The sequence below is a fragment of the Haemophilus parahaemolyticus genome (assembly GCF_018373095.1).
Lineage (GTDB): Bacteria > Pseudomonadota > Gammaproteobacteria > Enterobacterales > Pasteurellaceae > Haemophilus_A > Haemophilus_A parahaemolyticus_A.
In genome coordinates this window covers 1-57671 of record NZ_JAHAHT010000002.1, presented here as the reverse complement: position 1 = coordinate 57671, position 57671 = coordinate 1, and the positions used below count along the sequence as shown (strand labels likewise).

General features: G+C 41.2%; 56 protein-coding genes and 3 pseudogenes (1 of these 59 running past the window's edge). 18 read left to right on the top strand and 41 right to left on the bottom strand.

Annotated elements, in window-relative coordinates; genetic code table 11:
* The 3 genes in view from dapE to oxyR are tightly spaced (at most 48 nt apart) and all read right to left on the bottom strand, a layout consistent with a single transcriptional unit that may run on beyond the window.
* Nucleotides 1–559, bottom strand: partial view of a succinyl-diaminopimelate desuccinylase gene (dapE, locus tag KH943_RS00660; protein ID WP_304106334.1) — the 5' portion only. 575 nt of this gene lie to the left of the window's left edge; only the first 559 of its 1134 coding nucleotides appear in the window; its start codon is at nt 557–559; the stop codon falls past the left edge of the window.
* Between the two features lie 48 nt (nt 560–607).
* Nucleotides 608–1237: an HTH-type transcriptional repressor FabR gene (gene fabR / locus KH943_RS00655; protein WP_304106332.1), complete on the bottom strand. Its 630-nt coding sequence runs from the start codon at nt 1235–1237 to the stop codon at nt 608–610.
* Between the two features lie 18 nt (nt 1238–1255).
* Nucleotides 1256–2146, bottom strand: a complete 891-nt coding sequence (gene oxyR / locus KH943_RS00650; protein ID WP_304106330.1) for a DNA-binding transcriptional regulator OxyR — start codon at nt 2144–2146, stop codon at nt 1256–1258.
* Between the two features lie 122 nt (nt 2147–2268).
* Between oxyR and KH943_RS00645 the strand changes: the two genes are divergently transcribed.
* Nucleotides 2269–3006 carry a glutathione peroxidase gene (locus KH943_RS00645; protein WP_304106328.1) on the top strand — a complete coding sequence of 246 codons (738 nt, stop codon included), beginning with the start codon at nt 2269–2271 and terminating at the stop codon, nt 3004–3006.
* A gap of 72 nt (nt 3007–3078) precedes the next feature.
* On the opposite strand, the gene KH943_RS00640 is transcribed toward KH943_RS00645, so the two are convergent.
* The 4 genes from KH943_RS00640 to argR all read right to left on the bottom strand — a co-directional run bounded on the left by KH943_RS00640 (nt 3079) and on the right by argR (nt 7185).
* The gene (locus KH943_RS00640; protein WP_304106325.1) at nt 3079–4824 is read right to left on the bottom strand and encodes a protein-disulfide reductase DsbD; all 1746 of its coding nucleotides are present in this window, start codon (nt 4822–4824) and stop codon (nt 3079–3081) included.
* Nucleotide 4825: 1 nt separating this feature from the next.
* Nucleotides 4826–5782 (bottom strand): calcium/sodium antiporter, encoded by a 957-nt coding sequence (locus tag KH943_RS00635; protein ID WP_304106323.1) that lies wholly within the window; start codon nt 5780–5782, stop codon nt 4826–4828.
* Nucleotides 5783–5851: 69 nt separating this feature from the next.
* Nucleotides 5852–6733, bottom strand: coding sequence for a TIGR01777 family oxidoreductase (locus KH943_RS00630; RefSeq protein ID WP_304106321.1), 882 nt, complete (start codon nt 6731–6733; stop codon nt 5852–5854).
* A complete protein-coding gene (gene argR, locus KH943_RS00625) occupies nt 6733–7185 on the bottom strand; it encodes a transcriptional regulator ArgR (RefSeq protein ID WP_304106320.1) in 453 nt (150 codons plus the stop codon). Before argR ends, KH943_RS00630 begins: the two co-directional genes overlap by 1 nt.
* A gap of 227 nt (nt 7186–7412) precedes the next feature.
* Between argR and mdh the strand changes: the two genes are divergently transcribed.
* The 5 genes from mdh to artM all read left to right on the top strand — a co-directional run bounded on the left by mdh (nt 7413) and on the right by artM (nt 11519).
* Nucleotides 7413–8369, top strand: coding sequence for a malate dehydrogenase (gene mdh / locus KH943_RS00620; RefSeq protein ID WP_304106318.1), 957 nt, complete (start codon nt 7413–7415; stop codon nt 8367–8369).
* Nucleotides 8370–8689: 320 nt separating this feature from the next.
* Entirely contained in the window at nt 8690–9424 is a 735-nt protein-coding gene (artP, locus tag KH943_RS00615) for an arginine ABC transporter ATP-binding protein ArtP (protein WP_304106316.1), read from the top strand.
* 29 nt (nt 9425–9453) lie between these two features.
* Complete coding sequence (locus KH943_RS00610; protein ID WP_304106315.1) at nt 9454–10176, top strand: transporter substrate-binding domain-containing protein; 723 nt, start codon at nt 9454–9456, stop codon at nt 10174–10176.
* A 3-nt stretch (nt 10177–10179) separates the two neighbouring features.
* Nucleotides 10180–10851, top strand: a complete 672-nt coding sequence (gene artQ, locus KH943_RS00605) for an arginine ABC transporter permease ArtQ (RefSeq protein WP_040218417.1) — start codon at nt 10180–10182, stop codon at nt 10849–10851.
* Complete coding sequence (gene artM, locus KH943_RS00600; protein WP_304106314.1) at nt 10851–11519, top strand: arginine ABC transporter permease ArtM; 669 nt, start codon at nt 10851–10853, stop codon at nt 11517–11519. The genes artQ and artM overlap by 1 nt, the downstream gene beginning before the upstream one ends.
* A 177-nt stretch (nt 11520–11696) precedes the next feature.
* On the opposite strand, the pseudogene KH943_RS10195 reads toward artM, so the two are convergent.
* From KH943_RS10195 to KH943_RS00580, 5 genes and pseudogenes are all read right to left on the bottom strand, one after another.
* Nucleotides 11697–11850, bottom strand: a pseudogene (locus tag KH943_RS10195) (IS3 family transposase); the annotation flags it as partial.
* Nucleotides 11846–12031, bottom strand: a pseudogene (locus tag KH943_RS00595) (helix-turn-helix domain-containing protein); the annotation flags it as partial. The pseudogenes KH943_RS00595 and KH943_RS10195, both read right to left, overlap by 5 nt.
* 115 nt (nt 12032–12146) lie before the next feature.
* Nucleotides 12147–12647 carry a PTS glucose transporter subunit IIA gene (gene crr / locus KH943_RS00590; protein ID WP_304106313.1) on the bottom strand — a complete coding sequence of 167 codons (501 nt, stop codon included), beginning with the start codon at nt 12645–12647 and terminating at the stop codon, nt 12147–12149.
* A gap of 80 nt (nt 12648–12727) precedes the next feature.
* Nucleotides 12728–14449 (bottom strand): phosphoenolpyruvate-protein phosphotransferase PtsI, encoded by a 1722-nt coding sequence (gene ptsI / locus KH943_RS00585; RefSeq protein ID WP_304106312.1) that lies wholly within the window; start codon nt 14447–14449, stop codon nt 12728–12730.
* Between the two features lie 75 nt (nt 14450–14524).
* Nucleotides 14525–14785: an HPr family phosphocarrier protein gene (locus KH943_RS00580; protein ID WP_005707572.1), complete on the bottom strand. Its 261-nt coding sequence runs from the start codon at nt 14783–14785 to the stop codon at nt 14525–14527.
* Between the two features lie 248 nt (nt 14786–15033).
* Here KH943_RS00580 and thiP point away from each other — a divergent pair, with 248 nt between their 5' ends.
* Nucleotides 15034–16632, top strand: a complete 1599-nt coding sequence (gene thiP, locus KH943_RS00575; protein WP_304106310.1) for a thiamine/thiamine pyrophosphate ABC transporter permease ThiP — start codon at nt 15034–15036, stop codon at nt 16630–16632.
* Nucleotides 16633–16699: 67 nt separating this feature from the next.
* On the opposite strand, the gene cysE is transcribed toward thiP, so the two are convergent.
* The 5 genes from cysE to tig form a co-directional block, all read right to left on the bottom strand.
* Nucleotides 16700–17518: a serine O-acetyltransferase gene (gene cysE, locus KH943_RS00570; protein ID WP_304106308.1), complete on the bottom strand. Its 819-nt coding sequence runs from the start codon at nt 17516–17518 to the stop codon at nt 16700–16702.
* Between the two features lie 11 nt (nt 17519–17529).
* The gene (gpsA, locus tag KH943_RS00565; RefSeq protein WP_304106307.1) at nt 17530–18540 is read right to left on the bottom strand and encodes an NAD(P)H-dependent glycerol-3-phosphate dehydrogenase; all 1011 of its coding nucleotides are present in this window, start codon (nt 18538–18540) and stop codon (nt 17530–17532) included.
* 123 nt (nt 18541–18663) lie between these two features.
* Nucleotides 18664–19182 carry a protein-export chaperone SecB gene (gene secB, locus KH943_RS00560; protein ID WP_304106305.1) on the bottom strand — a complete coding sequence of 173 codons (519 nt, stop codon included), beginning with the start codon at nt 19180–19182 and terminating at the stop codon, nt 18664–18666.
* Between the two features lie 9 nt (nt 19183–19191).
* The gene (locus tag KH943_RS00555; RefSeq protein WP_304106303.1) at nt 19192–19635 is read right to left on the bottom strand and encodes a rhodanese-like domain-containing protein; all 444 of its coding nucleotides are present in this window, start codon (nt 19633–19635) and stop codon (nt 19192–19194) included.
* 114 nt (nt 19636–19749) lie between these two features.
* Entirely contained in the window at nt 19750–21051 is a 1302-nt protein-coding gene (gene tig, locus KH943_RS00550; protein ID WP_304106301.1) for a trigger factor, read from the bottom strand.
* 308 nt (nt 21052–21359) lie between these two features.
* On the opposite strand from tig, the gene KH943_RS00545 reads away from it, so the two are divergent.
* A complete protein-coding gene (locus KH943_RS00545; RefSeq protein ID WP_304106299.1) occupies nt 21360–21788 on the top strand; it encodes a DNA polymerase III subunit chi in 429 nt (142 codons plus the stop codon).
* Between the two features lie 116 nt (nt 21789–21904).
* On the opposite strand, the gene gnd is transcribed toward KH943_RS00545, so the two are convergent.
* The 11 genes from gnd to KH943_RS00490 all read right to left on the bottom strand — a co-directional run bounded on the left by gnd (nt 21905) and on the right by KH943_RS00490 (nt 32202).
* Nucleotides 21905–23359 carry a decarboxylating NADP(+)-dependent phosphogluconate dehydrogenase gene (gnd, locus tag KH943_RS00540; protein ID WP_304106297.1) on the bottom strand — a complete coding sequence of 485 codons (1455 nt, stop codon included), beginning with the start codon at nt 23357–23359 and terminating at the stop codon, nt 21905–21907.
* Between the two features lie 304 nt (nt 23360–23663).
* Nucleotides 23664–24971: an MFS transporter gene (locus tag KH943_RS00535; RefSeq protein WP_304106295.1), complete on the bottom strand. Its 1308-nt coding sequence runs from the start codon at nt 24969–24971 to the stop codon at nt 23664–23666.
* 63 nt (nt 24972–25034) lie between these two features.
* The gene (locus KH943_RS00530) at nt 25035–25367 is read right to left on the bottom strand and encodes a n-acetylglutamate synthase (RefSeq protein WP_304106293.1); all 333 of its coding nucleotides are present in this window, start codon (nt 25365–25367) and stop codon (nt 25035–25037) included.
* Between the two features lie 60 nt (nt 25368–25427).
* Nucleotides 25428–25820 (bottom strand): GNAT family N-acetyltransferase, encoded by a 393-nt coding sequence (locus tag KH943_RS00525; RefSeq protein ID WP_304106291.1) that lies wholly within the window; start codon nt 25818–25820, stop codon nt 25428–25430.
* Between the two features lie 33 nt (nt 25821–25853).
* Nucleotides 25854–26552 carry a 6-phosphogluconolactonase gene (gene pgl, locus KH943_RS00520; protein ID WP_304106289.1) on the bottom strand — a complete coding sequence of 233 codons (699 nt, stop codon included), beginning with the start codon at nt 26550–26552 and terminating at the stop codon, nt 25854–25856.
* Nucleotides 26553–26604: 52 nt separating this feature from the next.
* The gene (gene zwf / locus KH943_RS00515; protein WP_005705386.1) at nt 26605–28089 is read right to left on the bottom strand and encodes a glucose-6-phosphate dehydrogenase; all 1485 of its coding nucleotides are present in this window, start codon (nt 28087–28089) and stop codon (nt 26605–26607) included.
* Between the two features lie 65 nt (nt 28090–28154).
* Nucleotides 28155–28985: a 3'(2'),5'-bisphosphate nucleotidase CysQ gene (gene cysQ / locus KH943_RS00510; RefSeq protein WP_304106286.1), complete on the bottom strand. Its 831-nt coding sequence runs from the start codon at nt 28983–28985 to the stop codon at nt 28155–28157.
* A 17-nt stretch (nt 28986–29002) separates the two neighbouring features.
* Entirely contained in the window at nt 29003–29554 is a 552-nt protein-coding gene (gene nudE / locus KH943_RS00505) for an ADP compounds hydrolase NudE (RefSeq protein WP_111427822.1), read from the bottom strand.
* A gap of 137 nt (nt 29555–29691) precedes the next feature.
* Nucleotides 29692–31155 carry a surface lipoprotein assembly modifier gene (locus KH943_RS00500; RefSeq protein WP_304106285.1) on the bottom strand — a complete coding sequence of 488 codons (1464 nt, stop codon included), beginning with the start codon at nt 31153–31155 and terminating at the stop codon, nt 29692–29694.
* 98 nt (nt 31156–31253) lie between these two features.
* Nucleotides 31254–31892 (bottom strand): thiol:disulfide interchange protein DsbA, encoded by a 639-nt coding sequence (gene dsbA / locus KH943_RS00495; protein ID WP_304106283.1) that lies wholly within the window; start codon nt 31890–31892, stop codon nt 31254–31256.
* Between the two features lie 40 nt (nt 31893–31932).
* Nucleotides 31933–32202 carry a YihD family protein gene (locus KH943_RS00490; protein ID WP_005705434.1) on the bottom strand — a complete coding sequence of 90 codons (270 nt, stop codon included), beginning with the start codon at nt 32200–32202 and terminating at the stop codon, nt 31933–31935.
* A gap of 84 nt (nt 32203–32286) precedes the next feature.
* On the opposite strand from KH943_RS00490, the gene mobA reads away from it, so the two are divergent.
* Nucleotides 32287–33384 carry a molybdenum cofactor guanylyltransferase MobA gene (gene mobA, locus KH943_RS00485; protein WP_304106280.1) on the top strand — a complete coding sequence of 366 codons (1098 nt, stop codon included), beginning with the start codon at nt 32287–32289 and terminating at the stop codon, nt 33382–33384.
* Between the two features lie 74 nt (nt 33385–33458).
* Nucleotides 33459–34142 (top strand): phosphoribosyltransferase family protein, encoded by a 684-nt coding sequence (locus tag KH943_RS00480; RefSeq protein WP_304106278.1) that lies wholly within the window; start codon nt 33459–33461, stop codon nt 34140–34142.
* On the opposite strand, the gene KH943_RS00475 is transcribed toward KH943_RS00480, so the two are convergent.
* Complete coding sequence (locus KH943_RS00475) at nt 34139–35029, bottom strand: LysR family transcriptional regulator (protein WP_304106276.1); 891 nt, start codon at nt 35027–35029, stop codon at nt 34139–34141. The genes KH943_RS00480 and KH943_RS00475 overlap by 4 nt on opposite strands.
* A gap of 132 nt (nt 35030–35161) precedes the next feature.
* Between KH943_RS00475 and KH943_RS00470 the strand changes: the two genes are divergently transcribed.
* Together KH943_RS00470 and KH943_RS00465 are read left to right on the top strand one after the other, a co-directional pair.
* Complete coding sequence (locus tag KH943_RS00470; protein ID WP_304106274.1) at nt 35162–35578, top strand: DoxX family protein; 417 nt, start codon at nt 35162–35164, stop codon at nt 35576–35578.
* Between the two features lie 109 nt (nt 35579–35687).
* Complete coding sequence (locus KH943_RS00465; RefSeq protein WP_304106272.1) at nt 35688–36014, top strand: TOBE domain-containing protein; 327 nt, start codon at nt 35688–35690, stop codon at nt 36012–36014.
* 128 nt (nt 36015–36142) lie between these two features.
* On the opposite strand, the gene KH943_RS00460 is transcribed toward KH943_RS00465, so the two are convergent.
* The 4 genes from KH943_RS00460 to KH943_RS00445 all read right to left on the bottom strand — a co-directional run bounded on the left by KH943_RS00460 (nt 36143) and on the right by KH943_RS00445 (nt 38293).
* Entirely contained in the window at nt 36143–36406 is a 264-nt protein-coding gene (locus tag KH943_RS00460) for a DUF5339 domain-containing protein (protein WP_304106270.1), read from the bottom strand.
* Between the two features lie 109 nt (nt 36407–36515).
* Entirely contained in the window at nt 36516–37136 is a 621-nt protein-coding gene (gene nudF, locus KH943_RS00455; protein ID WP_304106268.1) for an ADP-ribose diphosphatase, read from the bottom strand.
* Complete coding sequence (locus tag KH943_RS00450; RefSeq protein WP_304106265.1) at nt 37129–37860, bottom strand: 4'-phosphopantetheinyl transferase family protein; 732 nt, start codon at nt 37858–37860, stop codon at nt 37129–37131. The genes nudF and KH943_RS00450 overlap by 8 nt, the downstream gene beginning before the upstream one ends.
* Before the next feature lie 4 nt (nt 37861–37864).
* Entirely contained in the window at nt 37865–38293 is a 429-nt protein-coding gene (locus tag KH943_RS00445; RefSeq protein WP_304106263.1) for an EamA family transporter, read from the bottom strand.
* A 186-nt stretch (nt 38294–38479) separates the two neighbouring features.
* Here KH943_RS00445 and nhaA point away from each other — a divergent pair, with 186 nt between their 5' ends.
* Together nhaA and KH943_RS00435 are read left to right on the top strand one after the other, a co-directional pair.
* Nucleotides 38480–39664 carry a Na+/H+ antiporter NhaA gene (nhaA, locus tag KH943_RS00440; RefSeq protein WP_119222452.1) on the top strand — a complete coding sequence of 395 codons (1185 nt, stop codon included), beginning with the start codon at nt 38480–38482 and terminating at the stop codon, nt 39662–39664.
* A 182-nt stretch (nt 39665–39846) separates the two neighbouring features.
* Nucleotides 39847–41400 (top strand): phosphoethanolamine transferase, encoded by a 1554-nt coding sequence (locus KH943_RS00435; RefSeq protein ID WP_304106261.1) that lies wholly within the window; start codon nt 39847–39849, stop codon nt 41398–41400.
* A gap of 52 nt (nt 41401–41452) precedes the next feature.
* Here KH943_RS00435 and KH943_RS00430 read toward each other — a convergent pair whose 3' ends face one another.
* Nucleotides 41453–42055: a YagU family protein gene (locus KH943_RS00430; RefSeq protein WP_304106259.1), complete on the bottom strand. Its 603-nt coding sequence runs from the start codon at nt 42053–42055 to the stop codon at nt 41453–41455.
* Between the two features lie 303 nt (nt 42056–42358).
* On the opposite strand from KH943_RS00430, the gene slyD reads away from it, so the two are divergent.
* From slyD to glmM, 3 genes are all read left to right on the top strand, one after another.
* Nucleotides 42359–42955, top strand: coding sequence for a peptidylprolyl isomerase (slyD, locus tag KH943_RS00425; protein ID WP_304106257.1), 597 nt, complete (start codon nt 42359–42361; stop codon nt 42953–42955).
* A gap of 94 nt (nt 42956–43049) precedes the next feature.
* A complete protein-coding gene (ilvA, locus tag KH943_RS00420) occupies nt 43050–44573 on the top strand; it encodes a threonine ammonia-lyase, biosynthetic (RefSeq protein WP_304106360.1) in 1524 nt (507 codons plus the stop codon).
* Between the two features lie 9 nt (nt 44574–44582).
* On the top strand, nt 44583–45914 hold the full coding sequence (glmM, locus tag KH943_RS00415) for a phosphoglucosamine mutase (protein ID WP_304106255.1): 1332 nt from the start codon (nt 44583–44585) through the stop codon (nt 45912–45914).
* A gap of 63 nt (nt 45915–45977) precedes the next feature.
* Here glmM and KH943_RS00410 read toward each other — a convergent pair whose 3' ends face one another.
* From KH943_RS00410 to KH943_RS00395, 4 genes are all read right to left on the bottom strand, one after another.
* Nucleotides 45978–46658, bottom strand: coding sequence for a hypothetical protein (locus KH943_RS00410; protein ID WP_304106253.1), 681 nt, complete (start codon nt 46656–46658; stop codon nt 45978–45980).
* An 89-nt stretch (nt 46659–46747) separates the two neighbouring features.
* A complete protein-coding gene (locus tag KH943_RS00405) occupies nt 46748–48127 on the bottom strand; it encodes an ATP-binding protein (RefSeq protein WP_304106251.1) in 1380 nt (459 codons plus the stop codon).
* 37 nt (nt 48128–48164) lie between these two features.
* A complete protein-coding gene (locus tag KH943_RS00400; protein WP_304106249.1) occupies nt 48165–48830 on the bottom strand; it encodes a response regulator in 666 nt (221 codons plus the stop codon).
* A 91-nt stretch (nt 48831–48921) separates the two neighbouring features.
* Entirely contained in the window at nt 48922–49545 is a 624-nt protein-coding gene (locus KH943_RS00395; protein WP_304106247.1) for a PepSY domain-containing protein, read from the bottom strand.
* 251 nt (nt 49546–49796) lie between these two features.
* Between KH943_RS00395 and KH943_RS00390 the strand changes: the two are divergent.
* Nucleotides 49797–49877, top strand: a pseudogene (locus tag KH943_RS00390) (ribose-5-phosphate isomerase RpiA); the annotation flags it as partial.
* A gap of 81 nt (nt 49878–49958) precedes the next feature.
* Here KH943_RS00390 and map read toward each other — a convergent pair.
* From map to rpoB, 3 genes are all read right to left on the bottom strand, one after another.
* Nucleotides 49959–50765: a type I methionyl aminopeptidase gene (gene map, locus KH943_RS00385; RefSeq protein WP_304106245.1), complete on the bottom strand. Its 807-nt coding sequence runs from the start codon at nt 50763–50765 to the stop codon at nt 49959–49961.
* A 225-nt stretch (nt 50766–50990) separates the two neighbouring features.
* Nucleotides 50991–55277, bottom strand: a complete 4287-nt coding sequence (rpoC, locus tag KH943_RS00380; RefSeq protein WP_304106243.1) for a DNA-directed RNA polymerase subunit beta' — start codon at nt 55275–55277, stop codon at nt 50991–50993.
* A gap of 262 nt (nt 55278–55539) precedes the next feature.
* Nucleotides 55540–57671 (bottom strand): DNA-directed RNA polymerase subunit beta (gene rpoB, locus KH943_RS00375; RefSeq protein ID WP_304106241.1); only part of this gene is annotated, 2132 nt, incomplete at its 5' end.

The window sequence follows — 57671 nt, the reverse complement described above, 5'->3', positions numbered from 1 at the left end:
AAAGCTCAGCAGTGATTGAACCGCGGCGACCATTTTTAATTACATCTCCTAGCACTTTACCGCTTGAAGGTTCGCCCACTACAGCATAATGGATGGGTTCATTGCGTGCCATTAAGGTTTCAACCACTTTTACTGTGCCATCTTTGGCGGCGGCTTCTTCGTCAGAGGTGATGAGTAAAGCGATTTTGCCAGCGTGGTTTGGGTTATTTTTCACAAAATTTTCTGCGGCAACTACAAGGGCAGCGAGCGAACCTTTCATATCGGCAGCCCCGCGTCCATAAAGAATATTATCCACAATGAGAGCTTCAAATGGGGGGTAAGTCCACGCATTTTCATCACCCACAGGTACTACGTCAGTATGACCTGCAAAGGCTAAACAAGGTGAATCTTTCCCATGCGTTGCCCATAAGTTAAGCGTGTCGCCAAATGGTAGCCATTCGATCTGAAATCCGACCGCTTGCAAGCGTTCTGCGATCACTTGTTGGCAGCCTTCATCTTTGGGGCTGATAGAAGGGCGCTGGATGAGGTTTTGAGTGAGAGAGATGATTTGTTGTTTCATTTTATTTTTAAATCCATTGAATATGACGGCTATCAGATAGTTTAGATTTTAAAGGTAAGATCTCGGTTTTTTGTTATACGCCGATGCACCGTGCATCAGCATTCTAAGTTGGGTCATCACCCGTTTTTTGAGTTCGTCACGTTGTTGGTTGTTCATATCTAAAGCGTGTGAACCTGCAGTAAAAACGAGAGTGACTAAGCCTTCTGCTTGAATATGAGCGATTTCACGCTCTAATTCAGGGCTTTTCATTAAGATGTAGTCAGTGAGTTCTGCTACAAAATGCTGAATTTCACGCGAAGCTGCAGTTCGAAAAGCTTGCGATGTGCCAGAACTTTCACGTAATAATAAACGGAAAACGTTTGGGCGGTCGTTAATCAGTTCAAAGAAAGTTTCCACCGAGAGGGCAACCACGCTGCCGCCTTTCTCAATACGTTTACGAGCTTGACGCATTAATTGGCGGAGCACTAGACCTGATTCATCTACCATTGCCAAGCCTAGTTCGTCCATATCTTTGAAGTGGCGGTAAAATGAGGTTGGGGCAATACCCGCCTCTCGTGCGACTTCCCGCAAACTTAAGTTGCTGAAACTTTTTTCGGCACTCAATTGGTTGAACGCCGCATCTACAAGGGCACGGCGGGTTTTCTCTTTTTGTTGTGCTCGAATGCCTACATGACTCATTTTTTATCTCTGTGTCGATTATTCAACATCTTGTTTTTTCATCACTTCTTCGATACCTTTGGCAAGGCGTTCATAACGGGTGCGAAGTGGTGAACCTGGGCGATAAATTAAGCCAATCGCACGGAACGGTGTTGGATCGCAAAATGAGATATATTTCACACCGCTTGTTTCTTTCGCGGCAAATTTTGGAATCAGCGAAATGCCCACATTAGCTGCCACCATATTGCGGAGTGTTTCCAAGTTGGTCGCTTTAAAATGGGCACTCTCTTTCGCCCCAACCGATAAGCAGTAATCTAGCGTTTGCGTGCGTAGGCAATGTCCATCATCTAAGAAAAGTAGTTCTTTATCTTTTAAAACTGAAATCGGCAGTTGTTTTTCTTTCGCCCATTCGTGCTTATCTGATACCGCAAGCAAAATCTCTTCGTTAAAAAGCGGTACTTCGATAAAAGGCTCACTCTCTTTAACAAAAGCCAAAATGCCGCAATCGAGCTGACCTGCAGAGAGCTGATCCACCATTTGGGATGTTTGTAATTCGTATAAATAAAGCTCAAGCTCAGGGAATGTCTCTTTCATTGCGGGTACGATGATAGGTGACAAGTATGGACCGAGCGTAGGTAAAATGCCTACGTGAAGTGGCCCCGACATCTCTTTGCCCTGATTACTTGCCATCTCTTTTAACACCTTCACTTCACGTAATACAGATTTGGCTTGATCGACTAATGCTAAACCCGCTTGAGTGAAAAGCACTTTGCGGCTGGTACGTTCAAGTAAAATCGTGCCTAATTCGTCTTCTAATTTGCGAATTTGACCGCTTAATGTTGGCTGGCTCACATTGCATGCATCGGCAGCACGGCGGAAATGTTTATATTCTGCTAATGAAATTAAATATTCCAGATCCCTGATGTTCATGATAACCTTTTCCTTACTTATTTATAAATATTACCTATCAATAGAATAAGATGAATTATGGCATATTTATCTATAAAATGCGTGCGATTTTTAATTCTTATTTATTGTTTTGGAGAAAAAATATGTCTTTAAAAGATATGACAGGTCAAAAAGTGCCTTCTGTTACATTCCACACACGTCAAGGCGACACATGGGTTGATGTGACTACAGATGAAATTTTCAACAACAAAAAAGTGGTTGTTTTCTCATTACCAGGTGCATTTACCCCAACTTGTTCATCAACTCATTTACCACGTTACAACGAATTAGCGAAAGAGTTTTATGCATTAGGTGTAGATGAAATCGTTTGTTTATCAGTAAATGATACATTTGTTATGAACGCATGGAAAGCGGATCAAGAGTGCCAAAACGTCACTGTACTTCCAGATGGTAATGGTGATTTCACTCGCGGTATGGGTATGTTAGTAAGCAAAAACGACTTAGGCTTCGGTGACCGTTCATGGCGTTATTCTATGTTCGTGAACAACGGCGTAGTTGAAAAAATGTTCATTGAACCACAAGAACCAGGCGATCCGTTCAAAGTATCTGATGCAGACACAATGATCAAATACTTAAACCCATCTTGGGAAGCAAAACCATCAGTGTCAATCATTACTAAACCTGGTTGCCCATTCTGCTCAAAAGCGAAAGCATTATTAGAAGTGAAAGGCTTACCATATGAAGAAATCGTATTAGGTAAAGATGCTTCAACCACTTCTGTACGTGCAATTACTGGTCGTACTTCTGTTCCACAAGTATTCATCGGTGGTAAACACATTGGTGGTAGCGACGATTTACAAGTATATTTCGATGTAAAATAATTGAAATAACTTTATAGCGAAAGGCTAAATTCTTTGGGAATTTAGCCTTTTTTAATCACTAAAAGCATCTCACTATTTTTTTGTTAGCCAATCCAAAAACTGTTCAGCATCCAAAAATCCTGTGATTCGCATTTGGCTTATCTCTTGCCCTTGTTCATCAAAGAACAAAATTGTTGGTAATCCTAGGATTTGGAAGCGTTGCATAATGGCATCGTTGTCAGATGAGTTTCGAGTCATATCTACTTGTAATAACACCATTTCATCTAATTTTTGTTGCACTTTAGCATCAGAGAAAGTGTATTTTTCGAACTCTTTGCAAGCGACACACCAGTCGGCATAAAGATCAAACATCACTTTTTTACCTTTCGCTTCGGCAAGTTGAGTGTCTAATTCCGCTAATGAACTAATGCGAATAAATTTGGCGTGCGATGAGGTTTCTACTGAATGTGAACTATTGCCCCACACTAAATTTGCCCACGGGTAGGCAGATAAAGCAAACAATGCAAACAAACCAATGCGAATCGCATTTTTCAACACACCTGTAGCAGGAATAACGCTAATCATCCAACCTAAGAATACCAATGCTAAAGTAGACCAAAGTAAGGGTTCAATTTGAGTTGGTAATAAGCGGGCAATCAGGAAAATCGGTAACGCTAACATTACAAAACCGAAAGCCGTTTTTACTTTTAGTAACCAATCGCCTGATTTAGGCAGAATTTTGTTACCAAAGAGAGTGATCAACACAAGTGGAATACCCATTCCAAGTGCGAGCAAATAAAGTGCTAAACCACCCGTGAATAGATCGCCACTTTGAGCCACGTAAAGCAATGCACCCGAAAGTGGGGCAGAGGTGCAAGGTGAGGCAACTAAGCCTGCGATTATCCCCATGATAAACACGCTACCGAATGCACCACCTGATTGTTTTTGGCTGAGTGCATTCAACTTTTGTTGCCACGCATTTGGCAAGCGAATTTCAAACAAGCCAAACATGGAAGCCGCGAGCAAGGTAAATAAAATCGCTAAGCCAATTAACACGGGCGGGCTTTGCAAGGCAATTTGGAATGGCAAGCCAATTGCTGCCACAATCAAACCAAGCGAGGTGTAAGTGAGTGCCATACCTTGCACGTAAGTGAGGCTGAGTAGCAATGCTTTTAGGCTATTTGGACGTTGTTGGTTGCCGATTACAATCGCGGAAAGCAGTGGCAACATTGGCAACACACACGGGGTAAATGCCAAACCTACCCCCAACACGAAAAACCAGAAAATCGACAAGCGATTTTGTGAAAGCTGGCTTGCAAGTTGGTCTTGTTGGCTGATGCCTGCCATATTAGAAGCGGTTGAATTTTCGCTAGAATTTGCAACAGCTGAATTTGCAATATTTTGAGCAGAATCGACCGCTTGTGCTTCCACATTTTGCAGAGGCACGCTCACCGTTTCAGGCGGATAACAGAAGCCTTTGGTGCAACCTTGATAGCGAATTTCTACCGAACCATTTTGAGACGATTTTAGCGGAATTTGTAAGCTCAGTTCGTTGCGGAAAATTTCCACATCACCAAAAAATTCATCTTGATGGCGTTCCGCTGGCGGAAATTGCCACTCACCCAATTCGGCTTGTATTGGGGTAATTTGCACCTCTTTTTGGTAGAGGTAGTAGCCATCTGCGATTTGCCAATTTAGTGCCAATTGGTTGCCCGATTGCTTGGCGTCAAATTGGAACGCTTGTTGGCTTGCGAGGAAAGTCGGTTTTTTATCAAATAAGCCCGCCTGACCATTAAGCGAGAGGCAGAGACTTACGAGAAGTATCAGAATACGTAACATTTTAAACCACACTTTTAAGTAAATAGAGAGTATAGCCTACAAAACAGAGTATCAAAAGAAATCCCTCAAAGCGGGTAATTTTACCTTGTTTTTTGCGACTGAATGGATAGCAGCAGAGAGCGAGTAGCACGGTGAGTGCAGACATCACTAGCATATCGCGGCTGAAAATATCAGGCTCAACGTGCATTGGGCTAATTACTCCCGCAATGCCAACTACCATCAAGGTATTAAAGAGGTTTGAACCGACAATATTGCCGAGGGCTAAATCAGATTCGCCTTTGCGTGCTGCGATAATGGAAGATGCGAGCTCAGGTAAAGAGGTGCCCACCGCCACAATGGTTAAGCCGATAACTAAATCGCTTACACCTAGCTCTTTGGCAAGTGACACTGCACCGACTACCATCAATTTTGAGCTTGCCACTAACAGCAATAAGCCGACTACAAGCCAGAACACCGATTTTTTAAGCGAAACGGGGGCTTGATTTTCTTCTTCCTCAACCGCATCGGGCGATTTTCTCGCCTCCCAAATTCGCCAGCCCATATAAATGGCAAAAATGACCAATAAAATGACCGCTTCTGTTTGAGTAACTGTCGCATCAGTTAAAAAATAGGCAGAAAGTGCGGTGATTGCCAGCAATGCAGGAAGCTCTTTTTTGAGCACATCTTTTGCTACCAAAATTGGTGAGATCACAGCGGTCCCCCCTAAAATCAGGGCAATATTGGAGATGTTCGAGCCATAAGCGTTGCCCAACGCTAAGCCAGATGCCCCGTCTAATGCAGAAGAGGCTGAGACAAGCATTTCAGGCGTGGATGTGCCAAAGCCTACGATCACAATGCCGATAAGTAGAGGCGAAAGCCCCAAGTAGCGTGCAGTAGCTGATGCACCATCCACAAATTTATCGGCACTCCAAACGAGGAGGATTAAGCCGATGACGAGGTAGAGGATATCAAGTAGCATAAATATTCCTAGGTGTTGTTACTTAATTTTTTCGTTAATAGATACTGCCGAAAAAATTAGCTAATAAATTTACGAAAATTTTATGTTTAAAAAATTCAAATCAGGGTACCTAAACCCAAACCCATCCGCCAACAAATGCGTTGGTACAAGCGGTTGATTATCCAACAAAATTGCCGAACGTTCGCCAAGTAGCCATTTCAATACAAAAGCAGGCATGTGGCAGAATGCAGGTTTACTACACCGCTTTGCCAACCAGCAGTTGAATTCTGCATTGGTCACAGGATAAGGTGAAACGAAATTATACACTCCAACGCAGTTCGGATTTTCCAATAAGAAACATAGGGCACGCAAATAGTCCTCTAATGCAATCCATGCCCAATGCTGTTTGCCATTACCTAGTTTCCCTCCAAGCCCTAAGCGATAAAGTGGGAGCATCCTTTTTAATGCCCCTCCTCGTTCGGAAAACACAATCCCCGTGCGGATAAGGCAAAGCCTTGTGATGGCTTCTGTTTTTAACGCCTCTACCTCCCACTGTTTGCATAATTCTGCAGTAAATCCACCGCTTGAAGGCGTTTTTTCATGACCAGATTGGTCTGTCGGCAAATCACCGTAAAAGCCAGTGGCAGAACTCGAAATAAACACAGCAGGCGGTTGTGTGCTTTTAGCAAAGAGAGCGGCAAGCTGATTGGTTAGTTTCACACGACTGTCGAGCAATTTTTGCTTTTGCTTTTCTGTCCAACGTTTATCAAAAATTGGTTCGCCCGCGAGGTTAATCACGGCATCAAATTCATTTAAATCGCTGGAGTTTGCAAGGGTTTGCACAAATTTGACCGCTTGCTGAGGCTGTCTTGTTTTACGAGATAAGAGCGTGAGCTGATGCCCTTTTTCAAGCAAAATGGGCACTAAATGCGAACCAATAAACCCTGTGCCACCTGTAAGTAAAATGTTCATTAAAATGAGCTTTCAAATAGAGTGCGGACGGTTTGCATTAAATCATCCATCTCTATTCCCCGAGTTGGCGTAATGAAAATAGTGTCATCGCCTGCGATAGTACCTAAAATGCCTTCGCTTTTGCCGATGGAGTCAAGCAAGCGTGCAATCAACTGTGCCGCACCAGGGCTGGTTTTCACTACAATTAGTAGATCGTTGTGATCGATGTCCACCACCAAGTTTTTCAACGGGCTGGAAGTGGCTGGTACACTCAATTCATTCGGCAATTGATAAACCATTTCCATTTTAGTATTGCGGGTGCGAATAGCACCGAATTTAGAGAGCATTCGAGAGACTTTAGATTGATTAATGTTTTCAAAGCCTTGCTCCTGTAAAGCCGTCACAATTTCGCTTTGTGAACCAAACTTTTCTTCTTTTAATAGAGCCTTGAATGCTTCAGAAAGTTTATCCATGAGTTTCCTTTTCAGTTAAAAATTCAATTTCTATGCAGAATTCTTGCGTATCTATGCATAAAAAGCAATTTGTTCTGTTAATTTTCTTAATGAATTAAATGATTATTTGGTAAAAACTTGATTCAGATTATATTTTCAACAGAACACACTCCCCTTTTTAGGTAAAAATCTGTTAAAATTTCTCCAATTTTGAGATTAAATTCTTTCATTTTAATAGGAGTTTTTTTATGAAATTAACCCTTTTAGGTGCTGCTGGTGGTATCGGTCAAACTTTGGCATTATTGTTAAAATTACGTTTACCAATAGGCACAGAATTAGCCCTTTATGATATTTCGCCTGTTACGCCAGGTGTTGCGGTAGATATTAGCCATATTGCAACTTCTGTAAAAGCAATAGGTTATGCAGGCGAAGAGAACTTAGCTGCTGCGTTAAAAGATGCACATATGGTGTTAATTACCGCAGGTGTGGCACGTAAACCTGGCATGACCCGTGCAGATTTATTTAACATCAACGGTAACATCATCAAAAACTTGGTTGAAAAAGTAGCAGAAGTGTGCCCTGATGCGTGCGTGGGTATTGTAAGTAACCCTGTAAATACATTGGTGCCATTAGCGGCAGAAGTATTACGCAAAAAAGGCGTATACGACAAACGTAAATTATTCGGTGTTTCCACTTTAGACGTGGTACGTGCGAAAAGCTTTGTATCTGAATTAAAAGAAAAACACGCTGAAACCGTGAAAGTGCCTGTCATCGGTGGGCACTCTGGCCCAACCATTCTGCCATTACTTTCTCAAGCGTTATCTGAAGGTCGTAAAATTGATTTCACACAAGAAGAGATCGAATCATTAACCCACCGCATCCAAAATGCAGGAACGGAAGTAGTTGAAGCCAAAGCAGGGGGCGGATCAGCAACCCTTTCAATGGCAGAAGCGGGTGCACGTTTTGCCGTAGCGGTATTCAAAGCATTATTAGGTGAAGACTGCGTGCGTTATGCGTATGTAGAAAGCAAAAAAGACAGTGGTTACCCAGAATTCTTCGCTCACCCTGTGCGTTTCGGTTTAACAGGCGTGGAGGAAATTCTGCCAATTGGTCAATTAAGTGAATATGAGCAAGAAAAATTAAAAGCACTTGAAGAAGTATTAGAAGCAGATATTAAGTTAGGCAAAGACTTTGTAAATGCTTAATTTTTTCTTTATTTTTCAGAGGGTTGATTTTATCAGCCCTTTTTTTCTAAATTGAGCGAAAATACATAAGGAGTCTACTATGAATAAAACATATTTAATTGGCTTAGTTATTTTATCTACCACCATCGCGAGTTGTGGAAATCGCCCAAGCCCTGAAGTAAAAAGTTGTGTAATCTATCCTTAGCCGAGGATTCATTATCCTCGGCTTTTACATTTATATTCTTCCTCCTCAAAAATTTCCTCAAAAACTGCTTGCATAATTATGCAAAAATTCATAATATTCATTCAATTCATTTAGTTTACTTAACAGGATTTAACGAATGGCAATTCGTCTTCATCACATCAATTTTTTCTATGGCAACAACCAAGCACTTTTTGACATCAATCTTGATGTTGAAAAAGGCGATGTGGTGGTGTTGCTTGGCCCGTCTGGGGCAGGGAAAAGCACGCTTATTCGCACACTGAATTTATTGGAAGTACCGCAAGAAGGTACGCTGGAAGTGGCGAAACATAGCTTTAATTTATCCGCCAAAATGGATGCAAAACAGATAGCGCTACTTCGTCGTGAAGTGGGAATGGTGTTCCAGCAATATCATTTATGGAACCATTTGACCGTGCTACAAAACTTAATTGAAGCACCGATGAAAGTATTGGGAATATCGAAAGAAGAAGTGATTACACAGGCAAAAGCCCATTTAGAACGTTTACGTTTAGGCGAATTTGCTGATCGTTTTCCGCTTCAACTTTCAGGTGGTCAGCAACAACGTGTGGCGATTGCTCGTGCTTTGATGATGCAACCACAAGTGTTGTTATTTGATGAACCAACCGCAGCACTTGACCCAGAAATCACTGCACAAGTGGTTGATATTATTAAAGAATTGAAAAATACAGGTATCACGCAGGTAATCGTAACGCACGAGGTGGGCGTAGCTCGCAAAGTGGCAACCAAAGTAGTGTATATGGAGAAAGGGCATATTATTGAGCAAGGCGATTCAAGTTGTTTTGAACAGCCAAAAACCGCAGAGTTTGCTCAATATCTTTCTCATTCTGAATAATTAAACACATATTTAATAAGGACTTTCTTATGAAAAAATTACTTATCGCATCCGCTATTGCATTCGCAACTTTCTCAGCACAAGCAAAAGATTTAACTTTCGCAATGGAACCAAGCTACCCACCGTTTGAAACAACCAACGAAAAAGGTGAAATCATCGGTTTTGACGTCGATATTGCCAATGCAATTTGTAAAGAAATCCAAGCAAACTGCTCATTCAAAAGTCTCTCTTTTGATGGCTTAGTGCAAGCGGTAAAACAAAAACGTATCGATGGTGCTATTTCCGCAATGGATATTACTGAAGCACGTAGCAAACAAGTGCTTTTCTCTGATGCCTATTATGATAGTTCAGCAAGTTTCATTGCCCTAAAAGGTAAAGCAGACTTAAACACCGCGAAAAATGTAGGCGTACAAAATGGGACAACTTTCCAACAATATGTTGTAGCCGAAGCAAAACAATACGCTCCTAAAGCGTATAACTCAATTCAAGATTCAATCTTAGACTTAAAAAATGGGCGTATTGATTTAATCTTTGGTGATACTGCCGTATTAGCCGATATGCTTTCAAAAGAAACAGATTTAACCTTTGTGGGCGAAAAAGTGACTAACCAAAAATACTTTGGTAATGGTTTGGGGATTGCGATCAACAAAGGCAACAAAGATCTTGTGGATGAGTTAAACAAAGGTTTAGCAACCATTAAAGCGAACGGCGAATACCAAAAAATCTACGATAAATGGATGACAAACAAGTAAGCTATGTTTACCGAATATCTTCCTTTAATTTACAGTGCAACGCTCATGACGCTTGGGCTTGCACTGGCGTCGCTTGTCGTCGGCTTATTACTTTCCATTCTTTTTGTAAGTTTGGAGATGAATAAGACCGCTTGCATCAGCAAACCAACCACGGTTTTTCTCACTTTAATGCGTGGTTTACCTGAAATTTTGGTCGTGTTGTTAATCTATTTCGGTTCAACCGAGCTGATCGAAAAAATCACAGGTGAATACATCGAATTTAGTGCCTTTAACAGCGGTGTGCTAGCGTTAAGCTTAATTTTTGCTGCTTATGCTTCACAATCACTTCGTGGGGCAATTCAAGCGATTCCGAACGGACAGTGGGAAAGTGGTGCGGTGTTAGGTTTAAGTCGCCGTTACACTTTCTTGCACATCATTATGCCTCAAGTATGGCGACACGCTTTGCCTGGTTTAAGTAACCAATGGCTCGTATTGTTAAAAGATACCGCATTAGTTTCGCTTATCGGCGTTGATGACTTAATGCGTCAAGCAGACTTAATCAACACCAACGAACACCAACCCTTTACGTGGTATGGCTTTGCGGCATTGATTTATCTTGCGATTACTTTAATTAGTCAAGTGATTATTCGCCGTCTTGAACTGCGTTTCACCCGTTTTGAGCGAGGAGGCAAATAATGTGGGATTATTTCTTAGTTATCGCACAAGGTATTCCAACTAGCCTGAGCTTAATGCTGGTTTCGCTCATCATTGCCTTTGTATTGGCAATTATATTTACTTTCTTGCTTTCAATGGAAAGTAAAATCTTGAAAGGGTTGGTGAACGGCTATTTAATGTTATTCACTGGCACGCCATTATTGGTGCAATTTTTCCTGATTTATAGTGGACCGGGTCAATTTGAATGGCTCACACAAAGCCCACTTTGGGCATTATTTTCTGATGCGTGGTTTTGTGCAGTATTGGCTTTAGCCCTTAATAGTGCGGCATACTCAACGCAACTTTTCCACGGAGCAGTAAAAGCGATTCCGAAAGGGCAATGGGAAACTTGTGCAGCATTAGGTTTAAGCCGTTTAGATACGCTCAAAATTTTGATTCCGTATGCGTTAAAACGAGCGTTACCTTCTTATAGCAACGAAATCATTTTGGTTTTCAAAGGCACATCACTTGCCTCAACCATCACGATTTTAGATATTATGGGCTACGCTAAACAGCTTTACGGCACGGAATATGATGCAATTACCATTTATGGTATCGCAGGGGCAATTTATCTTGTTATTACTGGCATTATGACTGTACTATTGCGTAAGTTAGAACATAAAGTGCTGGTATTTGAACGGAAAGAATAGAGAAAAAGAAACCCGACTAATTACATAGTAGGTTTTTCATACAAGCCAGATCGCTATGCCATAAAAATTGTTGCTAATATTTTAAAAATAAATGTCAGCAACAATTTTGTCTATTATAACTACAAATGAATACAAAAAAGCCCTCTATATGATCTGTACCTAAAAAGTTAGACTTATTTAGTTCAAGGACTGAGCTCTGTCATTCACAGGGCTCACTCTTTTTAGCTCCCTAAATGCGTTTATGATTGTAATAATGAATGTACTCGTGGATCGTTTTTTCCAGCTCTTCGAACGTCTTAAATCATTTGCTGTAATAATATTCTGTTTTTAACCGCTTGTATCACGTTAAGTTTAAATTTAGGTGAGTAATTTCGCTTCTTAACCAGCACAGCTAACCCATTGATTTCACTATGATTAAATTGGTTAATCTAATGTCGCAATGTTCTGCTGGTAAGTTGAAAATGTTTACGGATAAGTGCACAATTTTTACCATTTTGAAGGTAACATTCGATGACTTATTGTTTGAAAAGAGTGTTGTATTTGGTCATAAAAAATCTGCACCTTAGTCAGTTGGTTGTTTAGTCCAACTTTTGGGGAGCAGATCATACAAGCGGGCATTTTTAATGATTATTTTGTTAAGGTTAAAACCACTGTTTCACCTGCAACCACTGAACCTGAACGTTTTTCAAGGTTAGCAATTTCATCCATATTAGAAATCACAACTGGAGTTAATACAGATTTTGCTTTTGCTTCTAAAGTCACTAAGTCAAATTTGATGATTGGTTCACCTACTTTAACGTTTTGACCTTCTTCAGCAATACGTGTGAAGCCTTCACCTTTTAATTCCACGGTATCGATACCGAAGTGAACGAATAACTCAACACCATCTTCAGATTCAATTGAGAACGCATGGTTAGTTTCGAAAATCTTACCGATAGTACCATTTACTGGTGCAACGATAGTGTCGCCCGTAGGACGGATTGCTACACCATCACCTACGATTTTCTCAGAGAAAACTACATCTGGTACATCTTCAATGTTTACGATTTCACCAGAAAGTGGGGCGATGATTTGAATTTCTTTTGCTTCTTTTTGTTTAGAACCAAATAATTTACTTAAAAAACTCATAGGGAGATCTCCGTTATATAAAACAAAATTCTCATATATTTTATACGAGAATTTCGTTTTTGTATGCTTTTTAATTAAAACTAGCTTAATTTAGCGTAGAAATCGTTTACTAAACGTTCGATGTCTGCAGCAGTTGATTGAGCTAATGCTTCGTCTGCTAATGCTTTTGCATCAGTGTAGTTGATTGAACGAGCTAATTTCTTCACATGTGGTACAGAAATACCACTCATACTGAACTCATCTAAGCCCATACCAAGTAATAATGCAGTTGCACGTACATCACCTGCTAACTCACCACACATACCTGTCCATTTGCCTTCAGCATGTGAAGCATCAATTACTTGTTTAATTAAGTTTAACACAGATGGTGTTAATGGGTTGTATAAGTGAGCGATAATTTCGTTACCACGATCTACCGCAAGCGTATATTGGGTTAAGTCGTTAGTACCAATACTAAAGAAATCAACTTCTTTCGCAAGATGACGTGCATTTACCGCTGCTGATGGCGTTTCTACCATCACACCTAATTGTAAGTTTTCATCAAATGCTTTGCCTTCTGAACGAAGCTGCTCTTTTAAGCTTGCTACGATAGATTTTAATTCGCGGATCTCTTCCACAGAGATAATCATCGGGAACATTACCGCTAATTTACCAAACGCTGAAGCACGTAATACCGCACGTAATTGAGTATCTAAAATCTCACGACGTGTTAAACCGATACGAACTGCACGCCAGCCTAAGAATGGATTCATCTCTTTTGGTAAATCTAAGTATGGTAACTCTTTGTCACCTCCGATATCCATGGTACGAAGGACAACTTGTTTACCACCCATTGCTTCCACGATCTCTTTATAAGCTTGGAACTGCTCTTCTTCGCCTGGTAATTCGCTACGATCCATAAAGAGAAATTCGGTACGATATAAGCCTACAGATTCACCACCGTTGCGTAATACACCATCCACATCACGGATTGTACCAATGTTACCTGCTACTTCAATGCGATGACCGTCTAAGGTTTCAGCTGGTAAATCTTTTAATTTTGCTAATTCTGCTTTTTCTGCGGCAATACGAGCTTGTGTTGTTTTGAACTCGTTGATTTGTGCTTCAGATGGGTTGATATGGATTTGGTTATTTTCCGCATCTAAAATCAATAAATCGCCTGTGTTTACGCGAGCTGTGATGTCATTTGTTCCAACAATGGCAGGCAATTCTAATGAACGTGCCATAATTGAGGTGTGAGAGGTTCGACCACCAATATCGGTCACGAAACCTAATACTTTTTCAAGGTTTAATTGAGCCGTTTCAGATGGCGTTAAATCGTAAGCAACAAGAATCGCCTCTTCTTGGATATCGCCTAAATCTACGATATGCATACCTAAAATATTACGTAATAAACGGTTACCGATATCACGCATATCACCTGCACGCTCTTTTAAATACTCATCATCGATTTCTGAAAGTACAGCAACTTGCTGATCGATTACTTTGCTTGCTGCAACATCCGCTGTTGATAAATTATCGTTAATATATCCTACGATCTCTTCTTCTAGCTCCTCATCTTCTAAAAGCATTAAATGCCCTTCAAAGATCGCAGCTTTCTCTTCACCTAATGTGCGTAAGGCTTTCTCATGAATAGCGGTCAATTGTGCTGCGGCTTTTGCACGCCCATCAAAGAATTTCGCTACTTCAGTATCAACCTGATCTGCGGTGATCTTGTGAGTGTTAAGAACAATCGGCTCTTCTTTTAAAACTAATGCCTTACCAAAAACAATACCAGGAGAGGCTGAAATACCTGAAATCATAATGTTATCCTTTTAAAAAGTAGTGTAAAAACAATGGCAAGCCGAAACTTGCCATAGGAACAATAAAGGGAGTGATTATTCTAAAGTAGGGATTAAATCGACTAAGAAATCCACCGCTTTTTGCTCATCTTCACCTTCTGCGGTAATCGTAATATTAGTGCCTTGCGTTAAACCTAAAGTTTGAAGTTTGAATAAGCTTTTTGCACTTGCAGATTTACCGCTTGAAGTTACGGTAATGTCTGAAACGAAACCTTTTGCTGCTTTCACAAATTCAGCCGCTGGGCGAGTGTGTAAACCACTTGGAGCTGTAATAACAACGTCTTTAGAATACGCCATAATATTTTCCTCTCTGCGTAAAGAATGTAAGTTTTTTAACTGCCTGCACTTTACTATAAAATGAATATAAATTCACGATAAAAAATAAAAAAACGTGATAGAGTTCACATTTTTCCGCGAAATTTGTATAGTGATTCAGCTAATTTAACGATTTTTTGACATTTATATTACAAAATAAAGCTAATTTTCAGCCAACAAGCGGTTGAAAAGTGATAGAATTTTGCAGTTTATTTAAAAAGTGTATTTCAATGTTCAATAACCTTACCAAAATCACCGCTTGGCTACTTTACGCAACCATTGTATCGCTTTACGCCTTTAGTTTATGGGCATTGATGGATAACCGCCAAGAAGAAACGCTCTTTTCGCTGATAGAAGCCTTGCCTATCCTCAAATATAGCCTTCTGCAAGCGGTGCTTTCTGCCAGTATTTCTACCATTCTCGGCATATTGCTCGCCAAAGCCTTTTTCTACCTCGAATTTAAAGGCAAAACTTGGCTTTATAAAAGCATTCTTTTTGTTTGGTCGCTTCCTTCACTTGTGATTATTTTTGCCGTGATTGGTATTTGGGGCAATTCAGGTTGGATTGCACAAGTAATGAAGTGGATTGGTATTGATTGGCACTCCAATATTTACGGCTTACAAGGTATTCTTATTGCACACGGATTACTCAACATTCCGCTTGTAACGAAATATTGTGTGGAGGCACTTGCCCTCATTCCGTCTAGCCAATACCAACTTTCAGCACAACTTAACCTTTCGGGTTGGAATTATTTCCGTATTGTTGAATTTCCTATGTTTAAACGCATTCTGCCCTATGTGTTTCTAACGATTTTTATGATCTGCTTTACTAGTTTCCCTATCGTCTTAATGCTTGGCGGGGGGCCTAAATATAGCACGTTAGAAGTAGCGATTTATCAAGCGGTGAGTTTTGAGTTTGATTTTGCTAAAGCCGTGATGCTGATAATGGTGCAATTAGCATTCGGCATTGTGTTGCAAGCTTTGCTATTCTTCTTCTCACAACGTGCTTTAAAGCAAAGCAACCAAACCACCAACGTTGAACTTTGGAAGCCACGTTTAGCGGGTAGCCGCAAACTGGGTTTGCAAAGCATTTTGATTTTGCAAACGTTATTGATTTTATTACCGCTTGTTAGTGTACTCTGGGCAGGGATTTCCGTTTCTCACTTTTGGCAACGCCTTGTTAATCTAGAGCTTTGGGAAGCTACGCTTTTCTCGGTGCTGATTAGCTTAATTGCCTCAATCACCACAGTTGGCGTGACTTACCTGATTGCACTTGAAACCCGTCAATTACTTTACCGTAAACACCATTTTCTACACGCAATTTTAGGTAGCGTCGCTACTTACCCGCTGATTTTACCCGTATTTTTACTGGCAGTCGGGCTCTTTTTATTGCTGATGAATATCTCACTTTCTACTACTCAACTGCTAGTTTTGGTTGGCGTAATGAATGGCATTATCTTAATTCCTTACGTCTACCCGATGCTCTTTTCTTCTATGTGGGAAACGTTCAATGCCCAAGATAAACTTGCTCGAAGTCTTGGTTTATCGGGCTTCAACCGCTGGTGGATTGCGGAAAAACATTACCTAGTCCGACCGCTTGCCAATGCCTTTATCTTATCAATGTCTGCGAGCCTAGGCAGTTTTGCGGTGATTGCGTTTTTTGGCACGCCTGATTTTAGTACGTTGCCTTATTTGCTTTACCAACAACTCGGCAGCTACCGTACCGAAGATGCTTCAGTTACCGCATTGATGTTGATGCTATTTGCTTTGTTGCCGTTTTTACTAGAGAGTAAAACAAAATGTCATAGTAGACAAACCAAATGTCAGTAACCATTTTGTCATATGCCATTCATTATATTTCAGGTTCTTTATGTTTCGCTAAACTAGATAAACTAGGTTAAATCCCATCTCCAAACATTCCTTGGGTATCCTCAAAATATTGGTTCATATCAAAGGCAGGTTTTTGGTCGGAAGATTTACTGATAATTTTGGCAGGTACACCCGCAGCAGTGGCGTGATCGGGTACAGGCTGAAGCACCACCGAATTTGCTCCAATTTTCGCGTATTGCCCAATTTCGATATTGCCAAGAATTTTTGCACCTGCACCAATCATCACGCCCTCGCGAATTTTCGGGTGACGATCACCATGTTCTTTTCCTGTACCACCAAGAGTCACACCTTGCAGAATCGACACATCATTTTCGATTACCGCAGTTTCGCCCACGACAATACCTGTTGCGTGGTCAAACATAATGCCACAGCCGACGCGTGCAGCAGGGTGAATATCCACATCAAACGCGACGGAGATCTCATTTTGTAGATAAACTGCTAACGCTTTGCGACCTTGCTTCCACAAATAATGGGTTACGCGATAGCTTTGTAAGGCGTGGAAGCCTTTGAGATAAAGCAGCGGCGTTGTCCACTTATCTACCGCAGGGTCTCGGGTACGAACCGCATCAATATCGCAGGCTGCACTCAAAATTATTTGCGGATCTGCACGATATGCCTCTTCAATAATTTCTTTTAGAGCAATCGCAGGCATAATAGGATTTTCTAACTTGTTCGCCAAAATATAGCTCAACGAACTGCCGAGATTAAGGTGTTTTAAAATAGTCGAGTGGAAAAAGCTGGCAAGCATGGGTTCGCTTTCCACTAATTCCTGTGCTTCTTGACGGATCTCTTGCCAGATGATGGCTTGTTGTTGTGCGTTTATCATATTCTTCCTTTTTACTCGCCTTTACGCTCGCGTCCTAACAAAGCTTTGGCAACATCCACGGCACTTTTTCCTTCGAACAGCATTTGGTAGATTTGCTCGACGATGGGCATTTCTACCCCTTGTTTTTGGGCGAGTAAATAAGCCTCTTTAGTGTTGTAGAAACCCTCTACCACTTGCCCGATTTCTTCAATAATATCGTCTGCTTTTTTGCCTTGTCCCAATGCTAAACCGAAACGACGGTTGCGTGATTGGTTATCGGTACAAGTAAGCACCAAATCGCCCAAGCCTGCCATTCCCATAAAGGTTTTTGGATCAGCTCCAAGCGAAGCACCTAAACGGCTGATTTCAACCAAACCACGGGTAATCAACGCGGTGCGAGCATTTGCCCCGAAGCCCATTCCATCTGAAACACCTGCCCCAATTGCAATTACATTTTTAATCGCTCCACCTAATTGAACACCGACCATATCATTGTTGATATAGACACGGAAAGTTTTTGAGCAATGAATGCGTTGCTGCATTTCATCCGCAAATTGTGAGTCGTTTGAAGCAAGCGCAATAGCGGTAGGCAAACCAGCTGCGAGCTCTTTTGCAAAAGTAGGGCCAGATAAGACCGCTAGTGAGTGTGATTTACCTAAAATCTCTTCAGCCACCGTTTGCAATAATCGACCTGTGTTGCGTTCTAAGCCTTTGGTTGCCCACATAATACGATGTTCAGGGCGAATAAACGGTTTGATATTTTGTAGCACTTCGGCAAATACGTGGCTTGGAACAACAATCAGTAAATCACGTGCTTTACTTAATGCTTGTGCCAAATTGCTTTCAATGTCAAGGGCTTCGGGGAAAGGGATATCAGGCAAAAAGGCTTGGTTCATTCTCTCTTCAGCCAATTTTGCCATTGCTTCAGGCTGATGTCCCCAGAGGTAAGTTTTGTGTCCGTTGCGTGCAAGTGCAATAGCTAAAGCTGTGCCGTAAGAGCCTGCACCAAGCACGGTAACCGGGGCAGAGTAGGTTGCGGTCATAATTCTTCCTTTTGAACGTTTCCTCTTTCTTTTATGGACTAGAGGAAAATGAATATGTTTTATTATATCGCATCTAAAAAAATAGGTATGTTTTCACATACCTATTCTTTCTAAAAAACAAAATTAGTTTGCTTTTTCTTTACTTTTCTCTTCGTCTTCTTCCGCTGATGCAGCTTCTAAACGATCAAGGTAATCCGCAAATAGTGCATTAAAGTTTACTGGAGAAAGATTTAATGCTGGGAATGTACCGCGGTTTACTAGGCTTGCGATTAATTCACGAGCATAAGGGTAAAGAATTTCTGGGCATTGCGCTGATAAGCAGTGAGCCAATTGGATGCCTTCTAAACCTTTGATGGTAAATACACCCGCTTGTTTTACTTCACAAATGAATGCGGTGTCGCCACTGCCTTCTAATGTAGTTGAAACATTAATATGTAATACTACCTCGTAAAGATTTTCGCCTAATTCACGCGTTTCAGTATCCAGTTCAAAAGCTAATTTGGGTGCCCATTCTTGATTGAAGATGGTGGGTAGGTTTGGTGCTTCGAAAGAAACATCTTTGACATAGATGCGTTGAATTTGGAATTCGAATTGTTGTGCTTCTTGTTCTGCTGTTTCAGCAACTTTGTTTTCTTCAGCCATATTATTTCCTTATTTTTTTACTGTCGGCAGATTTGCAGTTTTCCAGCCCATCATACCTTCTTTAAGTGCATAAACTTTTTCAAAGCCGTGTTTAACAAGCTGTTCTGCAATTTTGGTTGCACCGAAACCGTTACCATCCATCACGATAACTGGGCGAGCTTTGAATTTGTCGATTGAAGTGGTTTTGCCATCTTTAATGTCGCTTGGGTGAATTAAGTGGCTTTCCACAATGTGCCCTTTACGAAATTCATCATCAGTACGCACATCTAAGAACACACCTTCTTCATTATTTACCAATTGCACTGCTTCGGCATTTTCAATCACTTTGAATTTGCTGGTTGCCCCTTTGAATAAGGTATAAAGGGTAATCACAAATACTGCCACCCACGCCGCAATTAGCAATGGATGATTTGCAATAAATTGTTGAAGTTGTTGAGTAAACGTTAAGTCCATAAATCCTCTCTTTGGTTGCAAATAATGCAAATCAAGCGGTCAAATTTTGCAAAAGTTTTGCGAAAACAAACCGCTTGTACACGAAAACCGCTCACAGCGGAGCGGCTTTAAAGATTAGGCTTGAACTTGTGATTGCATTAACTCGTCAAATGACATCGCTTTTTCAGTCACTTTCGCTTTCGCTAATACTGCATCAACCGCTTGCTCTTCTAATACTACGTTACGGATATTTTCAGTTAATTGACGGTTTTTAGCATAGTATTCTACTACTTCAGCTGGTTGCTCGTAAGCTGATGCGATATCTGCGATCATCGCTTCAACGCGTGCTTCATCCACTTTTAATTCGTTAGAGCCAATAACCGTTGAAAGTAATAAACCTACTTGAACACGGCGTTTAGCTTCCGCTTCGAATAATTCAGCTGGTAATTGTGCTGCCATTTCTGGTTTACCACCAAAACGTTGAACCGCTTGTTGACGTAATACTTCCACTTCTTCCGCTACTGCTGCTGCAGGCACTTCGATATCGTTTTGTGCAATTAAACCATTGATTACTTGGTTTTTCACACGTGCAGTGACTGCGTTGTTTAATTCACGTTGCATATTTTTCTTGATTTCTGCACGTAAATCTTCAACTGATTTTGCGTTACCGAATTTTTTAACGAACTCTTCCGTTAATTCAGGTAATACGATATTTTCTACCTTTTTCAAGGTGATCGCGAATTTTGCTGCTTTACCTTTTAAGTTTTCAGCGTGGTATTCTGCAGGGAAAGTCACATCGATATCGAATTGCTCGCCCGCTTTGTGACCTACGATACCCTCTTCAAAACCAGGGATCATACGACCTTGGCCCATTGCAAGTACGAAGTCAGTTGCTTTACCGCCTTCGAATTCTTCGCCGTCAACAGAACCTACGAAATCGATTGTTACGCGATCTTCTGCTTTCGCTGCATCTTGGCTTTCTGCCCAAGTTGCTTGTTGTTTGCGTAAAACATCAACCATTTTGTCTAAATCTGCATCTGAGATTTCAACCACTGGTTTTTCAACTTCGATGTTTTCTAAACCTTTTAATTCTACTTCTGGGAACACTTCAAAAGTAACAGAGAAAGAGAACTCTTGACCTGGTTGGTAGTTGTTTGGGGTGAAAGTTGGACGACCTGCAAGGTTGATTTTTTCTGCGATAACGGCATCAAAGAATGCGCGTTGCATTTCATCAGATAACACTTCTTGACGAGCTGCCACTCCAAAACGTTGTTCAATAATTGAGTGAGGTACTTTACCTTTACGGAAACCGTCTACGCGAGCGTTTTTCGCATAGCCTTTTAACTGTTCTTTGTAAGCTGCTTCGATTTTATCTGCTGCTACGGTAATTGTTACACGGCGTTGTAAGCCTTCTAAAGTTTCGATAGAAATTGACATTCTTAAACCTCAATGGTGAGTATATAAAAAACAGGGAAATAGACTGGCATTGTAACGTTCAAAGCCACATCTTGCAAGCATTAACCATATTTAGAGATTTAATAAATTAAAATAAAAAAATATTAAGGGTGATGATTCTATGTCGAAATAAAGTAAGCATTATGCTAGAGTAATGTTAAGCTATTGATGTAAAGATAACTTATGACACTTGCCAAAACTTTAATTGAACGTACAGATCCAGAGTGCCGTTTGGAACAGCTAAAACAACGTTTAAATTCAAATATCTTATATTTTTCAAGGATAATTCAATGAAACAAGTTCAATTTTATGTTTTAAATAATAAAGATAATATTCATGAGCAAGCATGTGATTTAGCAGAAAAAGCATGGCGGCTAGGTAAACGCGTGTTGATTGCGTGCGAAACAGAGCAACAGGCATTGGAGATTGACGAGCTACTTTGGATGAAGGAACCAGACTCTTTTGTACCACATAATCTTTCTGGCGAAACGACGCAATACCCAACTCCTATTGAAATCAGCTGGAAAGGCAAACGCAATGCCCAACGTCGCGATTTATTGATTAGCTTGCAAGTGCAAATCCCTGAATTTATAGCGAGTTTTAATCAAGTCATTGAGTTTGTACCTGTAGATGAAACGGAAAAAATCCAAGCCCGCGAGCGTTATAAACAATATCGTCAGCAAGGCTGGCAACTTTCAACAGAACAAACAAATTCCTAATATAAAGGCATAATAGACAAAACAGTTAGTAAAAGTGAGCTTAAAGCTTTGTACTATAAGATCTAAGCTCATTTTTACCAATACTTTGGTCTATTATTGCCTTTTTATTTTAATACTTACACGTCATAAGTGGTTGAAGCCGTATTACCACCACGCCCCGTCCAGTTGGTGTGGAAGAATTCGCCACGTGGTTTGTCCGTGCGTTCATAAGTGTGTGCACCGAAGTAGTCACGTTGAGCTTGTAATAAGTTTGCTGGTAAACGTGCTGAGGTGTAGCCATCTAAGAAAGTGATAGCCGATGCCATACAAGGCATTGGAATGCCCACTTCAATCGATTTCGCCACTACTTTACGCCAGTCACTTAACGCATTTTCTAAAATGCCTTTGAAGTAGCTGTCTGAACCTAAGAAGATTAAATTTGGGTTCGCTTCGTACGCATCACGGATGTTGCCTAAGAAACGGCTGCGGATGATACAACCTTCACGCCATAACAATGCGGTTGCACCGTAGTTGATATTCCAACCGAACTGTTCTGATGCTTCACGAATGAGCATAAAGCCTTGTGCGTAAGAGATGATTTTTGAAGCTAATAATGCTTTACGCACCGCTTCGATCCATACTTTTTTGTCACCTTCAACTGGTGTGATGGTTTTGTTGAAGAGTTGGCTTGCGGCTAAACGTTGGTCTTTGAATGAAGATACACAACGTGCGAACACTGATTCAGTGATTAAGGTTAATGGAATACCGAAATCTAAGGCGTTGATACCCGTCCATTTACCTGTCCCTTTTTGACCTGCAGTGTCTAAGATTTTTTCTACTAACGGCTCGCCGTCGGCATCTTTATAGCCAAGAATGTCGGTGGTGATGTCGATTAAGTAGCTATCAAGCTCGGTTTTTTTCCATTCTGCAAAGATAGACTGCATCTCTTCGTAGCTTAAGCCTAAACCTTCTTTTAAGAATTGGTAGGCTTCGCAGATTAATTGCATATCACCATATTCGATACCGTTGTGAACCATTTTCACGAAATGACCAGCCCCTTCGCCGCCCACCCAGTCACAGCAAGGCTCGGCTTGTTCAGTTTTCGCCGAGATCGCTTGGAAGATTGGTTTCACATATTGCCACGCTTCTGCATTACCGCCTGGCATAATGGAAGGTCCGTGACGTGCACCCTCTTCACCGCCTGACACGCCAGAACCGATAAAGCGAATACCTTTCTCCGCTAAGGCTTTCACACGACGGTTTGTGTCTGGATAGTTTGAGTTACCGCCATCAATAATGATGTCGCCTTCTTCCAAGTGCGGTAATAATGCATCAATAAATTGATCCACCACATCACCCGCACGCACCATTAACATCACTTTGCGCGGACGCTCCAATTTAGACGCCAAGTCTTCTAAAGAATACGCCCCAATAATGTTTGTGCCTTTCGCAGCTCCTTCTAAGAACTCATCCACTTTTGAAGTTGTGCGGTTATACGCCACCACTTTAAAGCCGTGATCATTCATATTTAAAATAAGGTTCTGCCCCATTACGGCTAAGCCGATAACACCGATGTCGCCTTTTACTGACATTTTTTTCTCCTGTTGGTAGGGTAGGCTTTAGCCCACCATGATTTTTGATTTTATCCTACGTTATGCATAAGGGCTGTAAATGGTTAAATTTTTATTATCTTTTCCCAATTTACTACTGATTTTCCTGCACATATTACGCTCTAAGCAATGTGTATCCATATCAAAAACAATTAACGTATGATCCATAAATTCCCCTACAAGCGGTCAAATTTAAGTGAAAATTTACGTTTCTAACGAATCCCCCTACTTTAGCAAAGAGGAGGCTTTCGAGCATTTTTACGAAATGCTCTTAAAATTCGACCGCTTATTGTCTTCTAATCTCTACGTGCGATTTCTTAAAGGCTAATGCCACAGTTGCAATTAACATCACACCCGCTACAGCGATATAAAGCGTTTGTTTTTCCCATCCTGAGTCAAGCAATATTCCCGCAACCGTTGGAGCAAGTACTGAACCTGCACGACCTGCACCAATCGCCCAGCCCACACCTGTATTGCGAATATCCGCATCGTAAGTAGCTGGATTGATGGTATATAAACCACTGATACAACCGTTAATTAACGCACCGACTACCACGCCAAGTACCATTGCAATCGCAAGGTTCGCACTTGAAAGAATAAAGACTACAATTGCAATTGAAGACGCTACAGTAAATAGCATCAACACGCTACGTGCAGACCAGCGGCTGGCGATTAAGCCATAAACCAATGAGCCTGCTGCACCGCCAAGCGAGATCATCATTCCCACATTGATACTCTCTTCCATGGTCATTCCTGCTTCTTTTAACAACGCAGGGGTCCACGAGCTGATGAAGTAGAAGCAGAACATAATCGCAAAAAATGAGAGCCATAATAATAGCGTAGAACGCAGATATTTTTTGCCAAATAGCTCCCAGATCGGCAATTTTACTGCCATTTTCTCTGCTTTTGACGTTAAATCCCATTCGCCTGCAAAGCCGAGTTTATGTGCAATTTTATTTAAACGTGCTTTAGCATTTTGTGGCTGTTTTGAATTGAGGTAGTCGATTGATTCTGGTAACCAAATCCAAAGTACCACAAAAACGACTGCCGTCATTACGGCACCAGCAAAGTAAACAGCGTGCCAAGAGTAAGCGGCTTGTAACGATTTCGCGATAATCCCGCCAATCATCGCACCGATACCAAAGCCCGCTGCATAAACACTAATCGCAAAGCTACGCCATTTTTTCGATGAATATTCGCTAGTGATTACGTTAGTGCCTACCAAAATACCGCCTACGCCTAAGCCTGTAAGAATACGTGAGAACGCAAGGATTTCAGATGTAGTAGAAAATCCAGAAACCGCCAAACCCACTGCAGAAAATGCTACAGAAAGTAATAAAATTGGGCGACGACCGAATTTATCGGCAAGTGGTGCCAGCACCATTGAGCCGATTACCATACCAATTAACCCTGCACTCACGAGCATCCCAAATTCGGTTTTGCTCAAGCCAAAATCTTTGCTGATATTGGTTGCAGTAAAGGCGATGGCAAGCACGTCAAAGCCGTCTAAAAAGTTCATTACGGCAGCCATTAACACGATTGCCCACTGGTAAACGCCCATTGGGCTATTATCGATTTTTTCTCTTAAATTCATTAAGACCTCAAGTTGTATGTTGATTTTATTGGTTAATCCTCTCCCACAAAGGGAGAGAAGACATTAAACCTCTTTAATTAAAGAGCATCCTTCTTCAAAAGTATCTAACCATTGCCATTGTTCATTGCCAATTAATTTTCCACTTTCAATTGAAAATGTTGTTAAGCAACTCCCTAAACGATTTTCTAATGCTTGATTTAAATGCTGATAAGTGAACTCAATTTGTGTGTCGTTTATCCATTTCCCAATTAAAAAACCTTTTAAAATTTCACCACCACCATATTCGGCCCAAATCATTTTACCTTGTTGATGGTAATGAAATTCTGTTTGGCTACTCACTTCACCATTTGAGGTGTTTTTAACGGCAACAAATTTTTTATTATCTAAATTCAACATTAAAGCCACTCCGCATCTAATGTATCTATATCTTATTTTAGTCCGTACAATACTAATAAATTAACTCTTTGTCCATGCACTCATATGCTGTGTAAATCCAATATGCGGATAATAATCCACGGCTTGTGGCGCCGATAACAGCACAATTTTGGCTTGTGGATGTAAGGCTTGTTTAGTGTGTTCAATCAATTGCAAACCGATACTTTGTTTTTGATATTGTTCATCAACCGCTAAATCAGATAAATAACAGCAATAGGCAAAATCCGTCACGGAACGTGCCACTCCCACTAATCGTTCACCATCCCAAGCGGTGATTAATAAATCCGCATGGTGCAACATTGCCGCGACACGTTTTTCATCATCTAACGGACGGCGTGCCCCGAGCGTTGTTTTATTTAGCAATTCAATAAATTGTTTAACTGAAATTGGTTCATTCACTTTGTAGTCTATCATTTTGCAAGCCTGTAATATTTGATACTCAACTTGTTATAGCAATTTAGCTGCCGTTTTATCCAAGTACCATTCTGTTACACCATTTTTTGCCTGAATTTTTGCAGCTGGATAAGGCAAGTTTTCTGCGGGCGTTTCTTGGATTTCTTTCAAAATTTCCGCTTTTGCCGTGCCAGTCACTAAGTAAGTAATACGCTTGGCGTTTTCCAATAATTTCGCGGTTTTAGAAATGCGAATTTGCCCTGTTTCAGGATGTTTGGCAATCACAGCAACATTCGGATCATCAAAATTAGTTTGATGTGGGAAAAGCGAGGCGGTGTGCCCGTCGTTGCCCATTCCAAGAATAATCCAATCGAAGGCTAAATCTGGCACGCAAGCGGTCAATTCTTGCGAAAATCTTACCAATTCTTGTTCGACATTTTCTTCGCCACGAATGCGGTGAATGTTCTCGGCAGGAATTTGGATGTGATCGAAGAGCAGTTTTTGTACTTCGCCATAATTGCTTTCAGGATCTTGTGGTGGAACCATACGATCGTCCCCCCACCAGAAATGGAGATTTTGCCATTGAATTTCATTGGCAAACGGAGCTTGAGCTAAGGTTTTAAATAATAATTTGGGCGTTGAACCGCCAGAAAGAGAGATATGCACAGGATGATGTTGTTCGCTATATGCTTTCAATTCCTGAGCGATTTTTTCGACTGCTTGTTGAGCGGTAGGGAAGATAACTTTTTTCATTTTAGGTTCTCTATCATATCCCCTCTCCCACAAAGGGCGAGGGGAAAATTCATTACACTTTTTTCTTCATCATACCTGAAGGCTTACGCCATACTCTGCCGTGTTTGGCGATCAGCTTATCCGCTTCTTTTGGTCCCCAAGTACCTGCTTCATATTCATAGACACGACCATTTTGGGCTTTATAATCCAAAATAGGCTGCACAAATTTCCAACAAGCGTGCACTGCATCAGTACGGGCAAATAGGGTGGCATCGCCTTTCATTGCGTCTAACAATAAACGTTCGTAGGCAGTGAGAAGACTCGGAGAAGCTAAATCAGCATAACGGAAGTCCATTGACACTTCTTTTGCTTCAAAGCCTGCACCTGGTTTTTTCAAACCGAAACGCATTGAGATACCTTCATCAGGTTGCACGCGAATAATCAATTTATTTTCAGGCGCATTTTGGCTAAACACGGGGTGCGGTGTAGTTTTGAAATGGATAACCACTTCCGTTACGCGGGTTGGTAATCGTTTACCTGTGCGAACATAAAAAGGCACACCCGCCCAGCGCCAGTTATCGATTTCACATTTTAATGCCATAAAGGTTTCTGTATTGGAATCTTCTGGGACGCCTTTCTCTTCTAAATAACCTTTCGCCATTTCACCATCGATTTCTGCGGCGGTGTATTGCCCGAGCACAAGGTTATTTTTCAAATCTTCGTTAGAAAGTGGGTGTAAGCAGTAAAGCACTTTTGCTACTTCATCACGCATTGCGTCCGCGTTGATAATCGCTGGTGGCTCCATTGCAACCATGGCAAGCACTTGCAATAAGTGGTTTTGGAACATATCACGCATCGCACCTGAGCCATCGTAATAGCCACCACGTTCTTCCACGCCAATTGATTCTGCCCCTGTGATTTCCACATAATCAATGTAATTGCGGTTCCAAAGTGGTTCAAATAAACCGTTTGAGAAGCGTAACACGAGCAAGTTTTGCACAGTTTCTTTGCCTAAATAGTGGTCAATACGGTAGATTTGATGCTCTTCAAAGAAGCGGTGAATTTGCACGTCTAATGCTTTTGCAGTTTGAATATCATAGCCGAATGGTTTTTCCACAATAATGCGTTTCCAGCCGAACTCTTCGGTGGTTAAACCGTGTGCTGCCAAGCATTCTGGGATCACGCCATATAAACTTGGTGGGGTTGAAAGGTAGTAAAGCGTGTTGCCCGCACTACCATATTTGTCGTGTAAATCGTCAAGACGAGGCAAGAGTTTCACATAATCTAATGCATCGGAAGTATTTACTGCTTGATAGTAAAGGTGATGGCAAAATTCATCTAAAGTTTCACCGCTTGCATTCTCAAATTTAATTAACGCATCACGCATTTTTGCTCGGAATTGCTCGTCATTTAATTCCGTACGAGCCACACCGAGTACCGAAAAATGCTCGCCTAATCTGCCAACTTTATGTAAGTTATAAAGTGCGGGGATGAGCTTACGGAAGGTTAAATCCCCCGAAGCCCCAAAAATCACGATACAACAATTTTCTATGTTCATTTTTATTCCTAATGAGATTATAAGTTTTAACAATAATGCAACATTTTCGCTGTTTTTACTAATCGCTACAACTTATTAAATTGAAAGACATTCTGCCAATCGTGCTGGCTGTCGCGCACCATAATAAAATAAGGATTAATCAGCGTTTCGCGTTCATTGTAACTGAGCGGTTCAAAATGCAGATCAAAAATTTCGCCACCAATTTCGCTAAGTAGAACTTCTGATGCAGCAGTGTCCCATTCGCCAGTGTCGCCAAAACGGATATAGCAATCGCTAATTCCTTCCGCTACCAAGCCCGATTTTAAACTGCTTGAGCCATATTCCATAAAAGTAGCTTGATAAGGCGGTTTGAGGTTATCTTCGATATGATCAGGATGTACGAAACCAATCGCGATATGCAGATTGTGATCGCGATAGCCAGCTTGTTTCAAGCCGTGAAGCGGTCGAATTTCACCTTTTTCTTGCAAATAGCAGCCAAAATGTTGCATTGCAAAGTAGGTCTTTTCCAAGATAGGAGCGTGGATAACGCCTAAGACAGGGCGATTTTTGCCAATTTGTTTTTGCACAAGAGCAATAATCACCGCAAATTGATCAGTACGATTGATAAATTGTTGCGTGCCATCCAGTGGATCGATAATCCAATATTCATCCCATTTTTGACGCTCTTCAAAGGCAATATCGCAATTTTCTTCCGAAAGCACAGGCACATATGGCGTAAGCTGTTTTAACTGTTCAGTGATAAATTGGCTTAAAAAAAGATCCGCCTCAGTTACGGGTGTTTTGTCTGATTTAATGTGCACCTCGACCGATTTCGCATAAAAATCTTTGAGGTGTTCACCTGCATCTTGGGCGATTTTTACGATTTTATCCAACAAGGATTGATTAAGTGTTTGCATAGTTCCGTCCTTTTTTTCTATTTTTCCGTATTCTTATTTAAATATGCTTTTAATAAAAAGAGGGCGGATAAATTTCTGGCTTCGGCAAAATCAGGGGAGGCAAGTAATTCATCGATTTTTGCCAACGGATAGTGAACCAGCTCAAGCGGTTCAGGTTCATCGCCCTCAAGTTTGGATGGATAAAGATCTTCTGCCACAAAAACGTGCATTAAGCCAAACATATGACTCGGACCGCTGTATAAACTCCGTAACGGCTCCATTTTACGTGCACCAAAACCAATCTCTTCTTGTAACTCACGATTGGCACTTTCAATCGGCTCTTCGCCCGCATCTATAATTCCTTTCGGAAAGGTAAGTTCATAACGCTCAGAACCCACGGCATATTCCCGTACAAAAATTAAATTACCCTCGTGAATTGGCAAAACCATCACTGAAGAACGGCGTTGTGGCGTAAGGCGTTCATAGGTGCGTTCCTCACCATTAGAAAAACGTAAATCGACCGATTGCACTTCGAAAATTGCGGTTTTCGCAATGACAGAAACAGATTTAATTTCGGGTAGTGTTTTCATTTTATTTTTATCTTTACGTTAATCCTATGTAGAGAGCTATCTCCACCCTGAATTTTCCAAGATTTATCAGGCGGAGATAAGCTGCCCTCCAACACTAAGAGAAATGTTATTTACAACAAGATTAAGCATATCACAGTTTAAAATGTTTTACTCATCTCAAAATAAACCCGATTTTTATCGTAGCTATAAAATGGGTGATTACTGCTTACTTTCTGATATTGCCACGTCACTTTTGGTGTCACGCCAAAGAAATGCAAGTCACGATGCCAGAGCGTTAAAGCAGAAGAATATTCATCATTTTTTTGTATTTTGCCGATTAAATCTGGAGCAGGATGTGCCTGATAAGTTCGCTTCGCATAAGAAAACGAGATGCGGCTAGAAATTCCCCAGTCCCATTCTTGCCCCCAGCCTAAACGTGCACTGGTGCGTTGGTAAGCGTTGTCTTTATCGCGAGTATTTTCACGATTGTAATCCAAACCTGCAAACCAATATTGCCCGCTTTTTGGGACATATAAGAGCGTGTTTGACCACAAATAGTTGTTGCCGTTTAGGTGCTTACGCCAGTCGTAGCGTTGTTCACCATATTCCAATACGTTTGAAAGTTGCCATTTTTCATTCAGCCAGTAACTACTTTCAAGCTGCACACCTGAGTTTTTTGAATATTGTTTAAGCGATTCACTGCCCGATGAACCACCCGCATACCAACGTTTCTCGGTAAAGGGGGTAAGAGCAATTTCAAAACGCGCAGTTTGATAGCCTAAACCGATGCCTGTCCGCACATTAAGCTCGTTATATTTTTTGTTATCCCAATAATATTTTCCCGAAGCATCCAACGCTATTTTGGTAAAAAATTGATTTGGTAATGACCATTTTTTCTCCGTATTAAAGTAGTAAGAAAAGCCCTGTGCACTCTCTTTTTTCCATGCTTCCCAACCGCCTACTCTCGTGCCCGCTTTAGGTGCATTGTTGATATTAGTCTCGTTAAGGAAGCTCATCCCACCGCTAAATTTCCACTGATCACGTTTATTTAAAGCGGTCAAATATTGGTCGATAATTGCCACTGAATCGGGCGATAAATTTTCCGCACGCAATTTCTGGAATTGGTCTTTTGCTGCCTCATTATTGTTATTTAAAAAGAGGGCTTGAGCGAGCTGATAACGCAAAGCAGGAATATCCGATTTTTGTGCAAAGAGCGAGCGGTAACGTTCTACTGCAAGGCTAAAATTGCCTTGTGCTTTAGCCGAAATCGCTTCTGCCCACTCACGTAAGAATGGATCTTGCTTTGGCAAGTTTTGGTACATCGGCAGCAATAATTCGACCGCTTGTTCGTTGTTTTGTAACACAGCTGGAATTAAGCCTCGTACGATTAAATCAGGGTGCTGAGCTAATTCTTCTTTTGTCATCGACACCGTGCCTGATGTTTCTGTTTGTTCTGTATCAGGCTGAGTTTTAGGTTTTGGTTGAGCCACTTGGAAGCGTTCGGTTAAATCATTTTTAGGCTCAGCCATTTTCTTTTCTTGCGGTTGCACCACTTCTGCCTGTGCGAAAGCGGTCAGATTTAGTCCAAAGATTGCAAATACAATTGAGTGGGAAAGTTTCATTGATATTTCTCTTATATGGATATCCTAGGGAAAATCACAAAAAAAGGGCAAAAGCCCTTTAATTTTCTTGGTAGGGCGGGTTTGGAGCCGCCTTACGATTATTTTTTAATTAAAAACGTTACTGCATCTACATAGCGTTTGATGAAATCGTTAGTTGAGGTGGAATCTGAGAAACCACTTAAATTGATTTCATACTGCTCGTTTACGAAGAAAGCTGGCACACCACGAACTTTGAACTCTTCCGCAGCCTGAACTTGTTTGTTTACCAAACCATTGACCACAAAGCTGTTAATGCCGTTATCGAAATCTTCCGCACTTACGCCATTTGCCACGAATACCGCCTTGATGTCGTCCATTGATTTAAACGCATCTTTTTGTGCCCCTTCAAACAACGCTGTTTTTACTTTATCTTCCACGCCTTGAGCCATCGCAAACGCCCACGCACGAGTTAAGTTTTCAGATTGTCGACCTAAGAAATTCACGTGATATTGCACCAATTTTGTGCCTTCAGGCAAGTTTGCTTTAATTTGTGAAGGAATTTTGTAATTCAATTCAAAATCATAGCAATGCGGGCAGTAGAAAGAGAAAAATTCCAGCACCTCTTTTTGAGCCGATGGTGCTTGGCGAACGATATTGTACTCTTTACCTTCCACAGGATTTGACGCAAAAGCGGTCGAATTTACTGCGAAAAATGCAGAAAGTGCAACGAATGTAGTTTTTAATAACATTTTTTTCATTTTAATTTCCTTTAAAAAATATGGTTTCTATTAGACCACATTAGTCTTTCAAAATTCCACGTGCACGTAAAAGTGCTGTTTTAAAATCATCTTCGTAATCTTTTTTTAAGCCTGGGATTGGCTCGTGTTTGTCGGCATTACGCATTTTTAACTGATAAATCAACACCTCATCACGTAATGCAGGGTAGTTATCAGGTTCGCCCACCTCTACCGAGAGCTGCTGCAAAATATCCATCAAATGTAAATCAGGGTTTTTACGCCAATGGTCGCCCAATAGCTCTAATAATTCTTCTAAACGTTTGCATTTCATTGGAAAATCCTTAAAAAATCTTGTTGAAAATTGGCTCGGATCATATACTTTTAGCACTCTTTTTGCAAAGAAAAGCCCTTATTTATGACAGAAAAAACTTCACCTCAAATTCACGCTGTAATTCTCGCAGGCGGTTTAGCTCGCCGAATGAATGGCGTAGAAAAAGGCTTACAAAAGCTACAAAATCTTCCACTTATTGCACATATTTTGCAACGTCTTAGCCCACAATTATCAGCAGTAAATGGAAAAGTTTATTTGAATATCAACCGCTCACAGGCGGAATATCAGCAGTTTTTCCCTCACTTACCTTTTTACCAAGACGAAATGCCCAATTTCCAAGGGGCACTGAGTGGAATGCTTACAGGCTTTCATCAGATTGAAAGCGATTATCTGCTATTCGTGCCTTGTGATTCTCCATTTTTGCCCGAAAATTTGCTTAAAAAACTACTTACAGCCTTACAAATTAACCAAGCAGAGATTGCTTATGCCCACGATGGCGAACGTCCGCACCCGACTTTTGCGTTAATTCATCGCAATGTCGCAGAAGCACTGAATGATTACCTGCAAATGGGCGAACGCCGCTTATACCAATTCTTCCAACAACAAAAAAGCGTTGCGGTAGATTTTTCCGATCAAACAGCCGCATTTCGAAATTTCAATACATTAGAGGAATTGGCAACAGCAGAAATGCCTCGTACAACCCCCACCGTGCTAGCCATTACAGGCTACAGCGGCACGGGCAAAACCACGCTGTTGGAAAAACTAATTCCAAAATTGACCGCTTGCAACCTCAAAGTGGGTTTAATCAAGCATTCACACCATAACATTGATGTAGATAAACCAGGCAAAGATAGCCATCGATTGCGTCTAGCGGGAGCGAATCCCACCGCAATTGCCTGCGATGAACGTTGGGCATTAATGACCGAAACGCCCGAACAAGCGGTCGATTTTCAGCAAATTATTGCCAATTTCAAAGATGTTGATTTGGTGCTGGTCGAAGGCTTTAAACACGAGGCTCTACCCAAAATTCAACTTCATCGAAAAGAGGTTAAAAAGCCCTTACCCGAACTAGATGAATGGACCATGGCCACCGCCACCGATTACCCGATTGAACGAGAAAATCGATTGAATATCAATGATGTGGATGAAATTGCGGAGTTTGTAAAAAGTTGGTTGAAATAAAATATTTTTCAACTTTTCGAATGCACTCGAAAAATTATTTTTGCTAATTTGATAAAGTAAATAGCGGAGGGCGTATGAATAGATTAGGTTTCCGCTGTTTTCATTGTGATAAGTCGTTGGCAATAGTGAATCACGGCTTTTGTAGCCGTTGCGTCAAGTTGTTATCTTGTTCGCCTTATTGCGGACATTGTGGCAGTTTGTTGGCTGAAAATAGTTTATCTTGCGGAGAATGTTTGCAAAATGAGCCAAAATGGCAGCGAATGGTGCAAGTCTCTGTATATAAAAAACCGCTTGCAGATTGGATTCATCGCTTTAAATTCCATCAGCAATATTGGTTAGATCAGCCGTTAGCAAGATTGCTTTTATTAGCTGTAAAACAAGCTCAACGGGAGCATTGTCTGGTGCTTCCTGAAGCGATTTTGCCCGTGCCACTTTTTTGGCAACGCCATTGGAAACGAGGCTATAATCAGGCGGAGTTGATTGCTTGCCATCTTTCTCGATGGCTGAATATTCCGCTTGATACAAAAAGCCTTAGCCGTATAAGGCATACCGCTTCACAGCGTGAACTCACCGCTCAAGAACGGCGTTTGAATTTAAAAAACACCTTTCGTTTTGAGCCACAAGCGGGCAAATTTTACGAGCGAATTGCAATTGTAGATGATGTTGTGACCACAGGTTCTACGCTCAATGCGATTTGCAGAGAGATTAAACGTGTAGGTGTAAAAGAGGTACAAGTTTGGACATTAGCGAGGGCTTAACCTTTCAATTTCTCAAAATACTCTACAATTACTTCTACCGCTATTCTCACTTTTTCCGATTGCATCCGCTGAAGAGTGACTAAATACATCGGGTTCTTCGGCAATTCCCATTCTGGCAAAAGTTGCACAAGTGTGCCATCAGCAAGCTCTTTTTCTATCTCAAGGATAGGCTGAAGAGAAATGCCTAAGCCTTGCAGCGTTAAGTCTCGGCTTGCCAAAAGTGTATTGGTTTTAATACGATAGTTAGGTTTAATATGAGCTTTGCCTAAAGGGCTAGAAAGTTGTAAATAGTCGGGATCAAGTGAAGCAAAATGAATCCAATCTAACTGATAAAACTCATCGGGGGTTTGTGGGAAAAAATGCTTTTCGAGGTAATCTTTATGTGCCACGATAGCCAATTTCACATCATAAATATGGCGAGCGATCATATTGTCTTCCAATGCACGCGTGCCGATACGTAAAGCGATGTCTATCCTTTCTTCAATTAAATCAACCGCTTCATCCTTAAAAGAAAGATCCATGTTGAAATCAGAATGTTCTTCCAGAATTAATTTTAAGGCTTGAATAAACGGAGAACGGGTTAAACCTGAAGGGCAAGAAATTCTGAGCGTACCTATCGGAGAAGATCGCAACAGTTCGACGCTTTTTATTGCATTTTCAGCACTTTTCTGCATTTGACTAGCATGTTGATAAAAGACTTCTCCTGCTTCTGTAAGCGAAATTTTGCGGGTGGTGCGATTTAATAATTTAATTTTGAGTTGCTGTTCTAGCTTTTGGATCGACTGGGTAATTGCAGATGGCGTCATCGCCAACTTTTCTGCTGCAGTCTGCATTGAACCTCGTTCAATCACGGTCACAAAAACCGACATCGCTTTAAAATCATTCATCTTTCGTACTTTCTATTATTAAGCTGAGCTAAAAAGTTTATTTAGAAAAATCGGAATGATCAAGCAGAAAGATTCAATTACAATACAAGCCATATTTTTTATTACATTTCTTTAACTTTATTAGGAAACATTATGAATCAAGTATTTGAAAAATTCGAAAAACTTAGCCCAGTAGTATTTTTATTAGCACGTGTGGTTATCGGCTATATGTTCTTATTACACGGTACAGCGAAATTCTTTGAATTTCCCTTCTCAATGACAGGAGGAAACGGTAGTGTTCCTCTGTTCTCAATGTATGGGTTAGGCGGTATCTTAGAAATTGGCGGCGGCTTATTATTAGCATTAGGTTTATTCACTCGCCCCATTTCATTCTTGTTAGCAGGTCAAATGGCATATGCATATTTCTTTATTCATGTGACACCAGAAACGGTATTAGATCCGTTATCAAACAAAGGCGAAATAGCTATTATGTATTGTATGGCATTCTTACTTTTCTTAGTGAGAGGGGCAGGTTCTTTATCATTAGATGCAAAATTAGCGAATAAATAATATCGTTTTTTACTTATATTTCAAAAGTGGTTCAAAGCCTTGTACTGTGAGACTTTAAGCCACTTTTTAGTAATAATTTTATCTATTCTGCCTTAAGCAAAAAGGGGCATTGGTTTGGGTAGATGTGGAGATTGACGGGTTAAATTCCCCGATTTGTGCGATGATTACCGAAAAAAGCAGCCAACGCCTTGCACTCACGCTTGGGCGAGTGGTGATGTTGCTGATTAAAGCCCCATGGATTAAGCTCAATACAAGCAATACTACGGTAAATAATTTTGTGGGCAAGGTGGCTTCTATCAACCAAAATGAAGTGATGGTTAGTCTTAATAAAATCCAATTTTGTGCAACAACAGAATCTTCGCTTGAGGCGGAACTTGACATAGAAATCAAGCTACAATTGACCCAGAACAGATCATTCTGGCGACGTTATAAATAATCACACGGCTTAGGAAAGTGTTGGTTAATTATTTTTCATAATTCTTACCAACACTTTTTTCTATTATGTCTAAAATGCAAAATAATAAATATTTACATTTTATGGCTCTTTTTTAGTAGTAATTTAACTTATTTTGGTAACATTGCTTTTGCTTGTTTAAGCTGCTCTAAACCTTGTTTGCACATCATATCTTGTTGTGCTGTGGGTAAGGCTGTAATTTGTTTTTTGCTTGCTTCGTATTGTTGTTTCATCATTTCTTGTTGAGCTGCCGGAACTGCTGCAACAAATGTATCAATTTCTGCAAAATATTCTTTGCATGTTGCACTTAAATCAGCTGCCGATGCTGAAGCGACCATCCCTGAAACCATTAATGCGGTTAGTACTTTTTTCATATAAACCTCTTGTTATTGATTGATTAAATTGCCTCTATAATAGGCAACTTGATTATACTCGCTAAAATAAATAGAATGATGATCTAAATCAAACTTTTCACTTAATAAATCAGCGATATTTTTTGTAATTTAGCTCCAACCACTGCAAGCCAATGACCGCAATCACGTTATCTATTTTTCCCTCAATAACCCATTGGTAGGCTTGGGTTCTAGGAACTACGTGTACTAAAATATCTTCATTTTCTTCTTCCAAACCATGGATTGAACCGTTGCCGACTTGGGTACTGTCGATTAAACCGAGGAAAAGATGCAAACGTTCGAATTGTCCACCTGGGCTGTCCCAAACGCTTAAGGCGTGTTCGACCTCTTTGACTTCAATCCCCGCTTCTTCAAAGGCTTCGCGTTTGGCAACTTCGGCTGGGTTCTCTTCGCCTTTATCCACCATTCCTGCCACTAATTCGAGTAGCCACGGGGTTTGGTCTGAATGTTTTTGATATGCACCAATGCGAACTTGCTCAACCAAAACGACATTATCCAATTTTGGATCGTAAGCAATCAGTGCTGCTGCTTCGCCTTTAACAAGTAATTCACGCACCACTTCGCCACTGAATTTGCCTGAAAAAAGTTTATGGCGAAAATGGATTTTCTTTAGCTCAAAATGTCCTTTATAGACAGTCTCTTCTTTAATAATTTCGAGGTCTTTTTGACCAAATTGTAAGATATTACTCATACGATATTCCTTCATTGACTGAATAAACAAGCGGTTGAAATGCACAGTTTTTTTGCAAACCACCCTTTTTCCATTCCCATAAATCTAGCTGGTATCTGTTGCAAAATCCAAAGAAATAGGCAAGAAAAAACGGGAATTGATGATAAAAATGCAAAACACCTCGCGGACAATGCTGGCTTTTTATCGTTTTCTCATTGGGGCGGTGAGTCACTTCCGACAGCTTCATAATCCCCACTCCCTGCGATTTTAGCACTGCTTCTCGCAAACACCAGCTCAAATAAAAGCGTTCTGCTAAATTCGTCAAAATCTGTGGTTTTTCAAGCAACTGTTCTGCTTCAATCGCATCGGCATAGTGGCGGATAAGTGGTTCAAAACGGCGAATTTTTTGCGGATGCTCTAAATCAATACCGACTACAGGGCTTCGTTCCCCACTTGCCACTTTCGCAAAAATAATGGCGACATAATCGCCCGAATGTGTGATGTTAAAATCAATTTCTTGCTGTGCGAAATAAGGGCGACCATTTTTTGCTCGCTGAATCTGTTCGGCTAAATTCGGATCAAAACCGTGCTTTTTGAGCAACGTTTTCAGCAAAAATTTTGCCATTCGTCGGCTTTTCCAACGCTTTAGCTGGCGTTCTGTAAAATGTTCAGGCGGTGAAAATGGCTCGGCAATTGTCTCATCATTGTGGGCAAACACCACCTCAATTTGGCAAAAGTGTTCCATGAATCTACCGCTTGAGAGCTAAGGTTAATACGCCAGCAACTACTAAGCCAATACCTAGCCACTCTTGTTGGCTTGGGCGTTCGCCTAAAAACAGAAAAGCAAAAACAGCAACCAGTGCAAGGCTCAATTTATCGATAGGGGCAACTTGTGAGGCATTGCCCATTTGCAAGGCTTTGAAATAAGCCAACCACGACGCTCCCGTTGCCAAGCCTGAGAGGATTAAAAATAGCCAGTTTTTACCGTTGAGCGAGCTAAGTGGCTGCCATTTGCGGGTGTAGGTTAAAAAAAGAATAAGAGCAAGAATGATAACGATGGTGCGGATAAAGGTCGCAAAATCGGAATTGACGCCTTGCAAACCTATTTTGGCAAAAATTGCCGTGAGTGAGGCAAAAACTGCCGAGGCGAGTGCCCAATAAAGCCAGTGATTTGACATAAATAAATTTCTTTTAATTTGATATTTTCGATAGACGATATTTTATCAAAATTATGGATAAAATAACTTTTCTTTTATGATAAAAAAATGTTATAAGATAATGGAATAAGCTTGCAAGCGGTTAATTTTGCCGTTTGTGTTGTAGTTTTGTTTTACGATGTTTTTTGCCAATATAAGGAGTGAATGATGATTAGGCAAATTAAGAATTTCCTTAAACTTGAATCTTCAGGCGGCATCCTGCTTTTTGTCGCGGCTATATTAGCGATTATTTGTGCCAACACAGGCGTACAATCTGTCTATTTTGATTTTTTACAAACCCAAGTGGTGTTGAAGGTTGGGGCTTTTGCGATTGATAAACCACTTTTAATGTGGATTAATGATGGCTTTATGGCGGTCTTTTTTGTGCTTGTTGGACTTGAAGTCAAACGAGAAATGTTTGAAGGCTCGCTTTCAAGCGTGCGTAAAGCTTCTCTTCCCGCATTTGCCGCATTTGGTGGAATGATTGTACCTGCGTTGATTTACTATTTTATCAATCACCATGATCCTGAACTTGTTCGTGGTTGGGCAATCCCAATGGCGACGGATATTGCTTTTGCATTAGGTATTGTCGCATTACTCAGTAAGCAAGTGCCATTACCACTAAAAATGTTCTTGCTTGCGTTAGCCATTATTGATGATATTGGTGCTATTGTGGTAATTGCTATTTTCTTCTCACACGAAATGAGTATGCCTGCGTTAATTGTGGCGAGTCTTGCGATTATTACGTTATTCACGATGAACCGTTATAAAGTAGTGAGTATGATTCACTACTTAATCGTCGGATCAATTTTATGGGCATCTGTGCTGAAATCAGGTGTACATGCGACATTGGCTGGTGTGATCATTGGTTTTGCAATCCCTCTACGAGGTAAAAATGGTGAAACACCTCTTTACCACTTAGAACATATTTTAGCTCCTTGGTGTTCATTTGTGATTCTACCGCTCTTCGCATTTGCCAATGCAGGCGTCTCATTTGATGGTATGAGCTTAGAAAAATTGACTTCACCTGTGCCACTAGGTATCGCATTGGGTTTGTTTATTGGTAAACCAGTTGGTGTATTCTTATTCAGCTATGTTGCAGTGTTGCTTCGCCTTGCAGGTTTACCACAAGGGGTCAATTTCAAACAGATTTTTGCGATTGCGGTGCTTTGTGGTATTGGTTTCACGATGTCTGTTTTTATCGCAGGCTTAGCTTTCGGTGCGGATAATAATGATGGCAGCAATATGCTCCCATTAGCTCAATTAGGTATCTTAATTGGAACGAATTTATCGGCAGTTGTCGGCTATATTCTATTGAAAGCTACGACAAATAAGAATAAAGTAACGGCTTAATGATTGCCCTTTTCCTTTGTAGGAGAGGGATAATTTCAAGGCGTTCAGCATTGAAATTTGGGAGAGAGTAAGCGGTCATTTTTGACCGCTTTTTTGCTCCTCTTTGACAAATTGCTAAATGCAATTTTCCTGTCTCTCCCTACGAGGGGAGAGAGTAAACGTTTTTCTTATCTATTTGTATTATGAAACTCGCTAATCTTTCTAAACCTACCGCACTGATATTAATTCTTGCAATTACCCTACTCAGCAGTTACTTTCTCCTTATCGGTTCAGGAATGTTCCCTGAACCTGATGTCGGGCAAATTCTGCTGACCAGCGTACTGATTATTTTCCTCAGCTCTAGCAAAAAAGCCTTCTATTTTTTACTGCTTCCGCTAGCAATCATTCACGCAATTTATACGCCAACAGGCTTAAATTTTGGTGCACCAAGTTACCAATATATCGCCTCAATTTTTGCCACGGATTTGCTTGAAACCAAAGAGTTCTTACAGCAAATGCCAATCAGCAGCTACCTCATTGCGTTTGTAATTCCGTTGCTTATCTGGCTGCAATATAAAATCCGTTTGAATACAGGCATTCAATTCCAACGCAATCGTACCTTCGTGGTACTTTCAGGCTTGCTCTTTGCCTATTATTCACCTATTGCAGAGCCACTTAAACAAGCGGTTGATTCTGCGGTAAAAATTACCAAAGAGATGCACACGCTTAAAGAGATGGCAAAAGCGAACAATTGGGGTAGCTCAACGCTCGAAAATTCGAAATATGATGATTATGTGATTGTATTAGGCGAAAGTGCTCGCAAAGATTACCATCGCGCCTATGGCTACCCTGTGGAAAACACCCCTTTTATGTCGAGTGCGAACGGTACGTTGATTGACGGAATGACCTCCGCAGGTACAAACACCATCGCGTCATTGCGTTTAATGCTTACGTTGCCAAACAAAGAAAGTTGGGAGCCACACTATGATTTGAGCTTGCTTGACCTCGTAAAATCCGCAGACGTAAAAACCTATTGGATTTCCAATCAAGGCTTTTTAGGCGAATATGACACACCAATTTCCTCGCTTGCCTCCAAAGCGGATGAAACAATATTTCTTAAAAATGGTGGTAGCTTTAACTCTACCAATTACAGTGACTTTGATCTCTTGCCGAAATTCGCTCAAGTGTTAGAAGCCCCTGCACAAGGTAAACGCTTTATCGTATTGCACCTTTACGGCTCACACCCGTTAGCTTGTGACCGCGTGGAGGATTATCCGAAAATCTTTAAAGAAGGTGAAATCAAACCGCAATATGATTACCTCAATTGCTACATCTCATCGATTAAGAAAACCGATGATTTCTTAAAACGCACCTATGAGCAATTGAAAGAGAACGAGCAAAAAACGCACCGTTCATTCTCGATGATCTATTTCTCTGACCACGGTTTATGTCATCAAACGAACGAAAAAGATGGTGCGATTTTGTTCAACCAAAACTGCCACAGCCAGTTACACCATAATATTCCGCTATTTAAAATTTCGTCTGATGACACTGAACGCCACGAATATAAAGTATTCAAATCTGGATTGAACTTCTTAGAAGGCATCGCTCATTGGGTGGGGATTCAAAATCCAAAACTTGGCAAGGAAGATCTGTTTTCAAATCAAGCAGATAAAGACGACTATGGTTTACAAAAACAGATTAAAGAGAAATACCGTAAGGATGTAGATCCTGCGGTAGATGTACGTTTGAAGTAATAAACTGTGTAAAAAGCCACAATTATTTAATTGTGGCTTTTTAAATAAGAAATTAGCGACTTATTTCATCAACATCTGGTTGGTGAGTAATACGGTTGCGTAAATCGCGGCGAATTACCTCGATTGTCCAGAACCAGAAGATGTGACCTACTAATTCAGAGATGTGCTCATATAATGGCCATTCTGCAACTGGTGGTGTTAAACCTAACGCAGGGAATGTAATGTAGTGAACACAGATGTTTGCGATGATACCCGCACCGATACCTTGCCAGAATTTAATTTTCGGGAAGATTTCAGCCACAACACAGTAACCGATAGCGAACACTAATGAGAAAAGCATATGAGTTACTCCGATCCAGTTAAATGCGTGGTCTGCAAATGTGAATACTGCTTCTGTTGGGTCGATACCGATGTAGTCGCGTAAGAAAACGTGTGGTGGATTTAAGAAAGCACGTGAACAAACTTCGAAAATTTGGTTTTGAGTTAAACCAGTGATGTCCACTTTACACGCAGCTTCGAAGAAATCAATTGGACTACGTGGTGGGAATGGATGCTCTGCACCCCATTTTACGAATGCTGAAATAATGCCCGCGATAATACCAACAAATACCGCCACGCCATAACGACGTTTAGATGGTTCTGAGAATAAGCTCATTTTGATGTCCTCAAATTAATTTAAAAGATAAAAAATTTCCGACTTTTGAAGAGTGTGTGATTCTACGCCTGTTATATAGCTTTATCAAACAAAAATACTTAAATTAAGTTACATTTGTTTAGCTGTTTATTATCTTTTAACATTTAATCAAAATAATTAACTTTATTCCTGTTTGAGATATGCACTCTCTCGGTTTTTAGATCTATTCATAGACAAGCGGTCATAATTCGCTTACTATTTGCAAATATCATACAAACCGCTACAATGCGGTTAATTTTTTATATAAACAAAGGATCATTTTTAATGAAAATTACTAAAAACGTAGTACCAAGCATTGCTTATCAAGTACGTACTCAAGATGGCGTATTAGTGGATGAAGCACCAGTGAACCAACCGCTAGAATACTTACACGGTCACAACAATCTTGTTGAAGGCTTAGAAAAGGCATTAGAAGGTAAAGCGGTTGGTGATACTTTCGAAGTGCGTGTAAGCCCAGAAGAAGGCTACGGCGAATACAACGAAAATATGGTACAACGTGTGCCGAAAGATGTATTTATGGGCGTAGAGGAATTAGAAGTAGGTATGCGTTTTATCGCAGATACTGACTTAGGTCCATTGCCTGTTGTGATCACTGAAGTGGATGGCGATGAAGTAGTGGTTGATGGTAACCATATGCTTGCAGGTCAAGAATTACTCTTCTCTGTAGAAGTAGTGGGTACACGTGAAGCAACTTTAGAAGAGATTGCACACGGTCACATTCATTCTGGTCACGAACACGGTTGTGGCTGTGGTGGTCACGACAGCGATGAAGAAGAAGGTCACGGCTGCTGTGGCGGTGGTCATCACCATCATCATGATCACGGACACAATCATGGTGGCTGTGGTTGTAGTGGACACTAATTAACTAATTGCAATGGGGCGTGCTAAACACGCCCTTTTCGACTATCTAACCCTTTCAATCCCTGCCTTTGGGAAGATCATTAAAATCAATCATATGACACAACAAATCCAATCGAATACGGACTATCTCCGCACTATTCTTAGTTCCAATATTTATGATCTCGCTCAAGTCACGCCATTACAAAAAATGGACAAGCTCTCTTCACGCTTGAAAAATAATATTTTCATCAAACGTGAAGATCGCCAGCCAGTGCATAGCTTTAAGCTACGCGGGGCATTTGCGATGATTTCTAATCTTTCTAAAGCTCAAAAAGAAGCGGGTGTGATTGCGGCTTCTGCGGGTAACCACGCTCAAGGTGTCGCGCTTTCAGCGAAACATTTAGGCTTACGTGCCTTAATTGTGATGCCACAAAATACACCAAGTATTAAAGTGGATGCGGTGCGTGGTTTTGGTGGAGAAGTATTGCTTTATGGTGCGAACTTTGACGAAGCCAAAGCCAAAGCACTTGAGCTTTCGAAAGAGTTGAATATGACCTTTATCCACCCATTTGATGCTCCAGCCGTGATTGCAGGGCAAGGCACAATTGCGATGGAGCTCATTCAGCAACGTTCCGATCTAAACCGCATTTTTGTGCCTGTTGGCGGCGGCGGTTTGATTGCTGGGATCGCAGTGCTCGTGAAACAACTTCTGCCTGAAATTCAAGTCATTGGGGTAGAATCCAAAGACTCTGCTTGTTTATATCACGCATTAAAAGCGGGTCAGCCTGTCGATTTAGATCACGTAGGTTTATTCGCAGACGGTATTGCGGTAAAACGCATTGGCGATGAAACTTTCCGTATTTGTAAACAATATGTCGATGATGTAGTTTTAGTCGATAATGATGAAATTTGTGCGGCACTGAAAGATATTTTTGAGAATGTACGTGCGGTGGCGGAGCCTTCGGGCGCAACCTCGCTTGCAGGTTTGAAAAAATATGTGAAAAAGCACGGCATCGAAGGAGAAAATCTTGCTTGCGTGCTCTCAGGTGCAAACCTTAATTTCCATACCTTGCGTTTTGTGTCTGAGCGTTGCGAAATTGGCGAAAAACGTGAAGCCTTATTAGCGGTAACCATTCCAGAGCAGAAAGGCAGCTTCTTAAAATTTTGCCAAATTCTGGGTAGCCGTGCGGTGACAGAATTTAACTACCGTCATGCAGATGATGCCAACGCGTGTATCTTCGTAGGTGTTCGTATTTCTGGCAGCCAAGAAAAAGCAGAAATTCTCGAGGAGCTTCGCCAAAATGGTTACGATGTGAGCGATTTATCAGATGATGACATCGCTAAAACCCACGTGCGTTATATGATTGGTGGCAGACCGGCTAGTATTCAAAACGAAAAACTCTACCGCTTTGACTTCCCAGAACAGAAAGGGGCATTGCTTACATTCTTACAAGCCTTAACTGATTGGGATATTTCGTTGTTCCACTACCGTGCACACGGTGCAGACTACGGCGATATTTTAGCCGCATTCCCTGTAGCTGAAGGCTCAGAAGCAGAATTAACCAAACATTTAGAACAATTAGGCTATCGCTACCAAGACGTGAGCGACAGCTTGGCTTATCAATACTTTTTAAAATAAGGAACATTTATGGCTCGCAAATATTTCGGTACAGATGGTGTACGTGGTGAAGTCGGTAAATTCCCAATTACGCCAGAATTTGCGTTAAAACTCGGTTGGGCAGCAGGTAAAGTACTTGCGACTCAAGGCACGAAAAAAGTGATTATTGGTAAAGACACCCGTATTTCTGGCTATATGCTGGAATCAGCACTTGAAGCAGGTTTAACTGCAGCAGGTTTATCTGCGGTATTCGTCGGTCCAATGCCAACCCCTGCAATTGCGTATTTAACCCGCACTTTCCGTGCAGAAGCGGGGATCGTGATTTCAGCGTCTCACAACCCATACTACGACAACGGAATCAAATTCTTCTCATCAGTGGGCGAAAAATTACCTGATGAAGTGGAAGAAGCGATCGAAGCGATGTTAGATGAGCCGATGGATTGTGTTGACTCTGCAAACCTTGGTAAGGCGAGCCGTATCAATGATGCGGCGGGTCGTTACATTGAATTTTGTAAAGCAGGTTTCCCATCCGAATTAAGCTTAGACGGCTTAAAAATTGTGGTGGATTGTGCGAACGGTGCAACTTACCACATTGCACCAAACGTAATGCGTGAGTTAGGGGCTGATGTGATCGAAATTGGTACTCGCCCGAACGGTTTAAACATCAACGAAAAATGCGGGGCAACTGACATTAAAGCACTTCAAAAAGTGGTGAAAGAGTCGGAAGCAGACATCGGTTTAGCTTACGATGGTGATGGCGACCGCATTATGATGGTAGACCACTTAGGCAATAAAGTAGATGGCGACCAAATTCTGTTTATTTTGGCACGTGAAGCGTTGCGTGCGGGCAAATTAAAAGGCGGTGTAGTGGGTACATTGATGAGCAATATGAGTTTAGAACTCTCATTAAAAGAGCTTGCTATTCCATTCGTACGTGCCAACGTGGGCGACCGCTATGTGCTTGAGCAATTAAAAGAGAAAGGCTGGAAATTAGGCGGTGAAAACTCAGGTCATATCATCGTGTTAGATAAAAACACCACGGGTGATGGTATTGTTGCCTCGCTTGAAGTGTTAGTGGCAATGGTAAAACACAATCTAACCTTAAACGAATTAGCAAAAGCCGTGCCACTCTTCCCACAAGTATTAATTAACGTTCGCTTCGCAGGCGGTGAAAACCCACTCAATAGCGAAGAAGTAAAAGCTGTTGCAAAAACAGTAGAAGAACGCTTAGCAGGAAAAGGACGTATCTTGTTACGTAAATCAGGTACAGAACCGCTTATTCGTGTGATGGTAGAGTGTGAAGATGCAACGTTAGCCCAAAGCTGTGCGAAAGAGATTGCGGAAGCAGTGAAACGTAACTAATTCTTCCATAAACAACAAGCGGTGGATTCTGTAAAACAAATTGCAAAATCTACCGCTTGTATTTTAGTAAGTTACTACCACGCTTAAATCTAATTCTTTACCTGATTTATTTGTATCAAATCTTGTGCCAAAAATAATGGTTGCTTCTTGGTTGGTTTTTTCAATGATTGTTTGAGTAATCAAATCAACCTCTTTAAATTCTAATTGCTCACCTGCAACAATATTGATTAATACTCCTTTCGCTTTGTCGAGTGAAACGGATTTATCGCCTAATTGATTTAATATCTTTCTAGTCGCATCTTTAGCTAACATATTTTTAGCATAACCAGCTTTAGCGTGTTTACCACATTCAAATAAAATTCGGTGAATATCTGCGAAATCAATGTCAACTAAACCTTCCTGAGTCAGGATATCAATAATAGATTTTATTATTTTGCTACATAATTCTGTAGAGGTTTCATTAAAAGAGCAACTAGCAAATTCTACTTCTTCTGGCATTGAACAGCCTACAACAACAATGGGATTTGATGTTGCTCGGCGGATTTTTGCCCATTCCTCTTCATTAAGTTTATCTGCTACAATAAATGTCATATCATTCTTTGATAACTCTTCTAGTTCTTCAAATTTTAAGCAGTAAATTTTAGCTGGATACATCAACGAATTAACCACTCTCACACCAAATTCGCCTTTGGCAACAATAGAAATTACAGGGATAATTTTTTCTTCAAAAATCGGCTCAAACATTTTTCTTCTCCTATTGATTTAAGCTATATGCAGAATAATAAAATAATGCAACAAATTATATCGCCTTAATCACTTTTACAAAAAATTTCCTAAATTTGACCGCTTGTTGGTAATTCAACTTCCACTAACAACCCCGTTTCAAAACTCACTGAATCTTTTAATTCAATTTTTCCACCATAATTTTTCACAATCTCCTCAGCAATCGCCAAGCCTAAGCCAGAGCCTTGTTGCTCTGTGCCAAGAATGCGGTAGAACGGATCTAGCACACGTTGGCGTTCTTCTGGTGGAATGCCGTTGCCGTTATCTTCTACGCAGATCTGAATGCTACCGCCTTTCTCTTTGACACTTAAATCAATCTGGCTACCGTTTGGTGTGTAGCGAATGGCGTTATCCACCAGCGTTTTAACGAGCAAGTAGAGATCCGTTTCTGAACCGTGGAACTTGACTGCTTGCTCATTCGTTACACCCAAATCCTGATCTTTATCGAGGGCAAGAGGTAGCAAATCTTCAATTACGCTGCGGAAAATATCCTGCACGTTAAAATCGCTGTGGTTTTCCATTTTGTTATTTTGAATGCGAGCCAATGAAAGCAGCTGTTCTAGTAAGTTACGACTACGCTGAAGACCTTGTTTCACTTGGATAAGTTGAGTTTTGGCTTCAGCAGGCAAATCTTGATGAGCGAGTTGCTCTACTTGCAAGGAAAGTGCAGTCATCGGACTACGCAACTCGTGTGACGCATCCGCAATAAAGCGTTTTTGTTGCTGAATAAATTCATCTGTTCGCCCCAGCAAGCGGTTGATTTCCACCACAAATCCGCGAATTTCGCTCGGGATTTTTTCCGTCGGCAACGGTGTAAGATTTTGCTCGTGGCGTTTTTCTAGCTTGTGAGAAAGTCTGTCTACAGGCTTCATTGCGAGACGGACAATCCAAATGGTCAGCAAAATAATCAACGGCAACAACACAATCAGCGGAATCACGCTCTGCCATGCACTGCGGAATGCCAGTTCTTCACGATATTCATTTTCTTGGGTGATGATAATCTTGCCGTTGGGTGTGTTACGAACGTAAGTGCGGTATAAATCATTGGCGTTTTTCAACGTAAACCAAAAGCGATTTTCTTTGTGCGGTTTGACTCTTTTGTATTTTTTGCCATCTTTTCTGAGTGTATGGAAACCATCTTCCATTTGCTGTGGAAAATTCGGCGGAAGACTTTCTGTATGCGTGCCGTTTCGCTCAAAATGCATATAAATTCGTGCATCGTTATCGCGTGGTGGACGAAAATCCCCCGAAAGTGCGGTCGGATTTTCCACAGAATTGACAAAGCCCGAAAGCTGAACCAACATATCGTCTTGCAGTTTGTACGTTTCGCGGTAAGTATCGTAGAACGAAACACCGCCCGCAATGCCTGCCACCACGGTGAAAAGGGCAGTAAAAGCTAAAGTGAGTTTGAGTTGGATTGAGTTTTTCATTTTTCCTCTTAGGGTAAGGTTATTATCCGAGGTATCACTAATTTTTAGACACCAACCACCCCACGCCTCGCACATTTTTAATATGCTCTTTGCCGATTTTCTTGCGTAAGGCGTGAATCAGAAAATCAATGGCGTTGCTCTCCACCTCATCGCCCCACGCGTAGATTTTATCTTCCAAATCGGCACGAGAATGGATAATCCCTGGTCTTGTCATTAAGGCTTGCAGAATGGAAAACTCTTTGTTGCTAAGCTCAATCGGCATCGGTTGATCAGCGAGAGTAACTTGGTAATTCGTCGGATTGAGGGTTATAGCACCGTTACTTAACAATGGTGTACTTTGTCCGCTTTGGCGACGCAGGACAGCACGAATGCGGGCAAGTAATTCGGACAAATCAAAAGGTTTAATAATGTAATCGTCCGCCCCACCGTCTAAGCCTGCCAAGCGACTATCCAAATCATCACGCGCGGTGACAATCAACACAGGCGTATTGTTTTTCTCTTGTCGGAGATGTTTCAGTACTTGCAAACCATCTTGCCCTGGTAAACCCAAATCGAGCAACACCAAATCATATTGTTGGCTGTTTAACGCCTGTTCTGCCGTGTTGCCGTTGTTTACCCAATCCACCGCATAACGAGCGGTTTTTAAGCCGTTCGATACCGCTTCGGCAATCATTTTGTCGTCTTCGACCAATAAAATTCGCATAGTAAAAATGAAGGATCAAAAAATTGACGAGATTTTATCGAAAAATAGGCGGAAATACATCCGCCCGACATCGCACAATGCGAAGATAAGATTAGTTTTGACGGAAACCGCCTTCATTTTGAGGATGTTTGTGACGTTCGCCTTTTTCAAAACGAGCGTGTTTATGATGTTTACCTTCATGTTTTTGTGGCATATCAATAATTTGCCCGCTGTTTGCATCTACCGCCACTTTATAAACCACACCATTGTTTACGGTTTCAATTTTGTAGAATACCATACCGCGTTTATATTCTAAGTCCGCTTCTGCCACTTTACCGCCCGTTTTTGCTACCGCGGTGTCCATTGCTTGAGCGAAGTTCACTTGTGGTGCAATATCTGCTGTTGGGCTAACTTTCACGGTTTTAAGGGCTTTGCTTTCCACGCCTAAAATATCACCGCTTGCTGCATCTACTGCCACTTTTTGTTTTTGACCGTTAGCAAACATTTCAACTTCAAAATGATCTTTACCAAAGTAGTGATGTTTAAAATCAATACTTTTTATTTTCGCATCGGCACCGATTTTTGTTTGTGCGGTAGATAATGCTTGTGCTGCCGTGATTTTAGCTTTACCCAAAGCATCTTGGTCTTTTGGAGACATTGCATTTGCATTGATTGCACCGAAAGCCATAATACCTGCTAATAATGTTGCTGCTAAAGTTTTTACTGATTTTTTCATAAGTTGCTCCTTGTAAGCATGTAAAAATAGTTTATTTTCATAGAGTTTAAAATCATTATGACCAAAAGCATCTCTACTCTTGATGGTGTGTATTCTAGAGAGGAAAAATTAGCGGAAAATTAGCAAAACAAAATTTTTTATTTTCAGAAAAATTTTCAAATGACTTATGACAAATTATCACTTGATGTAGCTTGCTCTTTGGCACACATTGAGACCAATTTTTATCTTTAAAGCAATAATAGGAAAACGTAATGAACCAACAAGAAATGAAGAAAATAGCGGCGAAAGCAGCACTGAAATTTGTGACAGCAGATACTATCGTTGGCGTGGGTATCCTTTCTCGCTTGCCGAAGGAGTAAAAATAAGGCTGATTGGAGGAAATCAATCAGCCTTTTACTTTAAAGAATTAAATTTTATACATTCACCATTACACGCGAAATTCGCCCTTCGGCAATTTCTTCATCACGAATGGTCATCACTTCACAGCCATCTTTGGTCACCACAATTTGGTGTTCATATTGAGCTGAGTGGCTACGGTCTTTGGTTTTTACTGTCCAGCCATCATTCATCGTGCGGATCTCTTTTTTGCCTGCATTGACCATTGGTTCAATGGTAAACACCATGCCTTCTTTTAACACTACACCACCATCGTCACCGTTGTAGTGCAAGACTTGTGGATCGCAGTGGAACTCTGTGCCTACGCCGTGACCGCAATATTCACGTACCACAGAGAAGCCTTCTTTTTCCACATATTTTTGAATCGCTGTGCCGATCTCTTTTAAGCGAATGCCTGGTTTTACTTGGCGTAAGCCAATGTAAAGTGATTCTTGTGTTACTTCTAATAAGCGTTTATCACGAATAGAAGGCTCGCCTACCACATACATTTTGGAGTTGTCGCCGAAATAGCCGTCTTTGATTACCGTGACATCGATGTTTACAATATCACCTTTTTTCAGCTTTTTGTCATCACTTGGAATTCCGTGGCAAACTACTTCATTAATAGAAATGCAGGTTGATTTTGGGAATCCGTGATAGTTTAAACAAGCAGGAATTACTTTCTGCTCATTAACCATATATTCGTGGCAAATGCGGTCTAATTCGCCTGTGCTCACGCCCTCTTTCACATAAGGTTCAATCATTACTAACACATCGGAAGCTAATTTGCAGGCTTCACGAAGTTTCTCGATTTCTTGTTCGTTTCTTAATGGAATATTACTCATAACGTTCTCTTTATCATAAAAAATTAAGGGGATTATACCTTTTTTTGGTACAATCCCCAATTTTCTTCTACAAAATTTAATTCGTTCAGAAATAATTATTTTTCTATTTTTTCATCATCGCTTTAGCAAAGATTTTCGTTTTCGCATAAATAAAAACCCTCAGAACTCAATGTCCTGAGGGCTTTCTCTATCTTTAATTGGTGGGCTAGAAGCCCACCTTCTGGATTACTCTTCTGAATCCATTTCTGCATTTAACAAAGCAGCTAAGCTTTGGGTTGCGTCGTCAGCGACGAACTCAAACTCTGCTTCAATGTCTGCATCAGTGGCAAAACTGTTGGTTGGATTTGCAAAAGTTTCTGCAAAATCAACCGCTTGTCCTGCAGCTGCCGCAGCACGTTTTTCTGCACGTGCTTTGTGGTAAGCAAAACCTGTACCTGCTGGGATTAAACGACCTACGATAACGTTCTCTTTCAAGCCTCGTAATTCGTCTTGTTTACCTGCAACGGCTGCTTCGGTAAGCACACGGGTAGTTTCTTGGAACGATGCCGCTGAGATAAATGATTCAGTCGCAAGTGATGCTTTGGTGATACCTAGCAATTCACGTTCAAATTCTACCAACGGTTTGCCTTCTGCTGCACGTTTGCGGTTTGCAATTTTCACGCGTGCCACTTCCACTTGTTCCCCTTCAAGGAATTCTGAGTCGTAAGCGTTGGTGATGATTGCTTTACGCAACATTTGGCGAACGATAACTTCGATGTGTTTATCGTTAATTTTTACCCCTTGTAAGCGGTAAACTTCTTGTACTTCGTTCACGATGTAGTTGGTTACTGCGTGTACGCCGCGTAAACGTAAGATATCGTGTGGCGTTTCTGCACCATCAGAAATCACGTCACCACGTTGTACCATTTCGCCTTCGAATACGTTGAGCTGACGCCATTTTGGAATCATTTCTTCGTATGCTTCGCCCTCTGCAGGAGTGATTACTAAGCGGCGTTTACCTTTGGTTTCTTTACCGAATGAAACGATACCTGAGATTTCCGCAAGGATTGCTGGTTCTTTCGGTTTACGTGCTTCGAATAAGTCTGCAACGCGTGGAAGACCACCGGTAATATCTTTCGTACCTACAGATTCTTGTGGAATACGTGCTAATGCTTCACCCACTGCGATTTCTGCACCATCATCAAGCGTTACAATCGCTTTACCCGGTAAGAAGTATTGTGCAGGAACATCTGTGCCAGGGATTAAGATATCATTACCGTTTGCATCCACTAAGCGTAATGCTGGACGTAAATCTTTACCTGCAGTTGCACGCTCACCCACATCTTGTACCACGATTGATGATACACCTGTTAATTCATCCGTTTGACGAGTAACGGTTAGACCATCGACGATGTCGCTGAATTGGATGCGACCTGATACCTCTGAGATAACTGGCATTGTATGCGGATCCCAGTTTGCAACTACTTCGCCTACTGCCACTTCATCGCCGTCGTGTTTAGAAAGCACTGCACCGTAAGGAACTTTATAGTTCTCTTTGGTACGACCGAAGGTGTCAATCACGGTTAATTCAGTGTTACGTGAAGTTAATACCAACTTATCCTCTTTGTTAGTAACGAATTTCGCATTTGCTAACTTGATCGTACCGTTGTTTTTTACTTGTACGCTAGACTCTTTGGCTGCCGCAGATGCCGCACCACCGATGTGGAACGTACGCATGGTTAACTGTGTACCTGGCTCACCGATTGATTGTGCCGCAATAACACCCACTGCTTCACCTTGGTTGATTAAGTGACCGCGTGCCAAGTCACGTCCGTAACATTTCGCACACACACCGAAATCGGTATCACAAGTTACAACAGAACGTACTTTGATGCTATCAACAGAGTTCTCATCAATCACATCACACCATTTTTCATCGATTAAGGTGTTACGCGGAATTAATACTTCTTCTGAACCTGGTTTTAATACGTCTTCAGCTGCTACACGACCTAATACTAATTCGCGTAATGGTACTTTTTCATCACCACCTTCAATGTGTGGAGTCATTACGATACCTTCTGAAGTACCACAATCGTCTTCGATGATTACTAAGTCTTGTGCTACATCTACTAAACGACGAGTTAAGTAACCAGAGTTCGCAGTTTTCAACGCCGTATCGGCAAGACCTTTACGTGCACCGTGGGTTGAAATAAAGTACTGAAGAACGTTCAAGCCTTCACGGAAGTTCGCCGTGATTGGAGTTTCGATGATCGAACCATCTGGACGTGCCATCAAACCACGCATACCTGCTAACTGACGAATCTGAGCTGCAGAACCACGTGCACCAGAGTCCGCCATCATAAAGATGCTGTTGAATGAAGCTTGTTTTTCTGGGTTACCTTCACGGTTAATCACTTCTTCCGTTGAAAGGTTGTCCATCATCGCTTTCGCCACGCGTTCGTTCGCCGCAGCCCAAATATCGATTACTTTGTTATAACGTTCGCCTACGGTTACTAAACCTGAGTTAAATTGCTCTTGGATCTCAGCAACTTCTGCTTCTGCTGCACGGATGATCTCTTCTTTTTGTGCTGGGATCACCATATCGTTGATACCCACTGATGCACCAGAACGTGCCGCATATGCGAAACCTGTGTACATTACTTGGTCAGCAAGTAATACAGACTCTTTCAAGCCTAAACGACGGTAACATTCGTTGATGAGCTTAGAAATCGCTTTTTTACCTAACGTTTGGTTGAATAATTTGTATGGCATACCTTTCGGTGCGATCATCCATAAAATTGCACGACCAACTGTGGTGTCGATTAATGAAGTTTTTGGTTCAAATTCGCCCGCTTCATTTTTCACATATTCAGTAATACGTACTTTAACACGTGAATGTAACTCTGCTTGACCTGTGCGATAGGCTTTTTCTGCCTCGCGTGGGTCTAAGAAGTACATTCCTTCGCCTTTACCGTTTACTTTCTCACGAGTCATATAGTACAAACCTAATACAACGTCTTGAGATGGAACAATAATTGGGTCACCACTTGCTGGTGAAAGTACGTTGTTGGTTGACATCATTAACGCACGTGCTTCTAACTGTGCCTCTAACGTTAATGGAACGTGAACCGCCATTTGGTCACCATCGAAGTCCGCATTGAACGCTGCACAAACAAGTGGGTGTAACTGGATTGCTTTACCTTCGATAAGGATTGGCTCGAATGCCTGAATACCTAAACGGTGAAGGGTTGGTGCACGGTTTAGAAGAATCGGGTGTTCGCGGATAACTTCTGCAAGAATATCCCATACGATCGGCTCTTCACGCTCAACCATTTTCTTCGCAGCTTTGATTGTTGATGCAATGCCACGGTTTTCTAATTTTGAGTAAATAAATGGACGGAATAATTCCAATGCCATTTTTTTCGGCAAACCACATTGGTGAAGACGTAAGTATGGACCTACGGTAATTACCGAACGACCCGAATAGTCAACACGTTTACCTAACAAGTTCTGACGGAAACGACCTTGTTTACCCTTGATCATATCGGCAAGAGATTTTAATGGACGTTTGTTTGAACCTGTAATCGCACGACCACGACGACCGTTATCTAATAACGCGTCTACAGACTCTTGCAACATACGTTTTTCGTTACGCACGATAATGTCTGGTGCTACGAGGTCTAATAAGCGTTTTAAACGGTTATTACGGTTGATCACACGACGGTATAAATCGTTCAGATCTGATGTCGCAAAACGACCACCATCAAGTGGTACTAATGGACGTAAATCTGGTGGAAGCACTGGCAACACAGTCATTACCATCCATTCTGGTTTGTTACCAGATTGTTGGAACGCTTCTAATAATTTTAAACGTTTTGTGATTTTTTTACGTTTAGTTTCAGAGTTAGTTTCTTGTAACTCTTCACGCATCATTTCACATTGGTGCTCTAAATCCATATCGCGTAATAACGCTTGAATACCTTCTGCACCCATTTTCGCATCAAACTCATCGCCCCAACGCTCTTCTGCGTCCATGAACTGTTCTTCAGTTAATAACTGACCTTTTTCTAAATCAGTCATACCTGGTTCTGTTACCACATAGCTTTCGAAATAAAGCACACGTTCAATATCACGCAATGGCATATCTAAAATCAAACCGATACGGGACGGTAATGATTTTAAAAACCAGATATGTGCCACAGGGCAAGCTAATTCGATATGACCCATACGATCACGACGAACTTTAGTTTGGGTTACTTCAACGCCACATTTTTCACAAATTACACCACGGTGTTTTAAGCGTTTGTATTTGCCACATAAACATTCGTAATCTTTTACCGGCCCGAAAATACGTGCACAGAAAAGACCATCACGCTCAGGTTTAAAGGTACGGTAATTGATGGTTTCTGGTTTTTTCACTTCACCAAAAGACCAAGAACGAATCTTATCTGGTGAGGCTAAACCGATTTTAATTACATCAAAATCATCATTTGATTTAGATTGTGCTTTTAAAAACTTAACTAAGTCTTTCACTTTTTGCCCCTAGTTTGAGGTTGTTTTGCTTGGCAGGCTTCGCCCACCTTATAAATTTTTTTTCGATTGCAAGCGGTTCGATTTGTAAAATTTTTTGCAAATTTGACCGCTTGTTCCCGTCTCCCTCTTTGGTAAAGAAGGGTTAGGGGAGATTTGGCAGAAGTAAAAACGGAGTACATTGGGAGATTTCACATTGCTATCAAATCTCCCACAGCCCCTCTTTACTAAAGAAGAGAGCTTTTCTTTCTCCGTTAACCTCTAATTACGCCTCATCCAACTCCATATCAATCGCTAATGCACGGATTTCTTTGGTGATTACGTTGAACGACTCTGGAATACCTGGTTCCATGTAGTGCGTACCATCTACGATGTTTTTATACATCTTCGTACGACCATTCACGTCATCCGATTTCACTGTAAGCATTTCTTGTAGAGTGTAAGCCGCACCATATGCTTCTAATGCCCAAACCTCCATCTCACCGAAACGCTGGCCACCGAATTGTGCTTTACCACCAAGCGGTTGTTGAGTAACAAGACTATAAGAACCTGTTGAACGAGCGTGCATTTTATCATCAACTAAGTGGTTCAATTTGAGCATATACATATAACCTACGGTTACAGGACGCTCGAATTTCTCCCCTGTGCGACCATCAAATAAGGTAATTTGACCTGATGTTGGTAAGCCGCCAAGCTCTAATAAGCCTTTGATTTCGCTTTCGTGTGCACCATCAAACACTGGTGTTGCAAGCGGTAAACCTTTACGGAGGTTTTCAGCTAAACGCATAATCTCTTCATCAGAGAAGGTGCTTAAATCCACTTTTTGTGAACCGTGACCTAAATCATACGCTTTTTGGATATATTCACGTAATTTCGCCACTGATTGTTGCTGTTTAATCATCGCATTAATTTGGTCACCGATACCTTTCGCCGCTAAACCTAAGTGGGTTTCTAAGATCTGACCGATGTTCATACGTGATGGAACGCCCAGAGGGTTCAACACGATTTCCACAGGCTGACCGTTTTCGTCGTATGGCATATCTTCAACTGGGTTGATTTTTGAGATAACCCCTTTGTTACCGTGACGACCCGCCATTTTATCCCCTGGTTGGATTTGACGTTTCACAGCAAGATACACTTTCACCACTTTTAACACGCCAGGAGCTAAATCATCGCCTTGAATAATCTTATTACGTTTAACTTCAAGTTTACGTTCGAACTCTTTACGTAATTCATCATATTGTTCTGCAAGTTGTTCTAATTGATTTTGTTTTGCTTCATCTTCAAGCGTTTGTTCTAACCATTTTTCACGAGAAACTGCATTTAAAGTCGCTTCTGCCGCGCCGCCTTCCACTAAAAGGCTACGTACGCGTGCGAATAAGCCCGCCTCTAAGATCTCTAACTCTTCGGTTAAGTCTTTTTTCGCTTCACGAAGCTGCATTTCTTCGATTTCTAATGCACGTTTATCCTTTTGTACACCATCACGCGTGAAGACTTGAACATCAATAACCGTACCTGAAGTGCCGTTTGGTACGCGTAATGAAGAGTCTTTAACATCAGATGCTTTCTCACCAAAGATTGCACGTAAAAGTTTTTCTTCTGGCGTTAATTGGGTTTCGCCTTTAGGGGTTACTTTACCCACTAAGATGTCGCCACCTTTGACTTCCGCACCCACATAAACGATACCTGATTCATCTAGTTTGCTTAATGCAGATTCACCCACATTTGGAATATCCGCGGTGATCTCTTCCGCACCTAACTTGGTATCACGTGCTACACAAGATAATTCTTGAATGTGGATTGTCGTGAAACGGTCTTCTTGAACCACACGTTCAGACACTAACATTGAGTCTTCGAAGTTATAACCATTCCAAGGCATAAATGCCACGCGAATGTTTTGACCTAACGCTAATTCACCTAAGTCTGTTGAAGGACCGTCTGCTAAGATCTCACCACGTGCTACTGGCTCACCTAAATTCACACAAGGAATTTGGTTAATACAGGTGTTTTGGTTTGAACGGGTGTATTTGATTAAGTTGTAAATGTCGATACCCGCTTCGCCTGGGATCGTTTCATCTTCATTGACTTTCACCACGATACGTGATGCGTCAACGTATTGCACCACACCACCGCGTTTTGCAACTACAGCTACACCAGAGTCAAGAGCGATAGGTTTTTCCATACCTGTACCCACTAACGGTTTGTCCGCACGTAATGTTGGAACTGCTTGACGTTGCATGTTCGCACCCATCAACGCACGGTTCGCATCGTCGTGCTCCAGGAACGGAATAAGTGCAGCAGCCACAGACACCACTTGTTGGGTTGAAATATCCATATAGTGAACATCTTCTGGTTTATATAAACCAGATTCGCCTTGTTCACGGCAGGTTACATAAG

Bases quoted from the DNA above. Each gene is read 5' to 3' on its own strand.
- fabR (WP_304106332.1), bottom strand. From the start codon at position 1,237: ATGAGTCATGTAGGCATTCGAGCACAACAAAAAGAGAAAACCCGCCGT.
- oxyR (WP_304106330.1), bottom strand. From the start codon at position 2,146: ATGAACATCAGGGATCTGGAATATTTAATTTCATTAGCAGAATATAAA.
- KH943_RS00645 (WP_304106328.1), top strand. From the start codon at position 2,269: ATGTCTTTAAAAGATATGACAGGTCAAAAAGTGCCTTCTGTTACATTC.
- KH943_RS00640 (WP_304106325.1), bottom strand. From the start codon at position 4,824: ATGTTACGTATTCTGATACTTCTCGTAAGTCTCTGCCTCTCGCTTAAT.
- KH943_RS00635 (WP_304106323.1), bottom strand. From the start codon at position 5,782: ATGCTACTTGATATCCTCTACCTCGTCATCGGCTTAATCCTCCTCGTT.
- KH943_RS00630 (WP_304106321.1), bottom strand. From the start codon at position 6,733: ATGAACATTTTACTTACAGGTGGCACAGGGTTTATTGGTTCGCATTTA.
- argR (WP_304106320.1), bottom strand. From the start codon at position 7,185: ATGGATAAACTTTCTGAAGCATTCAAGGCTCTATTAAAAGAAGAAAAG.
- mdh (WP_304106318.1), top strand. From the start codon at position 7,413: ATGAAATTAACCCTTTTAGGTGCTGCTGGTGGTATCGGTCAAACTTTG.
- artP (WP_304106316.1), top strand. From the start codon at position 8,690: ATGGCAATTCGTCTTCATCACATCAATTTTTTCTATGGCAACAACCAA.
- KH943_RS00610 (WP_304106315.1), top strand. From the start codon at position 9,454: ATGAAAAAATTACTTATCGCATCCGCTATTGCATTCGCAACTTTCTCA.
- artQ (WP_040218417.1), top strand. From the start codon at position 10,180: ATGTTTACCGAATATCTTCCTTTAATTTACAGTGCAACGCTCATGACG.
- artM (WP_304106314.1), top strand. From the start codon at position 10,851: ATGTGGGATTATTTCTTAGTTATCGCACAAGGTATTCCAACTAGCCTG.
- crr (WP_304106313.1), bottom strand. From the start codon at position 12,647: ATGAGTTTTTTAAGTAAATTATTTGGTTCTAAACAAAAAGAAGCAAAA.
- ptsI (WP_304106312.1), bottom strand. From the start codon at position 14,449: ATGATTTCAGGTATTTCAGCCTCTCCTGGTATTGTTTTTGGTAAGGCA.
- KH943_RS00580 (WP_005707572.1), bottom strand. From the start codon at position 14,785: ATGGCGTATTCTAAAGACGTTGTTATTACAGCTCCAAGTGGTTTACAC.
- thiP (WP_304106310.1), top strand. From the start codon at position 15,034: ATGTTCAATAACCTTACCAAAATCACCGCTTGGCTACTTTACGCAACC.
- cysE (WP_304106308.1), bottom strand. From the start codon at position 17,518: ATGATAAACGCACAACAACAAGCCATCATCTGGCAAGAGATCCGTCAA.
- gpsA (WP_304106307.1), bottom strand. From the start codon at position 18,540: ATGACCGCAACCTACTCTGCCCCGGTTACCGTGCTTGGTGCAGGCTCT.
- secB (WP_304106305.1), bottom strand. From the start codon at position 19,182: ATGGCTGAAGAAAACAAAGTTGCTGAAACAGCAGAACAAGAAGCACAA.
- KH943_RS00555 (WP_304106303.1), bottom strand. From the start codon at position 19,635: ATGGACTTAACGTTTACTCAACAACTTCAACAATTTATTGCAAATCAT.
- tig (WP_304106301.1), bottom strand. From the start codon at position 21,051: ATGTCAATTTCTATCGAAACTTTAGAAGGCTTACAACGCCGTGTAACA.
- KH943_RS00545 (WP_304106299.1), top strand. From the start codon at position 21,360: ATGAAACAAGTTCAATTTTATGTTTTAAATAATAAAGATAATATTCAT.
- gnd (WP_304106297.1), bottom strand. From the start codon at position 23,359: ATGTCAGTAAAAGGCGACATCGGTGTTATCGGCTTAGCCGTAATGGGG.
- KH943_RS00535 (WP_304106295.1), bottom strand. From the start codon at position 24,971: ATGAATTTAAGAGAAAAAATCGATAATAGCCCAATGGGCGTTTACCAG.
- KH943_RS00530 (WP_304106293.1), bottom strand. From the start codon at position 25,367: ATGTTGAATTTAGATAATAAAAAATTTGTTGCCGTTAAAAACACCTCA.
- KH943_RS00525 (WP_304106291.1), bottom strand. From the start codon at position 25,820: ATGATAGACTACAAAGTGAATGAACCAATTTCAGTTAAACAATTTATT.
- pgl (WP_304106289.1), bottom strand. From the start codon at position 26,552: ATGAAAAAAGTTATCTTCCCTACCGCTCAACAAGCAGTCGAAAAAATC.
- zwf (WP_005705386.1), bottom strand. From the start codon at position 28,089: ATGAACATAGAAAATTGTTGTATCGTGATTTTTGGGGCTTCGGGGGAT.
- cysQ (WP_304106286.1), bottom strand. From the start codon at position 28,985: ATGCAAACACTTAATCAATCCTTGTTGGATAAAATCGTAAAAATCGCC.
- nudE (WP_111427822.1), bottom strand. From the start codon at position 29,554: ATGAAAACACTACCCGAAATTAAATCTGTTTCTGTCATTGCGAAAACC.
- KH943_RS00500 (WP_304106285.1), bottom strand. From the start codon at position 31,155: ATGAAACTTTCCCACTCAATTGTATTTGCAATCTTTGGACTAAATCTG.
- dsbA (WP_304106283.1), bottom strand. From the start codon at position 31,892: ATGAAAAAAATGTTATTAAAAACTACATTCGTTGCACTTTCTGCATTT.
- KH943_RS00490 (WP_005705434.1), bottom strand. From the start codon at position 32,202: ATGAAATGCAAACGTTTAGAAGAATTATTAGAGCTATTGGGCGACCAT.
- mobA (WP_304106280.1), top strand. From the start codon at position 32,287: ATGACAGAAAAAACTTCACCTCAAATTCACGCTGTAATTCTCGCAGGC.
- KH943_RS00480 (WP_304106278.1), top strand. From the start codon at position 33,459: ATGAATAGATTAGGTTTCCGCTGTTTTCATTGTGATAAGTCGTTGGCA.
- KH943_RS00475 (WP_304106276.1), bottom strand. From the start codon at position 35,029: ATGAATGATTTTAAAGCGATGTCGGTTTTTGTGACCGTGATTGAACGA.
- KH943_RS00470 (WP_304106274.1), top strand. From the start codon at position 35,162: ATGAATCAAGTATTTGAAAAATTCGAAAAACTTAGCCCAGTAGTATTT.
- KH943_RS00460 (WP_304106270.1), bottom strand. From the start codon at position 36,406: ATGAAAAAAGTACTAACCGCATTAATGGTTTCAGGGATGGTCGCTTCA.
- nudF (WP_304106268.1), bottom strand. From the start codon at position 37,136: ATGAGTAATATCTTACAATTTGGTCAAAAAGACCTCGAAATTATTAAA.
- KH943_RS00450 (WP_304106265.1), bottom strand. From the start codon at position 37,860: ATGGAACACTTTTGCCAAATTGAGGTGGTGTTTGCCCACAATGATGAG.
- KH943_RS00445 (WP_304106263.1), bottom strand. From the start codon at position 38,293: ATGTCAAATCACTGGCTTTATTGGGCACTCGCCTCGGCAGTTTTTGCC.
- nhaA (WP_119222452.1), top strand. From the start codon at position 38,480: ATGATTAGGCAAATTAAGAATTTCCTTAAACTTGAATCTTCAGGCGGC.
- KH943_RS00435 (WP_304106261.1), top strand. From the start codon at position 39,847: ATGAAACTCGCTAATCTTTCTAAACCTACCGCACTGATATTAATTCTT.
- KH943_RS00430 (WP_304106259.1), bottom strand. From the start codon at position 42,055: ATGAGCTTATTCTCAGAACCATCTAAACGTCGTTATGGCGTGGCGGTA.
- slyD (WP_304106257.1), top strand. From the start codon at position 42,359: ATGAAAATTACTAAAAACGTAGTACCAAGCATTGCTTATCAAGTACGT.
- ilvA (WP_304106360.1), top strand. From the start codon at position 43,050: ATGACACAACAAATCCAATCGAATACGGACTATCTCCGCACTATTCTT.
- glmM (WP_304106255.1), top strand. From the start codon at position 44,583: ATGGCTCGCAAATATTTCGGTACAGATGGTGTACGTGGTGAAGTCGGT.
- KH943_RS00410 (WP_304106253.1), bottom strand. From the start codon at position 46,658: ATGTTTGAGCCGATTTTTGAAGAAAAAATTATCCCTGTAATTTCTATT.
- KH943_RS00405 (WP_304106251.1), bottom strand. From the start codon at position 48,127: ATGAAAAACTCAATCCAACTCAAACTCACTTTAGCTTTTACTGCCCTT.
- KH943_RS00400 (WP_304106249.1), bottom strand. From the start codon at position 48,830: ATGCGAATTTTATTGGTCGAAGACGACAAAATGATTGCCGAAGCGGTA.
- KH943_RS00395 (WP_304106247.1), bottom strand. From the start codon at position 49,545: ATGAAAAAATCAGTAAAAACTTTAGCAGCAACATTATTAGCAGGTATT.
- map (WP_304106245.1), bottom strand. From the start codon at position 50,765: ATGAGTAATATTCCATTAAGAAACGAACAAGAAATCGAGAAACTTCGT.